Annotated in this window: 41 protein-coding genes, 5 tRNA genes and 1 pseudogene (1 of these 47 only partly in view); 24 read left to right on the top strand and 23 right to left on the bottom strand. The window is 60.1% G+C overall.

What is annotated here, in order from left to right; genetic code table 11:
- Nucleotides 1–348, top strand: partial view of a fimbria/pilus outer membrane usher protein gene (locus tag JET17_RS07605; RefSeq protein ID WP_012313410.1) — the end only. Its footprint begins 2,151 nt before the window's first position; only the last 348 of its 2,499 coding nucleotides appear in the window; its start codon lies off the left edge, out of view; its stop codon occupies nucleotides 346–348.
- Between the two features lie 66 nt (nucleotides 349–414).
- Entirely contained in the window at nucleotides 415–1,494 is a 1,080-nt protein-coding gene (locus JET17_RS07600; RefSeq protein ID WP_012313409.1) for a fimbrial protein, read from the top strand.
- Between the two features lie 77 nt (nucleotides 1,495–1,571).
- Here the strand turns inward: JET17_RS07600 and JET17_RS07595 are convergent, their stop codons facing one another.
- The 6 genes from JET17_RS07595 to JET17_RS07570 form a co-directional block, all read right to left on the bottom strand.
- On the bottom strand, nucleotides 1,572–5,420 hold the full coding sequence (locus JET17_RS07595; RefSeq protein WP_042111256.1) for an RHS repeat domain-containing protein: 3,849 nt from the start codon (nucleotides 5,418–5,420) through the stop codon (nucleotides 1,572–1,574).
- A 27-nt stretch (nucleotides 5,421–5,447) separates the two neighbouring features.
- Entirely contained in the window at nucleotides 5,448–5,942 is a 495-nt protein-coding gene (locus tag JET17_RS07590) for a hypothetical protein (protein ID WP_012313407.1), read from the bottom strand.
- Between the two features lie 62 nt (nucleotides 5,943–6,004).
- Entirely contained in the window at nucleotides 6,005–8,890 is a 2,886-nt protein-coding gene (locus JET17_RS07585; RefSeq protein ID WP_012313406.1) for a hypothetical protein, read from the bottom strand.
- Between the two features lie 29 nt (nucleotides 8,891–8,919).
- Nucleotides 8,920–11,205: a hypothetical protein gene (locus JET17_RS07580; protein WP_012313405.1), complete on the bottom strand. Its 2,286-nt coding sequence runs from the start codon at nucleotides 11,203–11,205 to the stop codon at nucleotides 8,920–8,922.
- Nucleotides 11,202–13,727: a hypothetical protein gene (locus tag JET17_RS07575; RefSeq protein WP_012313404.1), complete on the bottom strand. Its 2,526-nt coding sequence runs from the start codon at nucleotides 13,725–13,727 to the stop codon at nucleotides 11,202–11,204. Before JET17_RS07575 ends, JET17_RS07580 begins: the two co-directional genes overlap by 4 nt.
- 86 nt (nucleotides 13,728–13,813) lie before the next feature.
- Nucleotides 13,814–15,667: a hypothetical protein gene (locus JET17_RS07570; RefSeq protein WP_012313403.1), complete on the bottom strand. Its 1,854-nt coding sequence runs from the start codon at nucleotides 15,665–15,667 to the stop codon at nucleotides 13,814–13,816.
- A 187-nt stretch (nucleotides 15,668–15,854) separates the two neighbouring features.
- On the opposite strand from JET17_RS07570, the gene JET17_RS07565 reads away from it, so the two are divergent.
- The 4 genes from JET17_RS07565 (at nucleotide 15,855) to JET17_RS07550 (ending at nucleotide 27,335) form a co-directional block, all read left to right on the top strand.
- Nucleotides 15,855–20,831, top strand: a complete 4,977-nt coding sequence (locus JET17_RS07565; protein WP_012313402.1) for an RHS repeat-associated core domain-containing protein — start codon at nucleotides 15,855–15,857, stop codon at nucleotides 20,829–20,831.
- A gap of 586 nt (nucleotides 20,832–21,417) precedes the next feature.
- Complete coding sequence (locus tag JET17_RS07560; RefSeq protein WP_012313401.1) at nucleotides 21,418–23,412, top strand: hypothetical protein; 1,995 nt, start codon at nucleotides 21,418–21,420, stop codon at nucleotides 23,410–23,412.
- A 185-nt stretch (nucleotides 23,413–23,597) separates the two neighbouring features.
- On the top strand, nucleotides 23,598–25,787 hold the full coding sequence (locus JET17_RS07555; protein ID WP_012313400.1) for an autotransporter outer membrane beta-barrel domain-containing protein: 2,190 nt from the start codon (nucleotides 23,598–23,600) through the stop codon (nucleotides 25,785–25,787).
- 81 nt (nucleotides 25,788–25,868) lie between these two features.
- Nucleotides 25,869–27,335 carry a hypothetical protein gene (locus JET17_RS07550; protein WP_012313399.1) on the top strand — a complete coding sequence of 489 codons (1,467 nt, stop codon included), beginning with the start codon at nucleotides 25,869–25,871 and terminating at the stop codon, nucleotides 27,333–27,335.
- Between the two features lie 46 nt (nucleotides 27,336–27,381).
- Here the strand turns inward: JET17_RS07550 and JET17_RS07545 are convergent.
- From JET17_RS07545 to JET17_RS07525, 5 genes are all read right to left on the bottom strand, one after another.
- Nucleotides 27,382–27,457, bottom strand: a tRNA-Gly gene (locus tag JET17_RS07545).
- A gap of 85 nt (nucleotides 27,458–27,542) precedes the next feature.
- Nucleotides 27,543–27,618: transfer RNA gene (locus JET17_RS07540), tRNA-Gly, on the bottom strand.
- A gap of 3 nt (nucleotides 27,619–27,621) precedes the next feature.
- A tRNA-Glu gene (locus JET17_RS07535) sits at nucleotides 27,622–27,697 on the bottom strand.
- Between the two features lie 91 nt (nucleotides 27,698–27,788).
- A tRNA-Gly gene (locus JET17_RS07530) sits at nucleotides 27,789–27,864 on the bottom strand.
- A gap of 2 nt (nucleotides 27,865–27,866) precedes the next feature.
- Nucleotides 27,867–27,942 (bottom strand) — tRNA-Glu (locus JET17_RS07525).
- A 318-nt stretch (nucleotides 27,943–28,260) separates the two neighbouring features.
- On the opposite strand from JET17_RS07525, the gene JET17_RS07520 reads away from it, so the two are divergent.
- Nucleotides 28,261–29,028, top strand: coding sequence for a hypothetical protein (locus JET17_RS07520; RefSeq protein ID WP_012313398.1), 768 nt, complete (start codon nucleotides 28,261–28,263; stop codon nucleotides 29,026–29,028).
- Between the two features lie 93 nt (nucleotides 29,029–29,121).
- Here the strand turns inward: JET17_RS07520 and JET17_RS07515 are convergent, their stop codons facing one another.
- Complete coding sequence (locus JET17_RS07515) at nucleotides 29,122–29,604, bottom strand: GAF domain-containing protein (protein WP_012313397.1); 483 nt, start codon at nucleotides 29,602–29,604, stop codon at nucleotides 29,122–29,124.
- Nucleotides 29,605–30,492, bottom strand: a complete 888-nt coding sequence (locus tag JET17_RS07510; RefSeq protein ID WP_012313396.1) for an ATP-binding protein — start codon at nucleotides 30,490–30,492, stop codon at nucleotides 29,605–29,607.
- Between the two features lie 76 nt (nucleotides 30,493–30,568).
- On the opposite strand from JET17_RS07510, the gene JET17_RS07505 reads away from it, so the two are divergent.
- On the top strand, nucleotides 30,569–32,926 hold the full coding sequence (locus tag JET17_RS07505; protein ID WP_012313395.1) for a hybrid sensor histidine kinase/response regulator: 2,358 nt from the start codon (nucleotides 30,569–30,571) through the stop codon (nucleotides 32,924–32,926).
- On the opposite strand, the gene JET17_RS07500 is transcribed toward JET17_RS07505, so the two are convergent.
- On the bottom strand, nucleotides 32,916–33,404 hold the full coding sequence (locus JET17_RS07500; protein ID WP_012313394.1) for a glutathione peroxidase: 489 nt from the start codon (nucleotides 33,402–33,404) through the stop codon (nucleotides 32,916–32,918). The two genes, JET17_RS07505 and JET17_RS07500, sit on opposite strands and share 11 nt — an antisense overlap.
- A 2-nt stretch (nucleotides 33,405–33,406) precedes the next feature.
- Nucleotides 33,407–33,808, bottom strand: coding sequence for a peptide-methionine (R)-S-oxide reductase MsrB (gene msrB, locus JET17_RS07495; protein WP_012313393.1), 402 nt, complete (start codon nucleotides 33,806–33,808; stop codon nucleotides 33,407–33,409).
- Nucleotides 33,809–33,976: 168 nt separating this feature from the next.
- Here msrB and JET17_RS07490 point away from each other — a divergent pair, with 168 nt between their 5' ends.
- Both JET17_RS07490 and htpX read left to right on the top strand, forming a co-directional pair.
- Complete coding sequence (locus JET17_RS07490) at nucleotides 33,977–35,188, top strand: pyridoxal phosphate-dependent aminotransferase (RefSeq protein WP_012313392.1); 1,212 nt, start codon at nucleotides 33,977–33,979, stop codon at nucleotides 35,186–35,188.
- Nucleotides 35,189–35,480: 292 nt separating this feature from the next.
- Complete coding sequence (gene htpX / locus JET17_RS07485; protein WP_012313391.1) at nucleotides 35,481–36,368, top strand: protease HtpX; 888 nt, start codon at nucleotides 35,481–35,483, stop codon at nucleotides 36,366–36,368.
- 143 nt (nucleotides 36,369–36,511) lie between these two features.
- Here htpX and JET17_RS07480 read toward each other — a convergent pair whose 3' ends face one another.
- Entirely contained in the window at nucleotides 36,512–37,159 is a 648-nt protein-coding gene (locus JET17_RS07480) for a thiopurine S-methyltransferase (protein WP_012313390.1), read from the bottom strand.
- Between the two features lie 101 nt (nucleotides 37,160–37,260).
- Between JET17_RS07480 and JET17_RS07475 the strand changes: the two genes are divergently transcribed.
- Entirely contained in the window at nucleotides 37,261–38,028 is a 768-nt protein-coding gene (locus tag JET17_RS07475; protein WP_012313389.1) for a DODA-type extradiol aromatic ring-opening family dioxygenase, read from the top strand.
- 114 nt (nucleotides 38,029–38,142) lie between these two features.
- Here JET17_RS07475 and JET17_RS07470 read toward each other — a convergent pair.
- Together JET17_RS07470 and JET17_RS07465 are read right to left on the bottom strand one after the other, a co-directional pair.
- Nucleotides 38,143–39,856, bottom strand: a pseudogene (locus tag JET17_RS07470) (DEAD/DEAH box helicase).
- Between the two features lie 434 nt (nucleotides 39,857–40,290).
- Nucleotides 40,291–41,046 (bottom strand): spermidine synthase, encoded by a 756-nt coding sequence (locus tag JET17_RS07465; protein ID WP_042111253.1) that lies wholly within the window; start codon nucleotides 41,044–41,046, stop codon nucleotides 40,291–40,293.
- 118 nt (nucleotides 41,047–41,164) lie between these two features.
- Here JET17_RS07465 and JET17_RS07460 point away from each other — a divergent pair, with 118 nt between their 5' ends.
- A complete protein-coding gene (locus JET17_RS07460; protein ID WP_012313386.1) occupies nucleotides 41,165–42,511 on the top strand; it encodes a class II 3-deoxy-7-phosphoheptulonate synthase in 1,347 nt (448 codons plus the stop codon).
- A 68-nt stretch (nucleotides 42,512–42,579) separates the two neighbouring features.
- On the opposite strand, the gene JET17_RS07455 is transcribed toward JET17_RS07460, so the two are convergent.
- Entirely contained in the window at nucleotides 42,580–42,798 is a 219-nt protein-coding gene (locus tag JET17_RS07455; protein ID WP_012313385.1) for a DUF1127 domain-containing protein, read from the bottom strand.
- A 96-nt stretch (nucleotides 42,799–42,894) separates the two neighbouring features.
- On the opposite strand from JET17_RS07455, the gene JET17_RS07450 reads away from it, so the two are divergent.
- Nucleotides 42,895–43,746, top strand: a complete 852-nt coding sequence (locus JET17_RS07450) for a LysR substrate-binding domain-containing protein (protein ID WP_012313384.1) — start codon at nucleotides 42,895–42,897, stop codon at nucleotides 43,744–43,746.
- An 18-nt stretch (nucleotides 43,747–43,764) separates the two neighbouring features.
- Here the strand turns inward: JET17_RS07450 and JET17_RS07445 are convergent, their stop codons facing one another.
- On the bottom strand, nucleotides 43,765–44,514 hold the full coding sequence (locus JET17_RS07445) for a sulfite exporter TauE/SafE family protein (RefSeq protein WP_042111907.1): 750 nt from the start codon (nucleotides 44,512–44,514) through the stop codon (nucleotides 43,765–43,767).
- Between the two features lie 113 nt (nucleotides 44,515–44,627).
- On the opposite strand from JET17_RS07445, the gene JET17_RS07440 reads away from it, so the two are divergent.
- The 3 genes from JET17_RS07440 (at nucleotide 44,628) to JET17_RS07430 (ending at nucleotide 46,665) form a co-directional block, all read left to right on the top strand.
- Nucleotides 44,628–45,584 (top strand): LysR family transcriptional regulator, encoded by a 957-nt coding sequence (locus JET17_RS07440; RefSeq protein WP_012313382.1) that lies wholly within the window; start codon nucleotides 44,628–44,630, stop codon nucleotides 45,582–45,584.
- Between the two features lie 55 nt (nucleotides 45,585–45,639).
- Nucleotides 45,640–46,095, top strand: a complete 456-nt coding sequence (locus tag JET17_RS07435) for a MarR family winged helix-turn-helix transcriptional regulator (RefSeq protein ID WP_012313381.1) — start codon at nucleotides 45,640–45,642, stop codon at nucleotides 46,093–46,095.
- A 141-nt stretch (nucleotides 46,096–46,236) separates the two neighbouring features.
- A complete protein-coding gene (locus JET17_RS07430; RefSeq protein WP_012313380.1) occupies nucleotides 46,237–46,665 on the top strand; it encodes an organic hydroperoxide resistance protein in 429 nt (142 codons plus the stop codon).
- Between the two features lie 58 nt (nucleotides 46,666–46,723).
- Here the strand turns inward: JET17_RS07430 and efp are convergent, their stop codons facing one another.
- Both efp and earP read right to left on the bottom strand, forming a co-directional pair.
- Complete coding sequence (gene efp / locus JET17_RS07425) at nucleotides 46,724–47,293, bottom strand: elongation factor P (protein ID WP_012271109.1); 570 nt, start codon at nucleotides 47,291–47,293, stop codon at nucleotides 46,724–46,726.
- 48 nt (nucleotides 47,294–47,341) lie between these two features.
- The gene (gene earP, locus JET17_RS07420; protein WP_012313379.1) at nucleotides 47,342–48,475 is read right to left on the bottom strand and encodes an elongation factor P maturation arginine rhamnosyltransferase EarP; all 1,134 of its coding nucleotides are present in this window, start codon (nucleotides 48,473–48,475) and stop codon (nucleotides 47,342–47,344) included.
- Nucleotides 48,476–48,605: 130 nt separating this feature from the next.
- Here earP and JET17_RS07415 point away from each other — a divergent pair, with 130 nt between their 5' ends.
- Nucleotides 48,606–48,998, top strand: a complete 393-nt coding sequence (locus JET17_RS07415) for a hypothetical protein (protein ID WP_012313378.1) — start codon at nucleotides 48,606–48,608, stop codon at nucleotides 48,996–48,998.
- A 2-nt stretch (nucleotides 48,999–49,000) separates the two neighbouring features.
- Nucleotides 49,001–49,471 carry a GreA/GreB family elongation factor gene (locus tag JET17_RS07410; protein WP_012313377.1) on the top strand — a complete coding sequence of 157 codons (471 nt, stop codon included), beginning with the start codon at nucleotides 49,001–49,003 and terminating at the stop codon, nucleotides 49,469–49,471.
- Nucleotides 49,472–49,849: 378 nt separating this feature from the next.
- Here the strand turns inward: JET17_RS07410 and JET17_RS07405 are convergent, their stop codons facing one another.
- Entirely contained in the window at nucleotides 49,850–50,785 is a 936-nt protein-coding gene (locus tag JET17_RS07405) for a LysR family transcriptional regulator (RefSeq protein ID WP_042111251.1), read from the bottom strand.
- Between the two features lie 117 nt (nucleotides 50,786–50,902).
- On the opposite strand from JET17_RS07405, the gene JET17_RS07400 reads away from it, so the two are divergent.
- From JET17_RS07400 to JET17_RS07375, 6 genes are all read left to right on the top strand, one after another.
- A complete protein-coding gene (locus JET17_RS07400) occupies nucleotides 50,903–51,652 on the top strand; it encodes a 3-oxoacyl-ACP reductase family protein (RefSeq protein ID WP_012313375.1) in 750 nt (249 codons plus the stop codon).
- 80 nt (nucleotides 51,653–51,732) lie between these two features.
- Nucleotides 51,733–52,926 carry an MFS transporter gene (locus tag JET17_RS07395; protein ID WP_012313374.1) on the top strand — a complete coding sequence of 398 codons (1,194 nt, stop codon included), beginning with the start codon at nucleotides 51,733–51,735 and terminating at the stop codon, nucleotides 52,924–52,926.
- Nucleotides 52,927–53,021: 95 nt separating this feature from the next.
- Nucleotides 53,022–53,402 (top strand): hypothetical protein, encoded by a 381-nt coding sequence (locus JET17_RS07390; RefSeq protein WP_012313373.1) that lies wholly within the window; start codon nucleotides 53,022–53,024, stop codon nucleotides 53,400–53,402.
- A gap of 122 nt (nucleotides 53,403–53,524) precedes the next feature.
- Nucleotides 53,525–55,663: a TonB-dependent siderophore receptor gene (locus tag JET17_RS07385; RefSeq protein WP_012313372.1), complete on the top strand. Its 2,139-nt coding sequence runs from the start codon at nucleotides 53,525–53,527 to the stop codon at nucleotides 55,661–55,663.
- Between the two features lie 150 nt (nucleotides 55,664–55,813).
- Nucleotides 55,814–56,722 carry a LysR family transcriptional regulator gene (locus JET17_RS07380; RefSeq protein WP_042111905.1) on the top strand — a complete coding sequence of 303 codons (909 nt, stop codon included), beginning with the start codon at nucleotides 55,814–55,816 and terminating at the stop codon, nucleotides 56,720–56,722.
- Between the two features lie 81 nt (nucleotides 56,723–56,803).
- Nucleotides 56,804–57,667: an amidohydrolase family protein gene (locus JET17_RS07375; protein ID WP_012313370.1), complete on the top strand. Its 864-nt coding sequence runs from the start codon at nucleotides 56,804–56,806 to the stop codon at nucleotides 57,665–57,667.
- The last annotated feature ends 4 nt before the right edge of the window (nucleotides 57,668–57,671 follow it).

Raw genomic sequence — 57,671 nt, 5'->3', positions numbered from 1 at the left:
CTGGACCCGGACGTAGAAATCATCAACGGCACCGCCGATGCCGTACCTCGCCGCGGCGCAGTCATCAAGAGCCGGTTCGAGGCCCGCCGCGCCAACCGCATGGTACTCACCCTTGCCACCAAGGATCAGCAGCCATTGCCCTTTGGCAGCCAGCTGCATGACGCAGACGGCAACGTGCTGGGTATGGTCGGTACTGCTGGCCGCGTAATGGTGTCGGTAACCGATGGCCCGCAGCGGCTCGAAGTACGCTGGGGCGAAGCATCCGAAAACCGCTGCCGGTTCACGCTGAACCCGCAATCGGTTCCTCAACAGCAAGGTTATCGCCTGCAATCACTGGCTTGCGAATGACTTGATCCACGCCCCTGCGCCATTAAACTCGCGCCCACAGCGGGCGCGCACCACCAGGAAATACCAATGAAACGCCTCATTCCCTGGGCGCTGCCCATTGCCCTGCTAAGCAGCTACAAGGCCCACGCCGCCGACCGCTGCAGCTGGAGCGCAGGCACCCAGCCGATGACCATCACGCGCACACTCACCGGCGTGATGCATGTGCCGCTGAATGCCGAACCCGGCAGCGCCATCGGCACACCCAACCAATGGGAGTTCACCGTCTCCATGCCTCAGTCGGAACTGCTTTGCTACAACGACGGTGACGTACTCTGGCGTTTCGACATGAACGCCAGAGATGTCTTCCCCGGCCCGCTTCCCCCGGTGGAAGGCGAGCCGTCTGACGGGTATATCCTGAAAACCAACATCGACGGCGTTGGCGCACGCATCCGGCTTCGGGCCCCGTTCAACGGCTCGGACCGCACCAGTTTCATGCCCGAGAATGGCCCGCACGACCCCTTCATTCCGATGCGTTCGACCATGCAAGCCAACAACCAGCTTGGTGGGTTCAGGCTGGGCGGCATGTGGAACCAGGTAACCCTGGTCAAGACGGGGGATATCGCGCCCGGCCTGCACCGGGTCGACACCGAACTGTTCACCGGGCATTTCGACGCCACAGGCCTGGGGCTGGTGATGCGCTACCGGTTACAGGCCGACGTACTGCAAACCCAGTGCAGCCTCATCGGCGACCCGATAAGCGACACCCCCGTAGACCTGCAGACATGGGACAAATCGCATTTCGCAAGCAAAGGCACCACAACGTCGACCGTGCCATTCACCATTACCCTGAGCAACTGCAAGACAGACCCAGGTGGCATGACCAGGGCAACGATCGAGCTCGATCCCGCCAACAGTTCAGTCCCCGTACCTGGGCTGGACGGCGTATTCACGCTCACCCCTGACTCCACGGCTGAAGGGGTGGGCATCCAGGTGCTGAAAGACGACGGTACCCCCCTGCCGCTGCGACGAGAAGCAGACCTTCAGGCGATTCAGGACGGCACCACCGTACTGAACCTTGGTGCTCGCTTCTACCAGACTGACGACGCCAGCGCAGTTCGTGCTGGCGAAGCGAATGGCGCGTTGAACTTCACCCTTCGCTATCGCTGAAAACCCGGCAGACAAGCAATTGGGGCCGCTTCGCAGCCCCACAATGCTTGACTGAGCGGCATTGGCCCGCTTCAGAATCAGGCCTCGCTGTCAGTCGAACTCAGAATATTCTGCGGATCATAGCCGTACAGGCATTCACCCTTTTCAGGGTCCGTTACCTTTATCAGGCGGTTGAGCGCGTCATATTCCAGTTCACGACGTGCCTCATCGAATATCAGATTGCCATTACCATCGTAATCAAGCTTGATTTCGCTTGGATATGGCTCGCCAAAGTCATTGGTAATGCGTGAAAGTTGAGCAGGGTCCGCCGTGTTCTCAAAATAATAATGAGCTGAATTCTGCCCACCCTCGAACCGGGTCAATACCTGGCGGATGTTATCGATCGCATCGAAGCGGAACGTCTGGCTGGCTATCTTCTTACCATAAGGGTCGACCGGGCACAGCTCGCCTTCGCAGGTATAGCTGAACAGCCTGCCGCGCGTATCGTACTTGTACGTCTCTTTACGCAACACCTCCTCACCTTCCGAAAGTGTGCGTTCATTGATGCGGTCAAACTCATCATAGTGTTGCGCCAGCACTTGTTCGGGTGCGTTACTGAATGTAAATGTTCGTGAACATTCACGCTCCAGGTCGTCATACAGCAGCGTGGTTTTCAGTGAGTTGGCAAGCGTGCTGCCGCTAGCTGCTTCCGTTGTTTCATACGACTCGGTGCGGCCCAGATCGTCGTATTTGAATTTGCACGACAACGTCCCCAGCGTGGTGACATCAAGGCGGCCAACGTTATCGTATTCATTGACCTGAGTCTGCTTAAGCACATCCCGATACGACTCCATACGCCCACGGTAACTGTATTCGTACTCCATGTCGTATCCGCCACGGGTTTCAACGTGTACCTCACCCGTACTGTAGTAAGTGCGGGAAAATGCTTGCCCACCCACCTCGTCACAACTTTCCAGGCGTGCATTCTGCTTGTCGAATACGTAATTGGCCTGTTTGCCGCCCAGTGTTCGCAGCACAGGTTCTTCGGTCAGGTAGGGGCGATACTCATAATCAATTTCGCCCACTGGCGTGATGACCTTGCTCGGCTTGAGCTCACCCGGTTTGTATTGATAATCCTGCCTGCGACCACCGGTGATCGACCAGTCCATCAGGTCCAGGCCGTTGAAGTGCTGCTCACCCAGCAGTTCCAGTTGATTCACCCGAATGGTGATTGGCAAATCCTGATCGCTGTGTGCAGCAAAGGTTCTGTAAACCACCTCACCTTCACGCAGTTCATGGGCCAGCAGGCGATCAAACCCATCGTAGGTAAATTTTTCTATCTGCTTTGCAGCTTCGCTACCAATCCCCGACACTTCCTTGTGTTTGCGGCCGTACCCATCGTACTCGGTCAGCGTTTCGCTCTTGAGTTCCGTTTCCTTTTCATCACCCGGGTCCTTCTTCACCCAGCGACGGACCTGAACCGGCAAGTCAAAATGGTTGAACTGGGTCTCGGTGACCCCGGTCTTGGCGCCGTTTTCCAGTTCATTGCCTGCGTCGTCAAGCAGCTTCTGCCGCCACTCACGCTTGATCGGGCCGGTTTTGCCATCACCGATAGGGTTCGTTTGCGCGAACTCAGCTACGCCATCAGGGCCGATGACACACAATTGTTCACCCCAGTTGTCGTACCTGTATAGGCTGCTCAGGTGAAGGTCACGGTCTTTGAGCCAGTCGATTTCCGTCTCTTCCAGCGGCCTGCCCCACGCGTCGAAACTGGCCGTGTAGATGGCTTTGGTATCGCCCTTTTTCAGACCATGATCCGGGTCTTCCCGCTCTTCCCTGACGGTACGATAAGCGCCGTCGAAATAGGCCACGGTCATCACACCCTTCACATCGTACTGCGTCTGGGTAGCCTGAACGTCGTCCGCGTCGCTCAGCTGGTACTCATAGCGCCGCAGCGCCTCTTCATCCTTGCCTGGGCTGACGATTTCCCGCTCGACGCGCAGCAGTGCATCCCATACGGTCATGATTTCCGTATTGGTGTCATCACGGTTGAGCACTGTTTCACCCGTTGCCAGCGAATGCTGCACCCTTATTTCCTTGCTGGTGGCGTCGTAGCCGGTCACCAACTGCTTGTCCTGTAGCACTTGCATGGAACCCTTGACCAAAGGCCCCGGCGCCTTGGCTGTGTCCCAGGTGAGCGTCTCGTAGGTGTAGGTGTGCTCGATCAGGGTGTCGAGCGTATCCGGCTGGTTCGGCTCCCCCTTCTTCGGGTTCGGGAAGCGCGTTTGCTGGCTCTTTAGCCGGCCGTGCTGTAGCGGCTGAGCCGCAACGGCTGTTTCATCCACTGCCTGCGCAAACGCATAGTGTGTAGTTTTTGTGCTGGCGCCGCTGGTATAGGTTTCAACCTCCACCTCCAGCCAGTGTTGCTGCTGGGTCTGCGACCGGGCGCTGGTCAGTGTTGGCAACTGCTGGTAGGTGTAATGCGTGGTTCGCTCCGGCGCGTTACCGGGGTGGCCGGTAGCCGGTTTCTGCGTTTTTTCCTTCAGGTAGGTAACGAAGCCTTCCTCATGGCCCGGGAACCCCGGCGCTTGTGCGCCATACCACTCGTAAGCCTCTTCAATGCCAGTGACAGCCTTGTGGGTCTTGAGGTTGCCGTGGTCATCATAGGTGCTGGTTTCGGATTGTTTGAAGTTGACGGTCGGGCTGTTTTTCAACCACCAAAGCGTATCGACACCATGGACCAACTGGCAATAATTGGGCTGTTCCTTGAATAAACCGGGCTTGAGGTTGTATTGCGTCTTTACTTCCTGGATCTGGTTGCCGATGACTTCGTTCTTTCCATCATTCAACTCCTCACCCACATACGTAGTTTGACTCGTGAGCAAGTGAAACTTGTTGAACGCCCGGACGATGCTGCGCACGGGTTTCTCTTCGACCCAAAGGGTCTCGGTGGTGCCATAGTCATAGTCGATGGCCTGGCGGAACAGATTGTCCAATCCGTCGTTGATCCAGTTCAGCCTTATGTTGCCACCCAGGAAGTTATGCCCATCAGCGGAATAGGTGTAACGCGTGTCGATCGAGGGTTGCCCATGGCCTGGGTGCTGCACATGGCGGGTCACACGCGGCATCGGGTCAAGGCCTGAGCCGATCGGGAACAGGTGGCCGCCATCGCCATAGGTAATCGCTTCGTGACCGCCTGTAGGGGTGCGGACCGCACTGATGCAGTCGACATTTCGTTGGCGGCTATAGGTAAAGCGCCAGCTCGCCAGGTTATCGGTGGGCAGCTCGATACGGTCTACACGGTTGTTGGCGCCCAGCACCATGGTGTAAACGGCGCTGTCGGTATCTGTTGGCACCGTCAGCTTGACCCGGTTGCCATCGCGAACCACCTCCAGCAGTGTGTCGCCACGCATGTCGGTGATCTTGGTCAGCATCGGGAAGCTGGCATAAATGCCGTACTCCAGGTTCAGCCAATGCCCCTGCGGGCTGAAGATGCGGGTTGGCACGGCCCTGGTCTTGTCGCCGGTACCCTTCTTCTCAAGAATCTCCACCGTCAGGTTTCGATGCACCACGCGCCACTGGCTGTCGGTCACATCTTCATAGAGATGAAACGTGTCGATTTTCTTCTCCGACATCGTCAGCTCTTTTGTACCGGCACTGCCATCGACTTTGAAGGTTTCACCGCTGGCCAGGGAAATGATCCGGCGCTCGCGGGCGGGGTCGAACTCGGTGGTACGCAAGTTCCAGCCTTGGCCGTAGCCACTGTCAGAAACACTGAGCGGGCTATAGTGAAGCAACACGTCGAACCCGGGCCCAAACTGATCGTTGCCGGTAATGCTGCGCAGGTTGGCAGAAAACGTATACAAGCCTGTACGTGAATCAACGCCGCCGGTCAGGTGGCTCATGAAATTGAAAGCATTGGAATGGACTGAACGATTATTCGACATCATTATTCTCCTTGATTTACCGGGCCATCAATAATCGATTGTCACGCAAGAAATTTTCCCGCCTACGCCGCCCTTGTTATACTCCCCTGCTTCATACATGACGCCGCGCGTAACAATATCCCCAGCCTTAAGATATTGAAGATCCGAAATCTTCTGCCAGCCGACTGTTACCGGGTTTATATAAGTCCTGACTTTAAAATACCAATCGCCGCCATTCCTGCAATCGTCCTCAGCATGCAAAGTAATCAGCGCAGCAGAAGGGGCATTGTCAAGCCGGTACCAATACATATCATCATTGGTACAATCATTGTTACCACCACCGTTAAATTTATATTCCCCAGCCTTAACTTCAAAAGAACAGACATTCTTATCAGGCTCGCTACCCTTACCACCCGCAAAGTAAATTCTCGCCGTGTTCGTGGTCGCAGGGGAGGTACCATCTTGCGCATAAATCGAAGCACTCCCCCCGGCAAGCAGGGCCAGTGACATGGCAAAGCGTATAACAACCCTATTAAATTTCATGATAAATCTCCGACAAATGCTCTTGAACAGTGCCGCCCTCCTGGGAAGGCGGCAGACCAACTTCACACTGGCGTGAACAGGGTGTGTTCGATGTAATTCCGATGACCGGAAGTGTTGGCTGGCCTATAGGCAAATCGCCGGTAGTGCGCATTCCCCTGTCGGTCACGTAGTAACACCACGACATCGCGCGCAAGGTGGTCACGCTCATCTGTGCCCGATGGAACGTAGGCGAAATCCGGCACCCGATGATTAGTGATCACCAGGCTGCCTTCTTCAAAGTTCGTCAGGCTTACCTTGGTCTTGAGTTCCGGACGCCCGGCCATCAAGGTGACCAGATCATTGTCAAACTCAATATTGACATCCGCGGCTTCCCAGTTCCCGCTGTCCTTGGCCAATCTGTCCCGGAAGATGGAACCGGTAAAACTGAACATGATCTCGTTACGGTGCTCGGACTCCCAACGTATCGCGGATTGGCTCAGGTGCGGGTCCGATATCTGCTGCTCCAGAAATTCGACGGTTTCGAAGCGGCTGCCGATCAACTTGAACACCCAGTAATCCAGCGTTCTTAGCCAAAGGTCGAAAGCGGGGTCACCGGGTTCATTCTCGTCACCCGTCCCGCCCTCCACACGTACGCGCTTCAACGAATAGTTCTCATCGCCGAAGTCACGGGGTGACTGGGGTATCACTTCAACCCTGTCCCCCACCGACGCGTTACCATCATCGGAAGATTCTGTTCCTCCGGCATCGACATAGAACGTGCTGTACAACTCGTTCGCCGCACCCGCACGCTCGGTACAGTGGAGATAGATATCCTGCCGGGTAATGCCCTCTTCGCTTGCTAGCAGGGCACCCTCGGCCAATTGTCCATAGGACAGTTCGAAACGGTTTGCCACCTGGCGGGTGGCCCATTTGAACAGGGAGTCCTTTTCTATGCCGCCACTCGGGTTATCATCATTGAGCGCAACCAGTCGCTGTTTACTGATCAAGTTGTTCAAGCCGATGCTGGCGCGCTCATCCGCGCTGAGGCGATAGAACTTGCCATCTACGGCTTCAGTTTCGATGACGGCTTGCAGGCGCAATGACTGGAAGCCGTTATTCAACAAGACCCCCTTGGCGCCCTGCTCGGCCCCGCCCGGTATGCTGATCGTGTAGCTGAGCAACTTCAGCCAGGTGCCTTCCTCATCCAGTCGTGCTTCACCAAACTCCAACAGGCTGTAGCCAGCAGCCAGCACCACGCCGTTCTGCACCAACTCACAAGTCACCACGCTGGTGCCCTGTTCGTCGCCCGAAGGTGCCGTGTAGTTACCCGCCTCATCAAGCGAACCCGGCCCAATCAACTGCCAACGCCGACGCGCCCCTGGCAGCAACGCCGGGTCCCGCTCAGTCAGCGTCACCTCCTCGCCCGGCTCCAGGCCCTTGACACGCACGGGGTCGATGACCATCGACTGCAAGCCATTAAGCATCACCAGCGCCGACATACGCTGCTGCCCCCCTTTGGCTTGCACCTGCTGAACACTCAGCTGGCGACGGTTGGCAGCGTTCTCGGCGGTGAACAGAGTCCGGTTGCCGTGGGTCTGGGCGAGCTGACCACGCTCGGTGCCAAGCAGCGACCACTCGATATCATCTGCGGGCATGGCCGCCCCCAGGGCCATGGGTATGCGCGAGGCAAACACCCCCACCCGCGGCGCCACCTGAACTTGCTCGAACTGCACGATCACCTGCGCGCTCGCCCGATGGGTAGTATTACCGTCGGTGAGTTCTGCCGTAATCACGATCGTCAAGCTGTGGTGGCCGATGCCCTCGACCCCGACAGCATGGTACACACCGTTGGCGTCGATGTTGCCATCACCCACTGCAGCATGGCTCTGGCGACTCTGGGCATACCACTTGGTGGCAGGTACTTCACCCCCTGCCTGGTTGCGCAAGGTAAATTTCACCGAGTCGCCCGCACGCACCGTTTTAGTCTGCGGGTCAACGCTGTACAGGGGGGGGACCGCTGCAATGTTGCCGAATACCGCGAGGTCGTGAGGTGTGTGCCGCTCCCGCTCGACAAACTTGTGCGACGTGGCGAACAGTATCGATGCCAACACGTCCAGCCGCTCATCACGCACATGCCCAAGCAGAGCTTTGTCCACGACTATCGTCGCCGAGTAACGCTCACTGCCATCCTCGTTGAGATCATCGGGAATCAGGTAGGGGAATGAATGCTCAGGCAGCTCGCCAGGGCCCGTGTTTGCCCGCAGCTGAATGAACGTCAGCACCGCACCGTCACCGTAATTCACTGCACCTTGGGTTTGCGCGCCTGGCGCCGCCTGCGTCAGGATGCGAAAGTGCGTGGGCGACAATGGCGAGTAGCCCGAAAAGTCAAGCATACCGAGTTCAAATTGGCCCCGGTGCGCGGGCAACTGTTCGAACTGTTCCTGCATGGCTGCAGCGATCAGGCCATTGACGTGCGAGTCCTCGCCAGCCAGGTTGCAGCTGAAACCGGACGCTTCGGCCAGGTCCAGGGTGATCCTGCCGCGACGGTCGACTTCACCGGTCACCAGACGAAGCTCAATCGAAATCACCAACGAGTAACCCATTGATTCATCGATGATGAAGCGTGTCAGCAGGTTCTCGGCCAATGGCGACTGCGCACTGTAGACCCCCGCCACGATGGGAAAGGTCAACTGCGCTCTGGAATCGCTGAGCGAAGCATTGGTAAACGACAGCAACGGCGCACCAAACTCGATCTTGCGCAGCACGCTTCGGGTGCGGATATGGTCCTGGTGATAAACGTCGGCATTGAACAGCGGCAGAAAACCCAATGTGCCCAGGCGCTGCCTGTACTGTTCATGCAGCAGGTCGTTCAGGCGCGAGCGGCTGAAGGCCGCGACGGCGCCCCAACCTTGGGTGATGTTGCGCTTGTCCATACGCGCCAACACATGCTCGATAGGATTTACAGACATGACAGTCTCCCGAAAATTAGTGCTGGTGGTCATACCGAGCGAGCCTTCGGCGCCAGCATCTGGCGGCTCAAGCCGGTAAAGCGGGTGGCCTGCAACGGCATGATCTGGTGCCCTTCGAACACACCGAAGTCACCTGAGTCGAAGGTTGCAAAAACCAGAATGCCCGGGGATTGCTCACCACTGTGCGCAGGTTCATAAAGGCCGGTGTCGGGGTCGATTTGCCCCGTGCCCACGCCCAGCCTCCACTTGGCATCTACCGGTCTGCCACCCACGTAGGCGATGAATTGCAGCTTGCCATCGGCCTTTGCTTCCTCCGCCAACGCCACAACCAGCCCCGGAGCTCTCTGGGTGACAAGCACATGCACGCTCTGTTTTGTAGAGGTCTCTTCAAGCTCTACCTCGAACGATTCCAACCAGTAGGTATCGTACTTGCCAGGGTCGGCTGCCTTGGCCGTATAAAGGCAACGGCGCCCCTGGTCCTGTTCTTCCCGTTCACCGCTGCGGGCGGGGTCGTGATTGATCATCGTCCATTTCAGTGGCTTGGCCTGGAGTGACGCATCGTCCAGCGCTCCAGCCCTCAGCAGCCGCTGCGTGCCGGCTTGCATCACGGTAATGTACGGATTGGCCGACAATGCCTGACGCACTACCGTGACGACGGCAACGCTGCGTTGCCCCGCCTCATTGGAGGCGATCACTAGCACCTGGCCCGAACGCCGCTCTAGGGTATGCGCGGGCGGTGCCCGGTATTTGCCATCGACGAAGGTGCCAGGGTGCGAGGGCCCGCCTGGGAGGACTTCCACGGTCCAGTTCAGCGTCTGGTTTTCCGGGTTATCAACGTTGAACTCATGAAAGCCGCCCGCAAGCAGGTTCACAGCATCGTCACGAATGACAAACCCGGCATCGCTCCCCAGCACCCCCGGCACCGACAAGGCCCCCGGAAACGCCACGTCGGCAGGCTCGGGCTGTACTGTATGGGCAGCTCCGAACGCCAGCGCAGCCACCCACCGCTCCGGTGCCTCAGGGTCGAGTTTTTGTGCAATGGCCAGCAATATGGCCCGCTTCACTGCGTAAGCGGCAAAATCTTCTGCCTGCGACCTGAGTTCTGCGTTCTCATCACCCTCGGGCAGGCCACGCAGCACATGTGCTTCTTGTGCTTCAGGCCAAGGCGAGAAGAACTGCCCTTCCAGCCAGCCCTGCCCGGCCTCGGCGGAGGCCAGCAAGTAAAAGCGATGGTGCAGGGACAGCCTGAAATCTGCCATATACTCATTCGGTACATCACCACCTTGAGGCAGGCAGCTGAACTTGACCGTGCACTCACCGTTCCAGTGCTGTGTGGCCATGTCCAGTTCGAAAGTGGCCTGGAACCCACCTGCCGCGTCCACGCGGAAGGCCTCACCGGTAAAGGTGAACTCACCGGTCTCATAAGTGGTAGGCGGTATCCGCAACGTGCCCGCGTCGGCAACCACCTCGATAAGTCGCCCGTCTTCCATGCGATGGCTGAAGCTTCCCCCCTCAAGCAGCTGGGTGAAGCCCGGCAGAAAGGCATTGCGATGCATCAGACGTGAACTGATCAACTGTACTGCAGCATCAGGCTGGGGGGCTTCTGGCAAGAGCCTGGGGAAATCGCCATCCGCATTCGGGAAGTTACCTGAACTACCGTATTGCGAAGAGGCAAATACCACCAACGTATCGCCTTTGCCTTGAGCATCGGCTTGCGTGCCAAGGTAGGCGGTTTTCAACTCAAGTTCCGCCTGCCCCGGCGCACCTTTGACCATGACGTAATCGAGTTTTTCGGCCTCTGCGGGTAGTTGCTCGCGCAACCACTCACCCGCCTGCCCCTGCTGGCTTTCGTCATCGCTCACGGCCAGGCGCATGTTTTCGCCCTTGGAAATATCCAGCACCAACGCGCCATTCTTGAAATCGGCGCGAACCTGTTGCCTCAGCTCAAGGCCCAGCAGCGGGTCATGCTCGGAAAGGCTGCGCACCTTGTAGGTTTCTTCGGTTTCGACAAGGGTTCCACCGTACAGGTTGGCGACCATGTCCAGCCTGGCGCTTTCATAGGCCACGCGTGAAATGTCCACTTGCGGCCCAGACAACTGATAACCCGCAAAGTGATAGACAATATCGCTCATGCCCATTTCAAGCTGGCCCGAAACACCCTCTATTTCATGCCCCTGGCTCAAATGGGTTGCGTGGGTTTGCCTTAGCGCGGTATTACCACCCGCCAGCGACAGGCCTGTGATGCTGTCCCAATTCAACAGATCAGGGTTGGTGGGCAGCCAGTCACTCAGTAGCAACGGCTTGTTCTGGCTCATGACTTCACTCCCTGCAAATTTTTTTGCACCTCAAACGCACCCACCCCCTGCATCGCATCTTCCAGCCTCGCCGGTGGCAGGGTTTGGATTACATAACCGTCGAAGATGCCAATCAGCTGGGTGTCGAACGTTGCCGTAATCAGGGCAAATTGATCGCTGCTGGATTTATCGTGGGTATAAACACCCGTGGCGGGGTTAACAGCACCCGAACCGTACTTCACGTTCCACTGGATCTTTGCAGGATCTTGCCGCTTGCCGTTGATCATGGCTGTCAACTTCACCGTGCCTTCGACGGGGTCTATTTCCCGTAGAAGTTGCATCGGTTGTTTGATTGCGCTCTCAGTGATTATCAATGCGGTATAAGCCGGGCTGTTTGCCCCGGCTTCGCTCAGCACAATTTCGTCGACGGCAAAGGCGGCAAGTTCATCAGGATAGGCCGGGTCAAGGGGAGGCATTTCTCCCGGGGCGAGGTACACCGCGTTTTTGCCGCTTGCGCTCAATTCGCCATAAGTGGGGTCTGCCCATCTCAAGTTGCTGGCATCGCCGAGATAGCCGGCTTGCAACTTGACGTTCCCTTTTACCTGGGTCACATAGACCAGCGGATTGATCTGCACGCGGGATTTAACCACGGTAATCAATGCTGAACTTTTAAAACCGGTGTCCTTATGCTCTGCATGGATGCGTACCCGTACATAAGCTCCATCAAAATCCTCCCCACGAGGCGGGGTATAGAGGCCCGTATCCGGGTTGATATCGCCGATCTGATCGCTGGCTACAGTGTCCAGCACGGGCTCGCATGCCCAACGTAGCTTGCTGGGGTGCGGCGGGACTGTATTGAACTGTTTCGGTGTGCTTGCCACCGCCAAGGTATGCTCCATAGGGTCGACGGCAAAGGCGGTGGCTGCCGGGCTCACAGCACCAAAGAGCGCGATATCACGCGGCGCGAACTGATCCTGGCCGACCAAGGCATTGCCGAAGTAGAGCTTGATCGTTTCATCGACCAATTCCTTGAGGGACTGGGAGAACTGGAAGTTTCTCTCAAACGCCTTGCGCAAGATAAACTCGACACTGGGGAATTCGGTGCTTCCAGTTGCTTTGAAGAGGCTCTCCAGCATTAACGCGATGGCAAACATCATGGGCATCATATAGAAGGTTAAAAAAGCCAAGATCATTGAATACATTGGATCAAGATCCGGCGGCACCGCAGGCGGTTTGATATCCCCAACCACTGGCGCGGGCGCCTTGACTTCCAGCAACTCCAAACCCTGGAACTTTAAAACCCCACCGTCAACATCCTCAAGCTCGTACGAACTTTTGAACGCATACTCAAAACTATCCTCGGTGCGTTTGTAAAAATCTGAAGTATCAAAATTGAGCACGCGTATAGCGTTCCCTATCTCCCCCGTTTCATCATCCAGATCCAATGGCTCAACGGCCATTACACCTGTTACCTTCCACGCGACCTCAACAGTCTTGTCTTTCACCGCCACTTCGAATGCATCGGCCATTTTCAACACAATATCGAACACTTTGAACTTCAATATCATATGGCGGACACGCCCAAAAAAGTTAGGCTCTGTGTCGAATTCATGGACCAGTGTCTGTTCGCGTATCACCATTTCCCCACCCGAAGCGGTGGCCCCTGTCGGCTTCCCCTTGGCGTCGCGAACCAGCCTAAACTCGACGTCTTCTGCAATCCCCTTCAAGGACTCAAGCAACTGCGCTAGCATGATTCGCGAGGGTTCAAACAGCACCGTAGCGTCATACGCCTTATCTTTGGGAATCAGGTAACGAAAATCACGCCCAGGTATATTCCCTTGTTCGTCTCCCTCGTAGCACAGCAGCGCGAGTACTGCCCCCTCGTCATCTTCCGGGTCACGCTCGCGGGCCTGGGTGCGCAGGGCAAATGATGTGGCTCGCAGCAACGGGTTGCCGCCTGCTTCGATCTGGCCAAGCGGAAATACACGCTGTGCATCCGGCAAATTCTCGAAATTTTGCTTGAAGTAATCCCCCACCAGCCTTTGCTCACCCGCGTCGGCGGACACGTCCAACTTGAAGTCTGAGCTTTCTTTCAAGTCGAGTCGCACACGGCCCTCTTCGCCGACCACGCCAGGTACATTGGCAAGCAGCAGGTCCAGGCTAAGTTCGGGCCCTTGCAGGGGGCCGATTTCGAGGATTTCCCGCACTTGCCAGTCATCACCGGCCCTGCGCAAACCCAGCTGTGTGCCCGACATGACCTGCATCGTCAAACCCGCTTTGGAGTCATTGGCCTGCATGCCCGCAAAGTTCAACCGTGGCCAATCCAGTGTGAACTTGTTCAGCGCAAAGCGCCGGTCATCGCCATTTGGAATACTCCCGGTGATCGGTGGCAGGTAAGCGCTGGTCTTGAAGCGCTGTATGTAAGCCTGCAGCAGAAGAAGGTTTAACTTCTTCCGATCCATGACGGAAATCATCCCCCAATTCAGGGCGCGCGGTTGTTCTTTTAGCCACGCGTATAATTCACTAAAGTTGTACTCTGCCATTTCGTCATCCTCGTAATATTTCTTTTCACCAGCCGCGGTACGCCGCCGCGCCTATTCGCGACCGACACACGCAGCAACTATTGGCATCAGGGCACTAATTTAAACTCTGCCGATTTACCTGGAACGAACGTGACCCCTTCATCGAAGCTGACTTCCACATACACGTTGAAAGCCGCATTCAGTTCAAGCCTTTCCAAGTACCCCTTGGCCAAGTCCATCTTCAACTCGCCGCTATAAAATTCTTCATCAGAAACAGGCACGTCGTCCCGAATCACTTCGTCCGGCAGTGCCGGTTCGCCAGACTTTGCCTTGCCTCTTACGAAAACACGCACTCTTTGCCCCGTCGCGAAGAAGTGCCAACTGTTTGAGCTCAAATAAAACTCGACGCTTGCCCCAACCTCTGATAGCGAAATACTCCCCTGCGGATAAGCCGGACACTGAACGGCCTCAAAGTCAGTGTCCGTCATTTTTTCAACTTTAAGGCCATACGCAGGTGAGGATTGTGTTGCGCCATTAGCGTCTTCTACGGTGTAGAACACTTTGACGCGTCTGCCGAAGTTTGCAGGCACCGCGGTACTCGGAATTTGGAACCTTAGGTTATTGCCATCGGTAGGCTGATCTGTGCTGTACTTCCCCGTTGTGCCAAACCCTTCCCAATGCATGGTTATCTTGCCGTTACCTGTGTCTGATTCAACAGGTATCCGGGCATAAGCACCCCGCCTGAGCCGGTCCGGGAATATGAAGCCGAACTGCTCCATGTCCGGGTCCACTTCCTCATCCTCCCCCGGATCCTTCGCTGTGGCTTGTTCAACGAATGGAACCTTGAGATCCAACGGTTTACGCAACACCAGATCCAGTGGCAGGGAGTCCCCAGCCGCGCCCAGCCGGGCCCATTGCCAGGTCAGTTTTACTGCTTCCCCCACATGCGCCTGCAACCACTCGCCTGGCACCATAAAATGCATGCGACCACTGTCCAGTATCGAACTATCAATGCGAAAGGTAGTGCGGCTAGCGTGCTTACCGGCGGCCGTCAGCAACAACTCATCCCCAAGCTGCGCACCGTAGTCTTGCACCTCCACCGGCAACCCCTGCCTATACTGGCTTGGGTCGAGCATGCCGCCACTGTGGCCAGGCACTTCAGGGGCCGGCAGGCTGGGTAATTGTCCGCTCCCGCTGTTCACAATAGCGAAGCGCTGCACAGGGGAACGGCTTTCCCCGCCGCCGTCATACTGGATGGAATACGCCAATTCGCACCAGGCGCCGGCCAGCACAAAAAAGTGCTGCTCAATCAGCCACACCAGGGGACTGCCCAAATCTTCCTCTTTTAGCGTTTTTGTGAAAGTTTCTGAAAAACCCTCTGCGTCATTCCATGAAAGCACCACTTTGTCATTCAGCGACATGAATGGATAATTTGTGGTAATGACCTGCCCACTCTCTGTCACTCGCGACAAATCAATTTCAAGCCCATCACTCTCCATAACGTGAGGCAACGGCAGAGACAAAGCGGGCTCAACTTGCTTGTTTACATAAAACAACACCCGCGTGGAGGTTTCCTCCACGTAACGCGACGTGGATACCCCATCGGGCTTAACGGTTTTAGCATACGAGTAGAAAGCGACGCCTTTATCCAGGCCTGTAATCAGGGGATTTTCTAACTCGACCAGGAAACTGCCGTCAGGCTCTAATTTTCCAACTATCTGTGACTGTGGCGGCCGGTCACATATCTCACCGGCTGCACCACGCCCGAAAAAACGGGGCCATACCTCATCGCCCAGTTGCAGGCCCGGGTAATTTATATAAGTCTTGAGCCCTTCAGCCCCCAGTTTGTCAAGGTCCAGCGAGTCACCGTCCAGCAGCGGAATAGTGGGTGGCGGCAGCGTTGCCGTTACGGATTCATAAGCGCCCTTTTGAAAATCCTGCCTTTTGCAAACGTCGTCCATTTGCTTATCCCCTTGGTATTTTTAAATCGGCACTTGCTTCGCTGGCCGACCACGATGGGGACTTTTTACACCTGTGCCGGCACTGCTGGAACTAGCACTTTTAACAGGTGGCGGGGGCGGCGGCGTTTGTTAGTGTGTGGACCCAAACTCATCAATTGCGTACCCTACAACCTCCGGAGCGCACCCCATGGCGACCGAATCCAGCATCAGTTCCAATGCATTCAACTTTTTCAACCACATACAAAATGGTGTAGACCCGCGAACAGGGCTCTATACCTTCCGCCTTGAGCTTTCCGCGTTTAACGGCAGTGACCTGCTGGCGCCTGAAGTCGACTTGTATTTACGCTACAGCCCATTGAACCCGCACGACCGTGGTTATGGCAGCGGCTGGAGCTTGCCGACCTCCGAGTTCGACCCCGCCCGTGGGCGCCGAATCATTTCACTGGCCAACGGCGAAACCTTCAAAGCCGATGGCCGCGTCGGCGGTAACCAATTGACAATGTCGGAAAAGAAAATCGACACGTTCCATCTTTACGAGGACGCTGAGAACCGATGGAGGGTAGTGCACCGTTCCGGCATGGTGGAGGTACTCGAACCGAAAGGCTCGGGCGCGCAGGCCAGGGCTGTGGCGACCCGTATCTTCAGCCGTCAGGGGCACTGGCTTGACCTGGAGTACGGCCTTCATGCCGGCTTCCCGATGTTGACCAAGATCACCGACATGCGGGGTGTCACCCTGCTGGACGTGAGTCGCACCGGCAACCGGGTCGGGCTGACCTTGCCCTCGGACGCTGGCAGCGCCACCTACAGCATGGTGTTGGGTAACAACAACCGGGTAGACCGCATCGAACTGCCTACCGAGAACCTGGCAAGCTGGCGCTTTACCTATCAGCGCGTGCGAAATGTCGACTGCATCAGTACGGTCCGCACCCCCGCAGGCGGTTTCGAGGAGATTGCCTACGGTGATGGCGGCCATCTGTTTCCGATCGGTTCGGGCATTGGCCCGTTGCCGCGGGTGACCCGGCACGTGAAGCACCCGGGCCATGGCCAACCGGCGATCGATACGCGTTACACCTACTCCAGCGATGGTCACAACTTCCTGGGTGGCAACGTAAGGCTGGACTGGATCGACGACGGCCTGGACAACCTGTTCCGCCAGACGATGGACTATGACTACGCAACTACCGAGACGCTCTGGGTCGATGACAAACCGGTGCGCAGTACCGTGCGCGAATTCAACAAGTTTCATCTGAATACCCGTGAGGCCGTGTATCGCGGCAGCAGGTTGAATGGCGCTAGAACCGAGGTGATCGGCAACAACATCGAAGAGAAAACCATTTCGTATGACCTGAAGGCCGGGCGCTTCGAAGAACAGATCAACGCCTGCCAGCTTCCAGTCAAGGTGCAAAAGCGCTGGCGCGTGCTCGATAGCAGCCGCCAGCGTGAAGAAGAAGTCACAACCACATACGACGACTACGGCAATGTGCTGAAGCAAACAGCAGCTAACGGCGTTGTAGAAACCTCCAGCTGGTACAGGAACGGAGACGACGGCTACCCTGGCAACGCTGAAAAGTTCGTATGTGACCTGCATACGAAAACCGTGACGCCTGCGGCCGGGCACCCAGGAGACGCCCCGACGGTGGTCACCACGTACCGTTACAAGACGATCAAAGTGCTGGCCAGCAGCAGCGAAGCAACCAGGCAGGAAAACTGGTGCGGTCTTGCAAGCGAAACGCTGACGAACGGCGGCAGCACACTGAAAGTTACGGCCTATGACTATTATGAGCAGGAAGGCGAAAGCCCGGTGCCGGAAAAGCCCTTGCAGCATGGCCGCCTGAAAAAACGAGTCGTCGGCTTCCCCAACCCGGCCGGCGACGAACCCGACCAGCCGCCAATGCTGCAGACCGCTGTCGAATACGCCTACCAGTTCGAAACGCTCGAATGGGGCCATATGCGTGACGAGCGTTTACATGACTTGCCTTCGGTTGACGTTTTCAAAACTGTGCTGACCACGGTAGGCCATGACAATACGAGCCTGCAAACCAGCGAAGGCCACTCGCTGCTCTCTGGCGAACTGCTGCAGAACATCAACGAAGACCAGGTTGAACGCCGCACTGTACTCGACAAGCTGCGGCGCCCCATCTATGAAATTGTTGCGGGGGGCGACCACAGCGAAGCCGTGCGCAGTAATGAATACGTCCTGTGTGCGGATGAGCAGGATCAGGCATACCAACGCTTGACCTCGCCCACAGCGGTGGTTACCGAAACCCGGTACGACGGATTGGGCCGCGAACACCAGGCGTTGGCCAGCCATGTAGATCCAGAAACGCCAAAACGCCTGTTCCTGGTCAAAGAGCTGCTGCACGACGCCTGGGGCCGGGAACGGGAAGAACGTCAGTACGACTGGCTGAATGCACAACCCTTCCCCGCCGATGTGCAGTTCCTGTCACAGAGATACCTGTACGATAGTTGGGAAGCGCGCAATGTGGTGATCCGCAGCGATAACGTACAGGAGCATGTGCTTTTCGACCCCACCGAAAAAGATGCAGACAACAACATCTGCAAGACCACATGGTTGCAGGCAGCCCAACAAACGTTGAAAAGCGAAAAGGTCAGGACTTGGAGCAATACGTTCGCGAAACCCGTACGGATCGAGCGGCTGCGCCTGGACGATACCGTCCAGACGCAACAGTCCATGAGCTATGACGGCCTAGGGCAATGTGTGGCCAAAGTCGATGAACGTAACTACAAGACCGCATTCGAATATGACGCGTTCGGGCGCATGATTGCCAGCGTGCTGCCGGACGATACCCGCGTCGAGCATCGCTATGCGCCCCATACGGACGGTGAGTGGGCAACCTCGATCACGGCCATCTCTAGCGCCGGGTCCGAGCCGCCCTTCGAGGTAGGCAAGCAGTGCTACAACGGCGTGGGCAACGTGACTTCGCTTACCATCGGCAAACGCACCGAGGGCCTCGAATATGATCCTGGCCAATCGGTGCCGAAGGCCAGGGTCACCGGCGCAGGCGATACCATCAATTATCAGTACAACCTGCCTTTGTCGCCCTTCCCCACCCACCAGAGCGTGAACCAGTCAGAGACCGAGTTCGTCTATGACCCGGTTACGGCCCTGATGAAAGAGTCACGGGGGGCCAATGGCAAGCGGGTCTACCAGTACAACGTGCATGACCAGTTGATCAGCGAAACCCTGGACAAACCCGGTGAGGCGCAGCGCACGGTAGGCTATGTCAGCACGTTCTACAACCGCTTGAAGTCGCGCACGGATGCCGGGGGCATGACCGCCGAGCACGAGTACGATGAACGGGGCCGCCTCCAGTCCACCCGCGAGGGCAACCTGCAGGCAACGTTCGCGTACAACGACCTGGGCAGGCTAGTGACCATCACCAGCACCGACACAGGCAACGGCAGCACACTGACCACATCCCTGGGCTACGACGACCACGGGCGTGAAAACCTCCGTAACCAGCGCCTCGACGAGATGCCGGTACGTACATTGCTACAGAGTTGGGGCAAGGACAGCTTGGTCGACAAACGCCAGTGGTTCGAAGGGCGTGTCGCGGTGCTCACGGAGACATTCACCTACGACCGGCGTGGCAGGCTGAGCATCGTCGAATACCGCGGCAGTCAGTTGCCCGAGGACGAGGCCAAACGCAAAACCCGCAAGCAGGTGTTCCGTTACGACAGCATCGACAACATCCTTATCTGCCAGACCACTTTCGAAGACGGTTCCACCGAAATGGCGAGGTACACCTACAAAGAGGATGACCGTTTCCTGCTGGATAAACTGACACTTACCACCACCGGCACCGACACCTCGCTGGAAGAATTGACGTTCAGCCATGACCAAAACGGTAACCTGACGGTGGACCAGCGCCGCCGGTCATTGAAATACGACGAAGAAAGCCGCTTGCTGCAAATTGATGGCCAAAGCCGATATCAATACGACGGTGAAGGGCAAATACTGACCAGCCAGGCAGGCAGCGCCCCGCCGAGGCAGCTTTGGTTCGATGAGAACCGCCTTAGCCTGGCCATCCAGGACGGCATATGTACGCGTTTCAGCTTCCATGCCGATATCCCGCTGGCCCAGCAAAGTGAATCACCCGCCAGAACGCTGTTGCTACAGACCGATGCAAGCCACAGTGTGATTGCCGAGTGCGAAGCCGGCGAGGTTCGCGACATCCGCTACAGCGCTTACGGCCAGCGGCACACCACCGCGTCCCTGCACAGCCACCTGGGCTTCAACGGTGAAGCGCTGGATGAGGGCAGTGACTGGTACATGCTGGGGCGCGGTGTGCGCGCCTACAACCCTGGGCTCAGGCGTTTCAACAGCCCTGACCCCCGTAGCGTGTTCGAAACCGGCGAGTTGAACCCCTACAGCTACTGCCTGAACAACCCGATTGCCCTGCGCGACCCCACCGGCATGACAGCCTCAGGGGGCGGCGGCAGGCCACGACGCCCCGACGAGGATGATCCAAACTGGCTGGGACGCGGGGGCGGGGGCGGGGGCGGGGGCGGGGGCGGGGGCGGCGGCTGGATGACGTGGATGTGGGTGGGCGTTGCAGCATTGGCCACCATTGCCGCCGTGGTCACCGCAGGCGCAGCGCTGGCCGCAGTGGGCGCGTTAGGTGCGGCGGCGTCCGGTGCAGTGTCATCGGCAGCGGCAACCGTTGCTGCGGGCGGATCCGTCGGCGTGTCGGGGTACTTCCTGGCCAAAGCTGCCGGCACCACGATTGCAGGAGCGATCATGAGCACGGCCACAGCGGCACTGGCCATTGCCGGTACGGCTGCGCAGACGGTCGCAGCAATCAGCGACAATATGCAGGCGGAACAATGGGCGATGTACCTGGGCCTGGCGACTGTTGGCCTGGGCGTAGCGAATGGAATACGGTCGGTAGGTAAAGCGGCATACGCGGCCTTCAGGAATCGTAGTGCAGGCATTGCGGGGGGGACGCTGGGTAACGACTTTGCTACGAACGTGAACAATACGACTAGCAGTGCCTCGTCAGGGGGGCAACGTCCTCTTCACTTGCGGGCAGGACGTGTTTGGAGGAAAGTTACCATTACTGACGGCCGCTTTACTAAAAAACAAGTAAATCGAACCGTCGATGTAATTTATCCAGATTTCGCTTCAAGCAGCCATGCTTAGCACCCTTCAACAATAGATCCGCCCCGGCAGGGCATCAGTAATCATGGATTACATGACCCACCTGCCGGGGCATTTTCATTCATTGCACCTGAACTTACAGTTTACTTGCCTAGCTTTTTACCAGTATCCGCAACTTCCACACCACGCTAGCCTGATCTCACCAACCAAGACCTATGACACAGCTTCAAAGCTTGACACTAACATCGCTGCCACTATGCAAAAGGCAGTGACTTTTGGTAATCCACCAGCTCCTACCAGTTGGCGATCACGACTCAATTCGAGAATATTGAAACTTATTACCACCCGACTCAAACTTAATGAACCGATAATCACACAACGTTATGATTTACCCTTAAATTTCCAATAGCGACAAAAGAGATACACTCCGGCAGGGTGATTTTAGTCATGGACTAAAAGCTCTACCTGCCGGAGCTTTCTGTTTATTTAATCTTAAGTTAGAGCGTGCTCACCTAGCATTTTTGCCAGTAGCCCCCCACCTAGCCCCACGCTAGCCTGTCATCAGCCGGCGCACAGAAATCTTCCTACAACGTCTTCATGTACAGCAAAACCCTCAGGAGTGATTCAGATGAGCACTACCTCGGCACTTCATCGCGCCAAACTGGCACGCTACAACTATCTATCCAAATTGATCCGGCGCAAGGCAACCCCAGCCGACCCGGAGATACCCGGCATCATCGACTCGACGGATGGCACCTTGGACAAGGACGTCCTGAACGCTGATCTACCGGTAACAATAAAAAAATGGGAGGACGTACCCGACCCTTCCGTCGGCAACGACTATCTGCAACTTCATATTGCTCTGGTGGACCACCAAGGCGTCGTCGGTGATTTCGAAAAGGTTGGACCGGAACTTGAGTTCAACACTGAAAACATTGATACCTTGCCCAACGTCGTGCTTATCCCCAAAGCAGACCTTGCCCCGGATGGTGAGCGCCGGCTGAAGTATTCCATCGAGAAGTACAACACCAACGTTAATTGGTCCAATCCCATACCCTTTATCTGCGACAGCATACCGCCCTGGGGTAATGATGTCCCCGCTGCTGTTACCCTCCCGGCTGAACCGATTACCGATGCCTGGCTCAGTGACAACCCCACCGGGATCGGGCTGACCCTGGCTCGCTACGAGAACCAGCAGGCAAAAGATACCTACGCACTGTTCTACTCGAAAAGCGTCCCTGTATACCCAGACCTTCCCCCTCCAGTGGCTAGCGGCCTATTGCCTGCAAACCGTGAACTGCTGATAAAAAAAGCCGATATTGAAACGCTCAGCGACGGGCATTACTACGTGGGTTATGTGCTTGCAGACAACGCCACCAACCTCAGCCGGGTTTCCTTCATTTCCGAGGTTTTTGTCAATCTGGGCACGCTACCGGAAGACCTGCTGCCACCCACAGTGCCGGCCGCCGAGATCGATGGCTTGGTCAACCTGGAAGATGCACGAGCGCCAGAGGGGGTAACTGTCCAGATCGATGAATTCGCCAACTCCCGCCCCAGTGACAGGATAGAAGTAACCTGGGGCACCGATACGGACCCCTTCTCGGAAGAGATTGGCTCCGGGGGCTTTCCACTATTTATCCGTGTACCCAATGAGGTCCTGCAAAAGGCCTATGGCAAAGCCGACACGGTCGTGAATACCGCTGTCAGCTACCGCGTGCTGCGCCACGGGGTGCCTTACGGGCCTGAGAGCATAACGGTAGACGTCGACTTCTCGATCATTGGCCCGGTGCGCCCGGAACCGGACCCGGAGTGGCCCGACCCGATCAACTCGCAACTGCTTGCTCCAACCGTCAAAGGCGTAATATCCGACAAACCGAACGAACTGCATCGCAGCGACGCCAACCAACCCGCCAAATTGAGCTTCCCCCTCTACACCCCTGCCCTCGATGATGAGGTGGTGGACTTCTACTGGGACGGCACACTGGTATCAGAGGCCACCTACGACGTCAAAAACGCTGACGGCCCGACCATCACAGTAGATATCCCCTGGTCATACATTGTGACCGCCGGCAATAACCCCGCACTGCCAGTGTTTTACACAATTCGCAAGTCAAGGGCACCGGGCAACGAACAGCGTTCGGTCAGCGCATCGGTCAATGTCGATGCCGTCACCATCGTGCCCGAAGCCGCAGAGTTCCAACGCACGACAAGAGGCTGGCTCAACTGCAACTCGTTGTGGGAGGACCCTCTGAATCCAACGGGCGAGCCCGCGTTCCGGGTTTTTGTCAAACCGCTGGCACAGTACCTGCCTAACGGTGGAGAAGTGACGATGAACTGGACCGCACTGGGTGGACTGACAGGCGAAAACCCCATTAGCGGCGCGGAGAAAACCGTGCCTGTCACCATCAACAAACAACAGGCCGAAGACGGCTTCTACTGGGACATCGAGCCCTACGTCACTTACATCCGTCCCATCTACGACCCTGCTGGCCACGGGCCGGACGGCCGCGGCCGGGTAACCTACTCCTTCACATTTGGCTCGGAGACGGTCACCTCGGAGCCCGTGGAAAACAAAGTTGGCCTGGGTACTGGCTCCGGTACCTGCCCCATCCCTGCACCTTGAATCCCCCCCGTGCATGGGCTGTCGGAAGACCACCGGCAGCTCATCACGCTAGGACAATCCGCCATTCAAAAAAGGACTTTTCCTACAAACAATGTTGAGCAAGGTACCTAGACTTCCGCGCCAAAGCTTAGCCCCATAAATGACGGGCGAGCCGCTATCAATACTGATAACCAGCAGGTATTCAAATGCCAAGCTTCAGCCCCGTTACATTACGGCATGTATTGCACGTCGCTTCGTTGGCGCCACTGTTGTTGCTCACCCCGCAAGCCATGGCACAGACCATTCGCGATGACACCCTCATCGACGGCAGTACGGCGCTCGACAATTACACTGTAACCAACGCTGCCACCCTCACGGCCAATGGTGCCGTCACCCGCGACATCCTGGTAAACGCAGGTGCCAGCGTAGTGCTCAATGCCACCCAGGTAACTGCAACCGGCAGAACGCCCGGGGTACGCGTCACCAGCGGCACAGCCAGCATCAGCAACAGCCAGATCACCGCCGAATCGACTGGCTTGAACGCTGCCATTGACCTGACCGACCTCAGGCCTTCACAGGCCGATGTGACCAACAGCACAATCACTGGCGGCACATTCGGCGCGCAGATCAACAGCAGCACAGTCACCCTGGTGAACAGCACGCTGGTGGGCGCCAATGCCGACGCCATCGGCGCGCAACTTTTCGACGGTAACTTGCACGCCAGTGCCGGCAGCCGAGTTGTCGGCGGGCAGAATGGTGTAAGCCTTCGCGGCGACAGTGGCCAGCCAGCCAAGGGCAATACACTGGTGCTCGATGCCAGCCATGTCGAAGGCATCAACGGCTCCGCCATCGCCGTCGGCACCGTCGGTGGCACACCAGCCACTGCAACGATCCAGGTACTCAATGGTTCAACCCTGAAGGGCGGCAACGGTACATTGGTGGAAGTCGGTAGCCTTGGCATCGCCGATATCACGGTTTCTGACAGCCACCTGGAAGGTGACATCATCGTCGCCGATGGCGGCTCGGCCAACCTTACCCTGGCCAACCAGGCCACCCTCAAAGGCCGCCTGGAAAACCTCGACCGCCTGGCCCTGAACAGCGAAGGGCAGTGGACCATGACCGGCGACGCCCAGCTCAACGACCTGTCGATGGACGGCGGCTCGGTACAGTTTGGCGACAATGGCGAGTTCTACACCTTGCAGGTGGCCAACCTGGAAGGCAACGGCACGTTCATCATGAACGTCGACTTTGCCGACGGTAAAAGCGACCTGCTCGAAGTGACCGGTAACGCCACCGGTGATCATCAGATCCTGGTGAGCAGCACCGGCAAAGACCCACTGGCCGATACCGAACTGCACATGGTGCATACCGACGCCGGCGATGCGAACTTCTCGCTGGTGGGCGGGGCGGTAGACCTGGGTACCTTTGCCTATGGCCTGGTGCAACGCGGCAACGACTGGTATCTGGATGCCTCGACCCGCTCGCTCAGCAACGGCACCAAAACCATCCTGGCCCTGGCCAACACCGCCCCTACTGTCTGGTATGGCGAGCTCACCACCCTGCGCAGCCGCATGGGTGAAGTACGCCGTAACGATGGCGCCGCCGGCGGTTGGGTTCGCAGCTACGGCAACCAGTACAACGCCTCTGCTTCGGGCTTTGGCTACAAACAGCGGCAACAGGGCATGTCGTTCGGTGCCGATGGCCGCCTGCCGGTCGGCGACGGCAACTGGCTGGCCGGCGTGACTGCAGGCTACAGCAACTCCGACCTCAACCTGCAAGGCGGCAGCACCGGCAAGGTCGACAGCTTCCACCTGGGTGCCTATGCCACCTGGCTCGACCCGCAGAGCGGCTACTACTTCGACGGCGTTGCCAAGCTCAACCGCTACCAGAACCGCGCCGAAGTGCAACTGAGCGACGGCACCAAGACCAAGGGCGACTACAGCAACCACGGGGTTGGCCTGTCGCTTGAAGCGGGCCGGCACCTAAAGCTGGGCGATGGCTACTTTGTCGAGCCTTATGCACAGCTGGCAGCCATGACCATCAAAGGCCAGTCCTACCACCTGGACAACGGGCTGCGCGCCAGCGGCGACGACACCCACTCGCTGCAGGGCAAGCTGGGCACAACCGCCGGCCGCACGTTCGATTACGGCGAAGGGCGCATGGTTCAGCCCTACCTGCGAGCTGCCGTCGCCCACGAGTTCGTCAACGGCAACCAGGTGCGGGTCAATGGCAACAGCTTCCACAACGACCTGGCCGGTACCCGCGCCGAGCTGGGCGCTGGCGTCGTCGCAGCCTGGTCGCAGCAATGGCAGGCACATGCCGAATTCGACTACGCCAACGGCGAACGCCTCGAACAACCCTGGGGGGTGAGCGTGGGCCTCCGTTACAACTGGTGATTGGACCACCCTGCGGCGCCGGCCGGCGCCCGCAGGGTTCAGGGCAACACCCGGTGCTCGTTTATATCTGGAGATCAAACCATGCCGTTGATTACCTTGATGCGTTCACTTCTGGCCCGTTTCAAAGGGCATACGGCCCAAGCCAGCGATCTCGCCCCGCCTCGGATAGAAGCACTGCTGCCAGACATCGAAGGTGGCGAAATCAATTTGCTGCATTACGGCGCCACGCAGCAGCCCCTGAAGGTCGAATTCGAAATGTGGGAGAACTCGCTCCCCTCGCCCGCAGAGCCGGAAACCTTGACGCTTTACTGGGATAATGACCAGGTCGATGAAAAATCGTGGACGGCACCGGTACCCGAGGATGAACTGTTCCTCCATGTACCGCAAAACCTGTTGCTCAGCGAAGGGGAGCACACCCTGAAATACAGGGTGATGCTTTACAACGGCAACTTTACGATGAGCCCTCCCTTCACCATCACCATCGACAGGACGCCCCCCGAGCTACCCGCCACCAACACGCAGATATTCGACCCCGAGGTGCTCCGCGACGGTGTCACGGACGCCTACCTGGTAGCACACGGTGAAGAGCTTGAGGCCACCATCCCCCTTTACATGGGCATCAGCCCAGGTGACGTACTGACCTGGTACTGGTCCACTACACCCGGCGGCATGGACCAGGCCGGCAACCGGACCTTGGCACTGAAGGACATCGACCAGCCGCTGACAATCATATTCCCGGGCAGGCACATCCGTGACATGGGAGACGGCACGCGCTACGCCCACTACACGGTTCAGGACCGTGCAGGCACGCCCGTACAGCGCTCGCAGGCCGTCACCCTGGACGCCAAGCCAACACCACTGCCGACAAATTTCTCCGCACCCTACCTGAAAGAAACCGGCAGCACCGGCGAAAGCAGCACGCTTGACCCGGCGCGGGCCTTGACGGGTGCAACCATCGTCATCAAAGCCGACAACCGCTTCGAATCGACTGACACCGTGACGGTGTACTGGGGAAACCCGGGGGATCACGGTGCCTATGACGCACCTGTCGAAGTGGTTCCCGGTGCCATTGAGTGCTCCATACCCAAGGCAAACGTTGCAGCCCGCATGGGCAGCGAGCTTGTGCTGTATTTCGAAGTGACCCGCCGCGGCGTAGATCATGCCTCCCGGCCTCACGCGTTGAAGGTGCAAGCCCCGCGCAACTTACCCCACCCGCAAAGTGTTGCGATCCAGGGTGACAAGCTGAGCCTGAGCGCAATGGGTATGCAAGCCACCTTTACCCTGCCGACCGGCTGGTCCCTCAGGGATACTGGCCAGTTCGTCAGGCTGCACATCACCGGCAAGCGAAACGATGGTAGCAACCAGCCCGTCGTGGTCGCCGACGCGACCCCGGTACCTTCGCCAACCGGCGCCATGACTGTGGGCACGGTAACCCCTGCGGCGCTGGGGGTGTTCGCTCTCAACACGTGGCTGGAGGTCGAGGCCTTCTCAGCGTGGACAACAAAAGCAGCTGGATACCGTTCCCGTATGTGCAAGTACAACTGGTAAATTGAAGGCAAAAAAAAACCACCCCAGAAGGGGTGGTTTTTTAAATTGGAGCGGGAAACGAGACTCGAACTCGCGACCCCGACCTTGGCAAGGTCGTGCTCTACCAACTGAGCTATTCCCGCATTGTGAAGCTTTACCGCTTTCGGCGTGAAGCGTCTTGACGACCTTCACCACCACTGCACCGCATAGACGCCACAGTATTTAAACTGGAGCGGGAAACGAGACTCGAACTCGCGACCCCGACCTTGGCAAGGTCGTGCTCTACCAACTGAGCTATTCCCGCAAATGGCGTCCCCTAGGGGACTCGAACCCCTGTTACCGCCGTGAAAGGGCGGTGTCCTAGGCCACTAGACGAAGGGGACACACAACACTTTTCAGTGCACCAGATTTGAACCTCACGATTCAGCCTGGGTTTTCTTTTCCTGCCCCGCCGTAAGGCGCTGCCGGAGAAACTGGAGCGGGAAACGAGACTCGAACTCGCGACCCCGACCTTGGCAAGGTCGTGCTCTACCAACTGAGCTATTCCCGCAATGGCGTCCCCTAGGGGACTCGAACCCCTGTTACCGCCGTGAAAGGGCGGTGTCCTAGGCCACTAGACGAAGGGGACACGCTACAAGCATTACTGCCTGCTTTCACTCCCTGCTGCGTTTAGCTGTGTGCTTTACGCTGCAAGTGGCGCGCATTCTATGGATGCCTTGAAAGGTCGTCAACCCTTTTCTAGAAATTTATTTAAATCAATGACTTCGCTCTCTATATAGGGTGCTCGAAAGGCGTGCCCAAGGATTGGCGTTGATTTTCTGGCGGGCTGAACGCAAAGTGCCATCACTGGAGAAATCCGGCGACGAGCCGACACAGAGTCACGTGGCGCCCTGGCTGGCCTGTTCGCTACACTCACAATGTAAAACTTCCTGATGAGGCGTAAACGGTGACACCACTTCTGATCACACTGCTCATCGTTGCGGGTATCGCGTTGCTGATCGTGATCGGCTACCTCAACAACGTGGTCGAGAACAGCAAACTGGAGCGCGCGCGGCTGAAGATCGAACTCGCCGACCGCGTACGCCGCTGTGGCGAAATCACCGAGACCTTCCCCGGCCAGTTCATGACCCCGGCGCTCAAGCTGTTGCTCACGCGCCTGGAGCTCAACCTCAATCAGCGGCAACTGGCGCTGGACAAGAACAATGCCGAACTCAAAGCACGCATCGCAGAGCTGGAAGGTCTGGTTGCCCAAGGCGAGCGAATCCCGGTGAACAACCCGCCCAGCCCGATCCACACCGAGGCCAAGGCCAAGGATGTGCGCTTCTTGCTGGAGGCGTTGCACACGCAGATCGTCAAGGCCACCCAGGAAAACGTCCTGCAAACGATCGAGGGCAAGCACTGGGTGAAGGAGATTCGCCACCTGCTGGTGCTGCTGCACATCGAGTTCTTCAACAACCTGGGCCAACAGGCTTTGCAGCAAGAGCAGCCAGGCCAGGCGCGCCTAGCGTTCGAGCGCGGTGTGCAGTATTTGCGCAAACAGCCTGAACCCAAGGTTTATGAAGAGCAGCTGACCTACCTGGAGAAACTGCTGGCCCGGGCCAATGCCCAAGTGCTGGACCAGATGGAGCCGGCCGAGAATGACGAAAACGCACTGACCCAGGGGCTCAAGACAGACCAGGAAGAGACCTGGAAAAAGCGGGTCATTTACGATTGATGTGAGCAACGCCGGCAAGCCACAGATAAAGTGCAGCTCCTGTAGGAGCCAGCTTGCCGGCGATGGGCTGCGCAGCAGCCCTGATAACGCTGACTAGCAGTCGGTCAACTCCAGGAAGACCGCCGCCAACCGCTCCAGCCCCCGCTGGTCCGCCTCACTGAAGCGCGCCAGCTTCGGGCTGTCCAGGTCCAGCACACCAATCAGCCTGCCCTCCTTCACCAGCGGAATCACCAACTCACTATTGGATGCGCTGTCACAGGCAATATGCCCAGCGAAGGCGTGCACGTCTTCCACACGCTGGGTCTGCCGAGTGGCCGCCGCCGCACCGCACACGCCGCGGCTGAACGGAATGCGCACACAGGCCACCTGGCCCTGGAACGGGCCAAGCACCAGCTCTTCATTACGGTTGAGGTAGAACCCGGCCCAGTTCAGGTCGTCCACCTGGTTGTACAAAAACGCCGAAAACTGCGCGGCATTGGCAATGAAGTCACGCTCGTCGGCGAACAGTGCCTGCACTTGCGCAGCCAGCAGGTCATAGCCGTCGAGGCCGGCGCCACTGGCATTGAGGTCGATCATTTATTTCTGCTCCAACAATTGCAGCCCCACCCAATAACGGGCGAACTGGTAGGCACAACGGCCATTACGGTTGCCGCGGCCGGTGGCCCAGCGCACGGCGAGGATGTCGAGTGCTTCGTCACGCTGCCAGGCCAGGCCGGCAGAACGCGCCAGCTGGCCTATCCAATGCTCGACCACATCGAGGAAATGCTCCTGGGTGAACGGGTAGAACGACAGCCACAGGCCAAAACGGTCGGACAAGGCGATCTTGTCTTCCACCGCCTCGCTGGGGTGCAGTTCGCCGTCGACGCGCTTCCAGTTTTCGTTGTCACTCTCTTTCTCCGGCACCAGGTGGCGACGGTTGGAGGTGGCGTACAACAGCACGTTGTCCGGCGCCTGCTCCAGCGAGCCGTCGAGCACGCTCTTGAGCACCCGGTAGTCGCCCTCCCCGGCTTCGAACGACAGGTCATCGCAGAACAGGACGAAACGTTGCGGCAGTTTCTGCAGTTGCTCGACCACACGCGGCAAATCAGCCAGATGGTCACGCTCGATCTCGATCAGGCGCAGGCCGGCTGCTGCATGTTCGGCCAGCAGCGCGCGCACCAGCGACGATTTGCCCGTGCCACGCGAGCCCCACAGCAGCGCGTGGTTGGCTGGCAGGCCGTTGATGAACTGATGGGTATTGCGGCCCAGCTGGTCACGTTGCTTGTCGACGCCGATCAGGTCGGTCAGGCGGATGTCCAGGCTGACGTGCAGCGGCATCAAGTAGCCGGTACGGCCATCGCGCTGCCAGCGGGCGGCCAGCGTGGTGTTCCAGTCGATGTCCGGACGCGGTGCCGGCAACAGCGGCTCAAGGCGCGCCAGCACGGACTCTGCGCGTTCCAGAAAAGCATTCAAGCGGGCGTCCATGACGACTCCTAGCAAGACAGGTGAAGTTTGAAGCTGAATGTGCGACAGGCCCACCAGCAGCCGTGGCTGATCGGCTATGCTTGCGCAGCGCAAGGGACGTGAAACCGGCTCGGGACTCATGGATATAAAGTTCACCAATCGCCTGTCATACAAGCAAGCCCGGTTGACAGTCCTGGTCGGCTTCATACTGGGAACATTGCTCAGTCTCATCCAGATCGGCATCGATTATGCCAGTGAAGACGCATCCATCAACCGTGAAGTGGAAGCGTTGCTGCAAATCAGCCACAACCCGGCCTCGCGCATCGCCTACAACATCGACTCGGAACTGGCGCTCGAGCTGACCCGGGGCCTGCTGCAGTCACCGGCAGTGTTCCGCGCGCGCTTGATCGACAACAACGAAACCGTATTGGCCGATGTCGAGCGCATCCGGATGCAGGACAGCTACCGGCCGGTAAGCGATTTTCTGTTCGGTGAACAGCGCCAGTTCCAAAAGCGCCTGTTCCTCACCCATATGCCCGAAGAGTATCTCGGCACGCTGTACCTGGACGTCGACACCTTCGCCTTCGGTAGCCGCTTCCTGGACCGCGCCGGGGTCACGCTACTCAACGGCTTTGCCCGCAGCCTGGTCCTCACCGGCATCCTCCTGGCTCTGTTCTACATGATGCTGACCAAACCTTTGGTCAAGGTGATCGGCGCACTCAGCGGCCGCGACCCCCGCCACCCCGGGCAAACCCGCCTTGATTGCCCCCCGGGCCACGAACTCGATGAAATCGGCGTGCTGGTCAAGGTCGCCAACCAACAGTTGGTCAGCATGGCCACCGAGATCCAGCAACGGCGCACGGCCGAAAACCGCCTGACCCAGTACCTCAATGAGCTGGAAGACATCGTTTCGGCCCGCACCGAAGAGCTCAAGGCCAGCAACGGCCGCCTCAGCCAGTCCAACCAAGAGCTGGTGCAAGCCCGCCAGCGCGCCCTGGACATGGCCCAGGCCCGTGCAGCCTTCTTGGCCAACATGAGCCATGAAATTCGCACCCCGCTCAATGGCATGCTCGGCATGATCGCCCTGGCCCTGGACAGCCCGCTGGAGAGTGAGCAGCGCCAGCAGCTATCGATTGCCCACGACTCGGGCAAGGTGCTGGTGGAACTGCTCAACGATATTCTCGACCTGTCCAAGTTCGATGCGGGCCAGCTTGAACTCGAACGCATCCCCTTCGACCTGGGCGCGATGGTGGAGGACACCGCCAACCTTTTATCGCAGAACGCCGCGCAAAACGTCGAGCTGACCTGCCTGATCGCCAGTGACTTCCCAAGTTCGGTATTGGGCGACCCCACCCGGGTACGCCAGGTAGTGAGCAATTTGCTGTCCAATGCCCTCAAGTTCACACGATTCGGCCGCGTCGACGTGTGCCTGACCACCATCGTCGGCGGCGTGCGCCTGGAAGTACGCGACACCGGCATTGGCATTGCCGAAGATGCGCAGGCACGCATCTTCCAGCCGTTCACACAGGCCGGCGCCGGCATTACCCGCCAATATGGCGGCACTGGCCTGGGCCTGGCACTAACCCGCAACCTGTGCAAAGCCATGCAGGGCCACCTGCACATCCGCTCCGAACCAGGCCTGGGCAGCTGCTTCAGCGCCGAATTACCGCTGACCACCCACACCGAGGCCATTGCACCTGCGCCGCTGGAGGGCCGCGTGGTGGCGCTGAGCAACGCCGCCAGCGGCCTTGGCGAACTGCTGCAGGACGTACTGCCGCGCTGGGGCCTGAGCTACTCAAGGCATGACAGTGCCCTGGCACTGGCGGGTGGGACCATCGACCTGTTGATCACCGACGACCTGGACCACTTGTTCCAGCTGCGCCCTTCGCTGACAGCGCCGATCCTGCTGGTGACGGCCTACGGCAATTTCCTGTCGCCAGAACAGGCGGCGCAACTGGCCCCGTTGCATCAGCTGGCCCGCCCCCTGGCACGCAATGCCTTGTATCAGACGCTGCGCCGCATCCTGCAGGGCCATGCACCCGAACACCCGCTGGCCATCCCGACACTCACTGCCACCGACGGCCGGGCACGCATTCTGTTGGTGGAGGACAATCCGGTGAACCAACTGGTGGCCAAGGGCATGCTGGCCAAGCTCGGCTGCGTGGTGCAAGTGGCCACCCAGGGCGTCGAGGCGCTGGAACGGCTCGAGCAGGAAGACTTCGACCTGGTGTTGATGGACTGCAACATGCCGGTGATGGACGGCTATGAGGCCAGCCGACGCATCCGCCAGAGTGGCCGCTGGCCTGAGCTGCCGATCGTCGCCCTGACTGCCAACGCCATGCCCGAGGAGCGCGAACGCTGCCGGGCGGCGGGCATGAACGACTACCTGGCCAAGCCATTCCGGCGTGAAGAGCTACTGGCGCTGATCGACCACTGGGTGCCCCTTAGCGGCTGAGCAGGCGCTCGATATCGGCCTCCAGTGCCTGCGGCTTGGTGGTTGGCGCGTAACGCGTGACCTTGCCGCTGGCCGGGTCGAGCAGAAACTTGGTGAAGTTCCACTTGATCTTCTGCGACCCGAGCAGGCCCGGGGCGCGCTGTTTGAGCTCGACGAACAGCGGGTGGGCCCCAGGGCCGTTGACCTCCACCTTGCGAAACAGCGGGAAACTCACGCCGAAATTACGCTCGCAGAACTGCGCGATCTCCCGTGCCTCACCCGGCTCCTGCTTGCCGAACTGGTTGCACGGGAAACCCAGCACCACCAGGCCACGCTCGCGGTAAAGCTGCCACAGGTGCTCCAGCCCCTTGTACTGCGGGGTGAAGCCGCACTGGCTGGCGGTATTGACCACCAGCAGCGCCTTGCCCGCAAAGTCGCCCAGCACCTTGCGTTCACCGGCCAAGGTCACGCAGGGGATGTCCAGCATCGATTCAGCCATGGTCAGGCTCCATCACGCGGTTTGAAGTCCAGGCACACCGAGTTGATGCAGTAACGCAGGCCGGTCGGTGGCGGGCCGTCGGGGAACACATGGCCCAGGTGGGCGTCACATTGCGCGCAGGTCACCTCGGTGCGGATCATGCCGTGGGAGGTGTCGCGCGTCTCGATCATCGCGCTGTCTTCGATCGGCGCGTAGAAACTCGGCCAGCCACAGCCAGAGTCGAATTTCGTGTTCGAATCGAACAGCGGCAGGTCGCAGCAGATGCAATGGTAGGTACCCGCACGCTTTTCGCTGTTGTACTTGCCGGTAAACGGCCGCTCGGTACCTTTGAGGCGGCACACCTGGTACTGCTCCGGGTCGAGCATCGCACGCCATTCTTCAAGGGTTTTGTCGATCTTTTGCATGTAGGGACCTCGGCAGGCTGAATTTCACCTCGCGCCGTCTTTTCCGTAGCGCGGGTGGCACGTATATTAGTTGGCTTCGTGTGCAAGGCCTCAAGTCTGGCACCCGCGCCCCGCCCTTTCAAACCTTTCGACGGCGGCGCACCGCGTATTCTCAATCGGGATCACATCATGCAGTTCAGCAAATCGAACAAGCTCGCCAATGTCTGCTACGACATTCGCGGCCCGGTGCTCAAGCACGCCAAACGCCTGGAAGAGGAAGGCCACCGCATCCTCAAGCTGAACATCGGCAACCCGGCGCCGTTTGGCTTCGAAGCGCCGGACGAAATCCTCCAGGATGTGATCCGCAACCTGCCCACTGCCCAGGGCTACAGCGACTCCAAAGGCCTGTTCAGCGCGCGCAAGGCGGTGATGCAGTACTGCCAGCAGAAGGAAATCGAGGGTGTCACCATCGAGGACATCTACCTGGGCAATGGTGTTTCCGAGCTGATCGTCATGTCGATGCAGGCACTGCTCAACAACGGCGACGAAGTGCTGATCCCGGCCCCCGACTACCCGCTATGGACCGCTGCGGTGAGCCTGGCAGGCGGCAAGCCGGTGCATTACCTGTGCGACGAACAGGCCGACTGGTTCCCTGACCTTGAAGACATCAAGGCCAAGATCACCCCGAACACCAAGGCCCTGGTCATCATCAACCCGAACAACCCGACCGGCGCCGTCTATTCCAAAGAGTTGCTGCTGGGCATGCTGGAGCTGGCACGCCAGCACAACCTGGTGGTGTTCTCCGACGAGATCTACGACAAGATCCTCTATGACGAGGCCGTGCACATCAGCACCGCGTCACTGGCCCCGGACCTGCTGTGCCTGACCTTCAACGGCCTGTCCAAGTCGTACCGGGTGGCGGGCTTCCGCTCCGGCTGGCTGATCATCTCCGGGCCCAAGCACCACGCCCAGAGCTACATCGAAGGCATCGACATGCTGGCCAACATGCGCCTGTGCGCCAACGTACCGGCCCAGCACGCCATCCAGACTGCGCTGGGCGGTTATCAGAGCATCAATGACCTGGTGCTGCCCCCTGGCCGGCTGCTGGAGCAGCGCAACCGCACCTATGAGCTGCTCAATGACATCCCGGGGGTTAGCTGCGTCAAGCCGATGGGTGCGCTGTATGCCTTCCCGCGGATCGACCCTAAAGTCTGCCCGATCCTCAACGACGAGAAGTTCGCGCTCGACCTGCTGCTGTCTGAGAAGCTGCTGATCGTCCAGGGCACGGCGTTCAACTGGCCTTGGCCGGACCACTTCCGTGTGGTGACCTTGCCACGGGTGGATGACCTGGAGGCTGCGATTGGCCGGATTGGCAACTTCCTGCGCACGTATTCGCAGTAAGTACTGGCTTCATCGCCGGCAAGCCGGCTCCCACAAGGACGGCACAAGTCTTCAGTACTGTGGGGTACCTGTGGGAGCCGGCTTGCCGGCGATTGGGCTGCAAAGCAGCCCCCTATAACCCCACATAACCTTTCTTACATCCTGCAACGCTCTAGCTCACAGCCCCCGCCAGATCCTCTGCCATACTCCGCCGTACACAGTTTGAAATAGTCCGCCGATTGAATCGGCGCGTCCGGCCCCTTATATACCCCGCATACGCAACACACTCATCCGTCAGGAGAACGTAACAACCATGATGCGCATTCTGTTGTTTGTAGCCACCAACCTTGCGGTGGTGCTGGTTGCAAGCATTACCCTGAGCCTGTTCGGCTTCAACGGGTTCATGGCCGCCAACGGGGTTGACCTCAACCTCAGCAGCCTGCTGGTCTTCTGCGCCGTGTTCGGCTTTGCCGGCTCCCTCGTTTCGCTGTTCATCTCCAAGTGGATGGCGAAAATGAGCACCGGCACCCAGATCATCTCCCAGCCGCGTACCCGCCACGAGCAATGGCTGCTGCAGACGGTCGAAGAGCTGTCGCGCGAAGCCGGTATCAAAATGCCCGAAGTGGGTATCTTCCCGGCCTACGAGGCTAACGCCTTCGCCACCGGCTGGAACCGCAACGACGCATTGGTAGCAGTATCCCAAGGCCTGCTGGAGCGCTTTTCGCCTGATGAGGTGCGCGCCGTGCTGGCCCACGAGATCGGCCATGTGGCCAACGGTGACATGGTCACCCTGGCGCTGGTGCAAGGCGTGGTGAACACCTTCGTGATGTTCTTCGCCCGCATCATCGGCAACTTCGTCGACAAGGTGATCTTCAAGAACGAAGAAGGCCAGGGCATTGCCTACTATGTGGCGACCATCGTCGCCGAGCTGGTCCTGGGCATCCTCGCCAGCATGATCGTGATGTGGTTCTCGCGCCGCCGCGAATACCGCGCCGACGAAGCCGGTGCGCAACTGGCCGGCACTGCCGCGATGATCGGCGCCCTGCAGCGCCTGCGCGTAGAGCAAGGCCTGCCGGTGCACATGCCCGACACCATGAAGGCCTTCGGCATCAACGGCGGCCTCAAGCATGGCCTGGCCGGCCTGCTGATGAGCCACCCGCCGCTGGAAGAACGCATCGAGGCGCTGCGCCGCCGCGGCTGATTCACCGCCAACAAGAAAGGGCGACTTCGGTCGCCCTTTTTTATGCAGCCGGCCCGCACATGTAAGCCACAAATTCTCAGAACTGCGGGTGTCTCTGTGGGAGCCGGCTTGCCGGCGATAGGGCCGGCACAGGCAAACCCACATCAGAACTGTACGCGATACACCCGCTCCACCAGGCGCTTGACCCCCGCCTGCAAGAACTTAGGGCTTTCCCCTATCACGTCTCTCGCCTCCACTTCCTCCACCTGCCAACCGGCAAACCCACGCCGCACTTCCTCGTCGGCGACCGAAAACGGCGGCCCCGCCAACAGTTTCTGCTCGTAGTCCAAAGTCACCAGAAGCCCACTGCCCACAGGCAGTATTTGCGAAAGCAAGCCCATGTATCGCTCACGCATTTGCGGCGGCAGGGCAATCAAGGCAGCCCGGTCATACAGCCCCACGCAATCGGCCACATCCTCGGCGCGCAAGGCGAAGAAATCGCCACACCACAGCTCCACCTCACCACTGCACCAGACCTCGAACGCACCCTGTTGCCAAACCTGCGCCTGCAGCCCCTGCTCTTGGAAGAAGTCCTCCACCGCCCGACGCGACAGCTCGATACCCCGCACGCGATAGCCCTGCCCCGCCAGCCAGGCCATGTCCAGGCTCTTGCCGCACAACGGCACCAGCACCCGGCTACCGGCAGCCAGACCGAGCCCCGGCCAGTAGCGTTGCAGGTAGGGGTTGGCCTGGGCCTGGTGAAAACCGATCTGGTTATCGGCCCACTTTTGGTGCCAGAACGCCGCCTCCATAGTTCCTCCTGGTTTTTAGATCAGTTGCGCAAAAATCTTATATTGGATATCGATCGGTGACTGATCGAAGATGACTGCATCTTACCCTTCAGGACCCTACCATGCTGCCCAGCCTGTTCATTTCCCACGGCTCCCCCATGCTCGCCCTGCAACCCGGCGCCAGCGGGCCGGCGCTGGCCCGGCTGGCCAATGCCCTGCCACGCCCGAAGGCGATAGTGGTGGTCTCAGCGCACTGGGAAAGCCAAGAGCTGCTGGTGACCGGCAACCCGCACCCCGAAACCTGGCATGACTTCTACGGCTTTCCTGCAGCGCTGTACGCCGTTCAGTACCCTGCGCCTGGCCATGCGCAACTGGCCGCGAACGTCAGCGAGCGGCTGAACGCCGCCGGCCTGCCAGCTCGCCTGGATGCCCAGCGGCCATTCGACCATGGGGCCTGGGTGCCGATGTCGTTGATGTATCCCGATGCAAGCATTGCGCTGATTCAGGTGTCGCTCCCTAGCCACATGGGGCCGGCGCTGCAAATCAAGGTCGGCCAGGCATTGGCCGGGCTGCGCAGCGAAGGGGTATTGCTGGTGGGGTCCGGGAGCATCACCCATAACCTGGGCGAACTGGACTGGCATGCCGGGCCGGACGTGATCGAGCCTTGGGCACTGGCGTTTCGTGACTGGGTGGTGGAGAAGCTGGGCGAGGACGACCAGGCCGCGCTGCTGGACTTCAAGCAACAAGCGCCGTTTGCGTTGCGTAACCACCCCAGTGATGAGCATTTCTTGCCGTTGTTCTTTGCCCTTGGGGCCGGGGGCAGATTTGGCATTGTGCACCAAGGCTTTACCCTAGGGGCGCTGGGTATGGACATCTATCGCTTCGACTGAAGAATCGCCCGTAGGAGCGGCCTTGCGCCGCGAAAGGGCTGTATGGCAGCCCCAAAAAACTGCAGGCAAAAAAAATCCCCGACCTAAGCCGGGGATTTTTTCATTACGCCAGGATCAATCTTCGCGGTAGCGACGCAGCTTCAGCTGCTTGCCAGCCACGCGGGTGTCCTTGAGCTTGGTCAGCAGGCGCTCGAGGCCGTCTTCCGGCAGCTCGATCAGGCTGAAGCTGTCACGCACCTGGATGCGACCGATCGCATCACGGGCCAGGCCACCTTCGTTGAGGATCGCACCCAGCAGGTTCTTGGCAGCGATACCATCACGGGCACCCAGCGCGGTACGGCAACGCACGCGGCCTTCGGCCAGCGGCAGTGGCGCACGACGCTCGCGCTCACCACGGTCGCTACGCTCGGCACGGTCACCACGCTCCGGGCGCTCACCGCGCGGTGCGAAGCTTGGTACCAGCGGCTGCTCGCGCTCTACCGCTGCCAGGTCCAGCGCCTGGCCATTGGTGGCCTTGCGCAGCAGTGCTGCGGACAGGGCACGCGGGCTGCAACCCAGGGCTTCGGTCAGGCGGTCGAACAGTTCACCGTGAGTGGCTTCTGCTTCGGCTACCAGCGGCGCCAGGCTCGAGGTCAGCTTCTTGATACGCGCATCCAGCACGGCCTGAGCGTTCGGCAGGCGCGCTTCGGCAACCTTTTGCCCGGTAACGCGCTCGATGACCTGCAGCATGCGGCGCTCACGCGGGGTGACCAGCAGCAGTGCACGGCCTTCGCGACCGGCACGGCCGGTACGGCCGATACGGTGCACGTAGGACTCCGGGTCGTACGGCATGTCCACGTTGAACACGTGGGTGATGCGCGGTACGTCCAGACCACGGGCAGCGACGTCAGTGGCGACGACGATGTCCAGGCGGCCGTCCTTGAGCGAGTCGATGACGCGCTCACGCTGGTTCTGGGCGATGTCGCCGTTCAGCGCAGCAGCCTTGTAGCCTTTGGCTTCCAGGGCGGCGGCCAGGTCCAGGGTGGCTTGCTTGGTACGCACGAAGGCGATCAGCGCGTCGAACTCTTCCACTTCCAGCAAACGCAGAACAGCCGGGATCTTCTGGTCGGCGTGCACCATCAGGTGAGCCTGGTCGATCGCGGTTACGGTCTGGGTCTTGCTCTGGATCTTGACGTGCTTGGGCTCACGCAGGTGACGTTCGGCGATCGAGCGGATCGACGAAGGCAGGGTAGCGGAGAACAGTACAGTCTGACGGCTGGCCGGGATGGCATCGAAGATCACTTCGAGGTCATCCATGAAGCCCAGCTTGAGCATTTCGTCGGCTTCGTCCAGTACCAGGTACTGCACGGTGGACAGGACTTTTTCGTCGCGACGCAGGTGGTCGCACAGACGGCCAGGGGTGGCCACGACGATTTGCGCGCCGTTACGAATGGCACGCAGTTGTGGGCCCATCGGGGCACCACCGTATACAGCCACCACGTTAACGCCCGGCATCTGCTTGGCGTAGGTTTCGAAAGCGGTGGCTACTTGCAGCGCCAACTCACGGGTTGGCGCCAGGATCAGGGCTTGCGGTTCGCGCTTGCTCACGTCGATCTTGTTGAGGATCGGCAGGGCGAAGGCAGCGGTCTTGCCGGTGCCAGTCTGCGCCTGGCCGATCATGTCGTGACCGGCGAGGATGATCGGGATCGATTGATGCTGAATAGCCGAAGGCTCTTCGTAGCCGGTGGCCAGAACAGCTGCAACGATATTCGGATTGAGATCGAGAGCGGCGAATCCGCCGGTTTCCTGGGTCATGGGTCTGCCTCTATGTGCATCCGCAAAGACCCATGCTCCAAAGCTGCACATGCCTTGAAAGACCAAATGGTCACCCAGGCAGCTCTGGCGGCGGGGATTTGCGAAAACGATTGAAAAAGAAAAACTTGGGAAGGTCCGCCTAGCGGACGTGCAGCCGAAGCTGGACTCGGAGGATTTGCACCACCTGATTTTGAGGCCCGCTAAAAGACCGGCGCGTACTATACCCGAATTAATAGAGGGAAGTGTGGAAAATTTTCACGAGCATGGGGCCAGTACGAGGCCATCAATGGCCGATAGCTGAAACGATTATCTCTCAAAGCCTGGCACGGCCCCGGTAGGAGCGGCCTTGTGTCGCGAAAGGGCCGCAAAGCGGACCCGGCAATGTATGCGGCGACGCTAAAATCCCGAGGGCGCTTCGCACCCTTTCGCGACACAAGGCCGCTCCTACGGGGGGACGGCGCCAGGCCTTCACGTTGCTGGGCGGATTTCCTTGATCAACCCCTCAAGGCTGTACCCCAGCTGTGGCGCCAAGGCTTCAGCCCTGCCCTTGAGCCCACCCAGGTCCAGCGTTTGCTCCAGGTCCGCCGGCACCAGCAGGATCACATTGCCCTCCTTCACCGGCAGCTCCCAGTAGTGCCGGTGGTACAACCCGCGCAACAGCGCCGCGCCCAGCGGCCTGCCGTCATCACCGGCCCACTGGTTGATCACCAGCCAGCCACCGGGGTTGAGCTGCTTCTGGCAATTTTCCAGAAAGGTCCAGGCCAGATGCCCGACACCCGGGCCGTGGTCGGTATACAGGTCGACGAACAACAGGTCGGTTTTCTCCGCCGTGGGCAGCAGCTCCAGCGCATCGCCAACCCGCACATACAGGCGCGGGTCGTCGTCCAGGCCCAGGTACTCCATGGCCAGGCGCGGTACATCCGGGCGCAGCTCGATGGCCTCGATGTCTTCCAGCGGCAAGAATTTCATGCAGGCCTGGGTCAGGGTACCGGCGCCCAAGCCAAGAAACAGGGCGCTTTCAGGCAGCTCGTGGCACAGCGCACCGACCAGCATGGCGCGGGTGTAGTCGTACTCCAGCCAGCTGGGGTCGGCAGTGAACACGCAGCTTTGCTCGATGGCATCGCCAAATTCGAGGAAGCGGTAATCATCCACTTCATACACGCTGATGACCCCAAAGGCATCCTCGACCCGAGCCAACAGCCGCTCTTCCCGCTCCGTCGCCATGAACCTGTCACCCGCCCGCGCAAAAACGCGCATTGTCCGCCAACGTCCCCGATGCAACAAGCTCAGCGCCAACTGTTACCATGGCAGACAGCCTATAACCGACAAGACCGAGCCTTTGATGAACCGACCGTGGAGCCCTGACAGCTGGCGTACCCTGCCGATCCAGCAGCAACCGACCTACCCCGATGCCGCGCATCTGCTCAAGGTCGAGCAGACCTTGGCCAGCTACCCGCCGCTGGTGTTCGCCGGGGAAGCGCGCGAGCTGCGCCGGCAGTTCGCCGAGGTCACCGAAGGCCGCGCCTTCCTGCTGCAGGGCGGCGACTGCGCCGAAAGCTTCGCCGAGTTCTCTGCGGCGAAGATCCGCGACACCTTCAAGGTGTTACTGCAGATGGCCATCGTCATGACCTTCGCCGCCGGTTGCCCGGTGGTCAAGGTCGGGCGCATGGCGGGCCAGTTCGCCAAGCCACGCTCATCGGGCGACGAAACCATCGGCAACGTCACCTTGCCGGCCTACCGCGGCGACATCGTCAACGGTATCGGCTTCGACGAAAAAAGCCGCGTGCCAGACCCGGACCGCCTGCTGCAGGCCTACCACCAGGCCACCGCCAGCCTCAACCTGCTGCGCGCCTTCGCCCAGGGCGGCTTCGCCGACCTGCACCAGGTGCACAAGTGGAACCTGGACTTCATCGCCAACTCGGCGCTGGCCGACAAATACCACCAGTTGGCCAACCGCATCGACGAGACCTTGGCCTTCATGCGCGCCTGCGGCCTGGACAGCGCCCCGCAATTGCGCGAAACCAGCTTTTTCACCGCCCACGAGGCACTGCTGCTGAACTACGAAGAAGCCTTCGTGCGCCAAGACAGCCTGACCGGCGACTACTACGACTGCTCGGCACACATGCTGTGGATCGGCGACCGCACCCGCCAGCTCGATGGCGCACATGTGGAATTCCTGCGTGGGGTGCACAACCCGATCGGGGTCAAGGTCGGCCCAAGCATGAACCCTGAAGAGCTGATCCGCCTGATCGACACGCTCAACCCGGCCAACGACCCGGGGCGCCTCAACCTCATCGTGCGCATGGGCGCCGGCAAGGTCGGTGAGCACCTGCCCCGGCTGATCCGCACCGTCGAGCGCGAGGGGCGCAAGGTGCTGTGGAGCTCGGACCCGATGCACGGTAATACCATCAAGGCCAGCAGCGGCTACAAGACCCGTGACTTCGCGCAGATTCTCGATGAGGTAAAGCAGTTCTTCCAGGTGCACCAGGCCGAAGGCAGCCACGCGGGCGGTATTCACATCGAGATGACCGGGCAGAACGTTACCGAGTGCATCGGTGGCGCACGGCCGATCACCGAAGACGGGCTGTCGGACCGTTACCATACTCACTGCGACCCCCGCATGAACGCCGACCAGTCGCTGGAGCTGGCGTTTTTGATTGCCGAAACGCTCAAGCAGGTGCGCCGTTGAGGTAAGTAGCTGTCGCAGCTTCTTCAGCGCCCTGAAGACCGAGCGCCGCCCGCACGGCGCTCGCCCCCTCACTTACGCAGCGGATCATCCCAGAATGGCCGCTCTGCCTCCTGCTGGATATCTGCCCGGCTCAACCCCAGATCCTGCAACGTCGCATCGCTGAGACTGGCCAGTTCCCGACGCTGGCGATACAGCTCCAACCAGCGAGCCGGGCGCTGCAAGGCAGCATGCCACAGGTGGTTGAGGGAAAAGGCAGGGTGCTGAATGCTGCTGACATGACCTTTCATCGTGAAGCCCTCCGTGTTGATGGCTTCAGTCTCGCCCCGGGCTTAAGATCAATCCAACGAATGTTTCTTATGCTATGCATCTAGGAGATTGATGCAATGTCCCACTACCAAAGCCTCGATGCCGACGTGCTGCGCACCTTTGTCGCCATTGCCGAGCAAGGTGGGTTCACCCGCGCCGGCGAAGTGGTCAACCGCACCCAGTCGGCCGTCAGCATGCAGATGAAACGCCTGGAGGAAGACGTCCTGCAGCGCCAACTGTTCGAGCGCGACGGCCGCCAGGTGCGCCTGACCGCCGAGGGCCAGGTACTGCTGGGCTACGCACGGCGCATCCTCAAGCTGCATGGCGAAGTGTTCAACACCTTGCGCATGCCGCACATGGTCGGGCTGGTGCGCATAGGCACACCGGACGACTACGCCATGCGGTTCTTGCCGACCATCCTGTCAAGCTTCGCCCAGGCCTACCCGCTGGTGCAGGTGGAGGTGCATTGTGATTCGTCTAAACACCTGATGCTGCGCCAGGACCTGGACCTGACCATCGTCACCCGTGAGCCCGGGAACGAAGTTGGCCAGTTGCTGCGCCAGGAACGCCTGGTGTGGGCCGCCGCCGAAAGCTTCTGCCCACAGGAGCAACGGCCGATGCCGCTGGCACTGTTCAATACCGACTGCTTCTGCCGCGCCTGGACCTGCAATGCCCTGGAGGCCCAAGGCATCGACTACCGCATCGCCTACACCAGCCCGAGCCTGGCGGCGATCTTTGCCATCGTCACGGCAGGGCTGGCAGTGACGGCGCAGTTGCAGAGCCTGATTGGCGGCAATATCCGTATCCTGGGCGAACAGGACGGCTTGCCTGAGCTGCCGGTGGCCAATGTGATGCTGCTGCGCAATGCACAAAGCCAGTCACCGATCACCGACTGCATGGCCGACTACATCATCGAAGGCTTCCAGTAATGGGTGCGCCAGACCACTCTAAAGCTCAAATCCAAGCATCACGGCGCACACCACCAAAAATACACAGAACATCGCCCGCAGCACCTTCTCTGGCAGCGCATGGGCCAGCCGCACTCCCCAGCTGATACTGAGCAGGCCTCCGACTGCCAACGGTATCCCCACCCCCCAGTCGACACTGTGGTGCACGCCATAGGTCAGCAAAGTCACCATGGTGCTCGGCGCCGCCAGCGCCAGCGACAGCCCTTGCGCCACCACCTGCGTGGCGCCGAACACGCTGGTCAGGATCGGCGTAGCCACCACCGCGCCGCCCACCCCGAACAAACCGCCCATGGTTCCACTGAAGCAACCCAGCACCCCCAGCCAGGGCCAGTGATGGCGCAGCTCCGGGCTTGCCGGGGCGGATTTGTTAAACATACGCGCCACGTTCCACAGGGCCAGCGCCACCAGAAAGCCGACAAAGCCCAGGCGCATGGCCTGCGCATCGATACCCACTGCCCAGATCGAGCCCAACCAGGCGAACACCAAGCTGCACACCGACAACGGCAAGGCATGGCGCAACTCGATGCGGTTGCGCTGGTGATAACGCCACAGGGCCAGCAACACGTTCGGCACCACCATCACCAAGGCCGTGCCTTGGGCCAACTGCTGATCAAGCCCGAACAGCACACCAAGTGCCGGAATGGCGATCAGGCCGCCGCCAATGCCGAACAACCCACCCATGGTGCCCAAGGCTGCGCCCAGCACGATATACATCAACCACTCGATCATCAGGGCCTCATCCGCCTGCATCAACAATGCGAGCATGCTAACGATTACGCTCTGGCGGGGAAACGCACAGCAACGCACAATGGCTGTGCGTTTAATGCAAAAGCAAGGCAGCCATGAGCCCTGACACCCTTACCGACCAACTGAGCCTGTTCCTCGATGTGCTGGAGACTGGCAGTTTTTCCGCTGCCGCCCGGCGCCATCCACTTACCCCCTCCGCCGTCGCCCGGCGCATCGACAGCCTCGAGAGCGCCGTGGGCAGCCGCCTGTTCACCCGCAGCACCCATGCGGTGCGTGCCACGCCTGCAGGCAACGCCTTCGCCGAGCGCGCCCGGCGCATCATCGAGGAACTGCGCCTGGCCCGCGCCGAGGCCGTATCACTGAGCAGTGCTCCGGAGGGCTTGATCCGTATCGACGCCCCTGCCGCCTTCGGCCGCCGCCACCTGGCTCCGGCCATTGCCGACTTCCTGGTGGCCTACCCAGGCCTTGATGTGCACCTGCGGCTGATCGACAGCTTCGTCGACCTGCACGGCAGCCACCTTGGCGAGGTCGACCTGGTGCTGCGTGCGGGCCCTCTGGCCGATACCCGCCTGGTCGCCACACCGCTGGCCTACATGGTCCGCGTCGCTTGCGCCAGCCCCGCCTACCTGGCCAGCCGCGGCATACCCGCCTGCCCCAGCGAACTGCCCGGTCACGACGGGCTGGACTGGGACGGCCTGGCACCGCCGTTCGCCTGGCGCTTCAACGTCGATGGGCAATCACGGCTGTACCGGCCCTCGCGGATGCGCATGGCCGCCAACAATGCTGAAACCCTGCTGTTCGGCGCGCTTGCCGGCCTGGGCGTTGCGCACCTGCCGACCTGGCTGATCAGCGACTACCTGCTGCGTGGCGAACTGGTACCACTTTTTTGCGACAACGGCCTGCCCGCTGCAGAGACCAGCGGTATTTATGCGCTACGCCTGGCACATGAAACGAACTCTCGCAGCCGCTTGCTGCTCGAATTCCTCAAGAGCCGCTTCAGCCCGATCCCTCCTTGGGACATGGCACTGCGAAGTGAGCTGCGATGGCAATGAGCGCGCAAACCTTCAGCGTGCTAGATTTCTCCATTGATCACATTCAAGGACCTGCATGAACGCCGACACCCAAGCTTCTTGCGACGAGCTGCTGCTGGACAACCAGGTCTGCTTTGCCCTGCACTCCACCTCGTTGCTGATGACCAAGGTCTACAAGCCCCTGCTTCAGGCATTGGGCCTTACCTACCCGCAGTACCTGGCCATGCTCGTGCTGTGGGAACAGGACGGCCTGACCGTGGGCGAGATCAGCCAGCACCTGCTCACCGACCCCGGCTCCCTCACTCCCTTGCTCAAGCGCCTGGAAAGCGAAGGCCTGCTCAAGCGAACCCGTAGCCGTGAGGATGAACGGGTGGTGCTGGTGCAACTGACCGACAAGGGGCGCGCCCTTCAGCAGCAGGCCAAAGAGGTGCCACAGTGCATTCTCAAGGCCAGCGGCCGCAGCCTGGAGCGCCTGCAACAACTACAGGCAGACCTGCTGGAGTTGCGCGACAGCCTGCAAAAGAACCTCTGACGGCTATGCTGTGCAATGCCCGCTCAGACGAGCGGTGAAGATTTATCTTGCGCACTAACTAATTGCGCGCTAATTTAAATCCCGTACCCACCCGATGCACCCGGCACACACGGGGCGCACAGCACACTAGCGAGGCTCAATATGCACAAGGTCACTCCGCTGTACATCGCAGAAGCCACCTCCACTGGCGGTCGCGACGGTAAATCCAGCTCCAGCGACGGCAAGCTGGAAGTCAAGCTGAGCACCCCCAAGGAGCTGGGCGGCGCGGGCGGTGACGGCACCAACCCTGAGCAGATGTTCGCTGCCGGCTATTCGGCCTGCTTCATCGGCGCACTGAAATTCGTCGCCGGCCAGGAGAAAAAGCAACTGCCTGGCGACGCTTCGATCACCGCCAAGGTGGGCATTGGCCAGATTCCCGGTGGCTTCGGCCTGGATATCGACCTGCACATCAACCTGCCGGGCCTGGCCCAGGCCGAAGCCGAAGGGCTGGTGGAGAAGGCGCACCAGGTATGCCCTTACTCCAACGCCACCCGCGGCAATGTAGATGTGCGATTGCATGTGACGGTGTAACACCAGGCACAAAAAAACCCGGCCGAGGCCGGGTTTTTTGTGCACATCACAAGAAAAATTACTTCTTGGAACGGCCCTTGAAGCTGTTGTCGCGAGTGTCGATGTCGATCCACTCGTCGATCTGGATGAAGTCGGCAACCTGGATCTCGGTACCGTTCTTCAGCTTGGCAGGCTTCATGACCTTGCCCGAGGTGTCGCCACGCGCAGCGTTCTCGGTGTAGACAACCTGACGGCTGATGGTGGTCGGCAGCTCTACCGATACCAGACGGCCTTCGAAGAAGACGGCTTCGCAGATGTCTTCCATGCCTTCTTCGATGTACGGCAGAACGGCGTCGATGTCTTCGGCGTTCAGCTCGTACATGGTGTAGTCGGTGGTGTCCATGAAGGTGTACGAGTCACCGCTGATGAACGACAGGGTCGCTTCTTTGCGATCCAGGATCACGTCGTCCAGCTTGTCGTCCGCACCGTAAACGGTTTCGGTCTTGTAGCCGGTCAGCAGGTTTTTCAGCTTGGTCTTCATGATCGCGCTGTTGCGACCCGATTTGGTGAACTCGGCTTTCTGAACCAGCCACGGGTCGTTGTCGATCCGCAGTACGGTACCGGGTTTCAGTTCTTTACCAGTTTTCATTACGAAGTATCCGAATCTGGATGGATTTATAAAAATCGAGGCCGCATATCATAGCCAATTTCGGTAAAACTGTACCAGCGCCTTGGCGAGGTCCGGCCGAGCGGCTTGGCGCGCCGCCCACTCACGGGCATGCTGCTGCAGTTCTGGCCAGTGTTTACGGGCCCCTTGCCAGGCCTGGTGCATATCGTGGTTCATGTTCCAGGCGCGCCACAATGCCACCATCGCCTCGCCGGCAGCGTCCGACAGGCCCTGTCGATAAAGGCGCAGGAACGCGTCGAGCTTTTCCCAGTGGGCGTTTTCCTCTTGCACGTAGATGTGCCAAAGCATCGGCCGGCCTGCCCACTGCGCGCGCACGAACGAATCTTCGCCGCGCACGGCATTGAAATCGCAGCACCACAGCAGGCGGTCATAGTCGTCCTGGCTGACGAACGGCAGGATCTGCACCCTCAGCGCCCCCCGCTGGAACACGTCGCCGACCTTGAGCCCCGGCTCGCCCAGCCAATTGGCCAGGTCCGGGAGAATCCGACCCTGCGGTACCAACAGATGGGTGGCACAGGCTTCCGTGGCCAAAGCATCGAGCCAGCTGCCCAGTTGCGGGTTTTCATAGGCGAACAGCGAGACCAGTTGCGCGTCGGCCTGCACGTCTACACCCAGGCCTTGCAGGAAGGCAGCTCGCGCCTGTGCAGATTGCTCGAAGGCCTGCCGCTGCGCCAGCAACGAAGCCTCACGCAGCAGCCCGCCAGTCTTCTCGGTAAAGCCTGGGAAGAAAAACACCTTGCGCAGGCCATTGGGCTGCGGCGACGGCAAGCCGTGGCAGCCCTCCACCCAGTCTTCGGCACTCAGGTAGTCGAGGTTAAGCCAAAGGATTGGTGTGGGGCGGGCGCGCATCGCTTCGACGTACTGTGCGGGCAACTGGCAGGCAAAGGCACCAATCACCACATCGGCGGGCTCGACCGGCAGCCACTCGCCAGGCCAGGCGCGCACTTCGACGCCCTGCTGCCATTGCCGCGCGGCGCCGGCGTCGGCGCCTGGGCACAGGGGCACGAAAGCCTCCAGGTCGTCCACCCACAGCCGCACCGCCAGCCCGTGCTCGGCCACTAGCTGCCGGGCCAGGCGCCAGGTCACGCCGATATCACCGTAGTTGTCCACGACACTGCAGAAAATGTCCCAGGTGACGTTCATGTGCCCTGCCCTCGCCCTGCGCAAAATCACGAATTCTGCGGTTAAATTGTCGCCGACAAAAGCACCAACGCTGAAAAACCGCCCGATGCCGTGCGACAATGGCCCACATAACGCCTGCCAGGAGGCCGCCATGCCCCGCCACCGTGAACTGCAAATAACCCTCAAGCCTGTGCAACTGACCCTGTGTGTGGCATTGGGCCTGTGGCTGGGTGCCGTGGCCATCGCGCTGAGCCTGTGGCTGGCCGTCCACCTGTGGCCCCAGCAAGTGCAGCCAGTGGCCCAGGCAGTCGCCCCCGCCCTTGCCCGGCCCCCGGCCCCGCCGGCGCAACCGGCGGATGCGCAAAGCGAGATGTTCGAGCGTTACAAGGCCATATTGCACAAGCAGGAGCTGCAGCAGGCGGCCGAGGCCGCGCAAGGCAACCCACGCAACCTCAACAGCCCCAAGTGCCAGTTCTGGCTGTCGCAGAACCGCACTGCGCCGACCGACAAGAGCCAGGCCAACGTGCTGGAGTTCTGTTACTGATCATGGACAAGGCCACCCTGCTCACGCGTATCGTTGCAGCCCTGGAAACCGACATGGAAGTATTGCGCCGCGCCGCGCAAACCGCCTACGAAACCGCCACCGCCGAAGAAAATATCGCCGAAAACAAGTACGACACCCTTGGCCTCGAGGCCTCCTACCTGGCCACCGGCCAGGCGCGGCGCACGGCCGAGATTCGCCAGGCACTGCTGATCTACCAGCAACTGGTGCTGCGCGACTATGACCCGGCGCGGGGGATACAGATCGGCAGCCTGGTGATTCTGGAAGATGAAGCGGGGGCTCAGCGGCAGGTGTTCCTGGGGCCGGAAGCGGCCGGGTTGAAGATTGGCGAGGCAGACGCACTGGTGACGGTCATTACCCCGCGCTCACCGCTAGGCCAGCAACTGGTCGGTAAAAAGGTCGATGACGAGGTCAGCCTTGGGGCCCAGCTGTTCTTCATCGTCGAGGTTGCCTGAACCGGCCCCATCGCCGGCAAGCCGGCTCCCACAGGGTTTGCGCCGGCTTTTAGAAATTGGGCAAGACGGTTGCTTACACAGGTAAAGCGCAGGGCTGAAGAAGTGCGCGGCCGCGGTGGGAGCCGGCTTGCCGGCGATGGGCTGCGCAGCAGCCCCATAGCGGAGCTGTAATAGCCCGAGCGCGCTCGACGGGACCAGCGAGCATCTGGGGCCGCTTTGCGGCCCATCGCCGGCAAGCCGGCTCCCACAGGGATCGCGCCAGCTTTGAGAAGTTGAGCAAGACAGTTGCTCCCACTGGGTTTGCGCTGAGCTTGAGAGCAGCGGGGTACCTGTGGGAGCCGGCTTGCCGGCGATGAGGCCGGCCCTGCCAGCCTCCGACTAACCGGCAAGAGCATCGAATTTGCGCGCCAGCCCGCCATGGGCGAACTGCTCCTGCACGAACTCGATGAACGCCCGGGTCTTGCCCGGCAGAAGCTTGTGCTCGGCGTAATACAGGCTGATATGCCCATCATCCACATACCAGTCCGGCAACACCCTTTGCAGTTGGCCCGCCTGCAGGTAAGGCACGGCAAACGGCAGGCTGACCAATGCAATGCCCAACCCCTGCTGGGCTACGGCACAGGCTGCATCCGAGTCGCTCATGGTCATTGCCTGGCGCAATAGCAGTGGCTGCTGCGCCTGCCAACGGCTGGTCAACGGCCACGACCGCACACGGCCGGTCTGCGGTGAGCGAATCAAGATGCCGGCATGGCGCCCCAGTACCTGCGGGTCTTCAATGACGGGGTGCTGGCTCAAGTACCCTGGGGCTGCCACCAACACCCGATGCGCAGGGGTCAGCCGGCGCGCCACCACCCCCAGCGGTAGCTCGAAACCACCGCCAATCGCCGCATCGAAACCTTGGCCGATCAGGTCTACCTGACGGTTGTCGAAATGCCAGTCCGGGGTGATCGCCGGGTAGCGCCGCAAGAACTCACCCAGCAACGGCAGTACATACAGCCTGCCGAACACCGTCCCCATACTCACCCGCAACAGCCCGGCCGGCTGACCTTCGGCGCTGGCCAGGTTGGCCACGGCGTACTGGATGGTACGAAAGCTGTCACTGACTTCGCCTAAAAAACGCTGCCCGGCTTCGGTCAAGGTCAGCTTGCGGGTACTACGCTGGAACAGCCGCACACCGAGGCGCGCTTCAAGCTGGGCGACATGCTTGCCCACCGCCGCCGGGGTAATGCTCAAACGGCGGGCCGCCTCCGCGAAGCTGCCCACCTCGGCGCTGCGGATGAAACACTCAAGGGCGTTGAACGACTCCATGGCCATGATTGCCAACCAAAGGTTTACTCTGCCAATAGTGATTGCCATCTTATCAGCAGGTAATCATCGGTCGATACTGCGCCCATCCAAGGTATTCAGCCTTGCTTCCAGCAGGAGATCAGCATGTCCAAGCAATTTACCCTCGAAGGCAAAGCAGCCCTGGTCCAGGGCGGTTCACGCGGTATCGGTGCTGCCATCGTCCGCCGCCTGGCCCGTGAGGGCGCCCAGGTGGCCTTCACTTACGCAAGCTCCGAAGGCCCGGCCAACGATCTGGTAGCAGAAGTCAAAGCAGCTGGCGGCCAGGCATTGGCCCTGCGCGCAGACAGCGCAGACGCCGCCGCCGTGCAACTGGCAGTGGACGACACCGTAAAGGCCTTCGGCCGCCTCGATATCCTGGTCAACAATGCAGGCGTACTGGCCGTGGCGCCGCTGACCGAATTCGACCTGGCAGACTTCGACCGCACGCTGGCCATCAACGTACGCAGCGTGTTCGTCGCCAGCCAGGCCGCCGCCCGCTACATGGGCCAGGGCGGGCGCATCATCAACATCGGCAGCACCAATGCCGAGCGCATGCCGTTTGCTGGCGGAGCGCCGTATGCCATGAGCAAGTCGGCATTGGTCGGCCTTACCAAAGGCATGGCACGCGATTTGGGGCCACAGGGCATCGCCGTGAACAACGTGCAGCCAGGGCCGGTGGATACCGACATGAACCCGGCCAGCGGCGAGTTTGCCGAAAGCCTGATCCCCTTGATGGCGATCGGGCGTTACGGGCAGGTGGATGAAATTGCCAGCTTCGTGGCGTACCTGGCGGGGCCTGAGGCGGGGTACATCACCGGTGCGAGCCTTACAGCCGACGGTGGCTTTGCGGCCTGATCGAACGGTTTGCACGCTGGCGTCCAGCCTGAGCCGCCCAGATACTGAACGCCACTTACCTTGCCCGCACCGAGAAATTGATGAACACCCCAATCTTGAGCCGCGCCCTGATCCTGCTGATGGCTACCGCCACCGGCCTGGCCGTGGCCAGCAACTACTACGCACAGCCACTGCTGCACAGCATCGCCGAACAGTTCGGCCTGAGCACCGCCAGCGCCGGCAGCATCGTCATTGCCGCGCAACTCAGCTATGGCGCGGGCCTTCTGCTGCTGGCGCCTTTGGGCGACCTGTTCGAGCAACGCCGCCTGATCGTGATCATGTCGGTCATTTCCACCTTGGGCCTGGTGATCAGCGCCTGCGCCCCGAGCCTGCCCTGGCTGATCCTGGGGACCGCGCTCACCGGGCTGTTTTCGGTGGTGGCGCAGATCCTCGTGCCCATGGCCGCCACGCTGAGTGAGCCGCATCAGCGCGGGCGCGCAGTGGGCACGCTGATGAGCGGCTTGCTGCTGGGCATACTGCTGGCGCGTACCGCTGCCGGCTTCATGGCCGAACTGGGTGGCTGGCGCAGCATCTATGTGCTGGCTGCGGTGCTGATGGCCGTCACCGCCTTTGCCCTGTACCGCAGCCTGCCACAACACCACAGCCATGCCGGGCTGAAATACCCGGCACTGATCGGTTCTGTATTCCGCCTGTTCATCGAGGAGCCAGTGCTGCGCCTGCGCTCGCTGCTGGGCTTGCTGGCGTTCAGCCTGTTCGGGCTGTTCTGGACGCCGCTGGCGTTTCTGCTGGCGCGTGAGCCCTACCATTATTCCGACGCGGTTATCGGCCTGTTCGGCCTTGCCGGCGCGGCAGGTGCGCTTTCGGCCAACTGGGCCGGCCGCCTGGCTGACCGTGGCAGAGGCTCGCTGGGCACCACAGTGGGCCTGGTAGCGCTGTTGTTGTCATGGATACCGCTGGGTTTCGCCGAAAGCTCGCTACTGGCCTTGCTGCTCGGCGTACTGGTGCTGGACCTGGCCGTGCAGCTGGTGCATGTGAGCAACCAGAATGCAGTCATCGCCTTGCGGCCCGAAGCACGTACCCGGCTCAATGCCGGTTACATCACCTGTTATTTCATCGGCGGCGCCCTAGGCTCCTTGCTGGGCACACAGTTGTTCCAGTACCAGGGCTGGATGGGCATCGTGACGGCAGGGTTGCTGATCGGGGCGCTGGCGCTGCTGGTGTGGGGTTGGGCCGAGCACAAGCGCAAGCGCGCCGTAAAGGCCTGTGCGGCATGACACCGCAACCCTCCGTCGCCTGCTCGTTGACTTGCCCGTCGCGCCGGCGCTTCAGTAGGGATTGATCAAAGCCCCTTTACTGACAGGACGACTCAATGACAAGGCTCACGGTGCAATCCGGCGATTTCTTGCAAGGTGAAGGCGAGTATCGCAATGGATCGCTCACACTCAAGACCCCGCGCAGCCCCTCGCCTGGCGAGCGGATTTCCCTTACCCGCATCAGCGACCTGCGCCTGGCCAGCCTGGAATCCAATCGCAGCCTGGGTACCGCGCTCGGCTGGGGCATGGCCGGCGCCCTGGTGGCCGGCCCGGTTGGCCTGCTGGCCGGGCTATGGCTTGGCGGCAAGGAGGAAGAAGCCACCTTCCTTGCGACGTTCAAGGACGGCCGCAAGTTGATGGCCAGTACCGATGGCAAGACCTGGTCCAAGATCGATGACAGCTGGCGCCAGCATCGGCACCCGCCTGCAGGGGATTGAACAACTTCAGGCGTACGGGGTGATACGCGCCTGATAACATGAGCGTTTTTTGACTGCACGGGCCCATTCGCGGGCTTACCCGCGAATGGGCCCGTGCGTGCTCACCGCTCAAGGACCCCAGCATGCCCCTGCCACACCCCCGCCTGCCCCTGAGCCTGCTCAGCCTGGGCCTGGCCCTGCACAGCCCCCACGGTTTGGCTCAAGACAGTGTCACGCTCGCCCCGGTAGAGGTTTCCGACACCTACGGCAACGACAACTATCAGGTAACTGAAGCCGCGGCAGGCGGGTTTCAGCCAGCCCCCGTGCTCGATACCCCGGCGTCGGTCAGTGTTTTCAACCAGCAACTGATCGAAGACCGCCAGGTACGCAAGCTCAGCGAAGTGCTGCAAAGTGATGCCTCGGTCGGCGAAAGCTACGCCCCGATCGGCTATTACGAAAACTTCAACGTGCGCGGCTTCGAACTCAATGCCGCCAGCAGCTACCGCATCAATGGCCAGACCATCGCCGGCGAACAGAACGTGGCGCTGGAAAACAAGCAGCAAGTCGAACTGCTCAAGGGCCTGTCGGGCCTGCACAGTGGCGTATCGGCGCCTGGCGGGCTGATCAATTACGTGACCAAGCGCGCCGAGGATGTGCGCAGCGTAACGGTATCGACCAACGAACAGGGCGAGCGCTACCTGGCCACCGACCTGGGCGGCTGGTTTGGCAGTGAACGGCAGTTCGGCCTGCGCGCCAACCTCGCCCACGAAGATATCCGCTCGTACGTCGACCATGCCGATGGCAAGCGCGACTTTGCCTCGCTGGCGTTCGACTGGCTGATAAACCCCGATGCCACCTTGCAGCTCGATGCCGAGTACCAGCACCGCGAACAGCGCTCGGTGCCGGGCTATCAACTGCTTGGCGGCAGCGAAGTACCGCACGGCATCGACCCGGATGACCGCCTGGCTTACCAGCACTGGGCCAAGCCGGTGCAGAACGATTCACTGAACCTGGGCGGGCGTTTCCAGTACCGCTTCAACGATACCTGGAGCGGCACCCTGAGCGCCTCGCGCAGCAAAGTGGTGATCGATGACTACAGCTCGTTCGCCTGGGGCAGCGAAGACGGCTGGCAGTCGCACTTCAGCCCGGAAGGCGACTACGACATCTACGACTTCCGCAGCCCTGACGACACCCGCCGCACCGATGAAGCGCAAGCGATGCTCGACGGCCACTTCGACGCGCTCGGCGTGAGCCATGAGCTGACGGTGGGTGCCAGCGCACAACGCCGCACGCTGGATCAGCGCCCCTACTACAACCAGCTGGTCGGTAGCGGCAACATCTACACCGGCGCCCCCGCCGTGGCGCCATCGGACCTGCCGGTCGGTGCCAGCGAGCGGCGCCTGGACAGCCGCCAGTACGGCCTGTTCGTCAACGACCGCATCACCTTCAGCGAGCAGTGGCAGGCCGTGCTCGGCGCCCGCGAAGTGCGCCTGGACGAAAAGACCTGGGACGAAAACGGCCGGGCCGGGCGCCATACCCGGCAGTACCAGTTGCTGCCCAATGCCGCGCTGATCTACAAGCCGCGCCAGGACACCACCGTGTATGCCAGCTACTCCAAGGGCCTTTCCGCAGGGGGTACCGCGCCCTGGTACGCCAGCAACGCGGCAGAAATCCTCGCCCCGACCCTGTCGCATCAGCTTGAGCTGGGCATCAAGCGCGACTGGCAGGGCATGAGCTTCAGCGCCGCGCTGTTCCAGATCCGCCAGGCCTATCAATACGCCCGCCCTGAAGGCGACGGCAGCTTCACCTACGTGCAGCAGGGCCAGCAGAAGAACATCGGCCTGGAACTGGGCGCCAGCGGCTGGGTAACCTCGAACCTGCAAATCCAGGCCAGCGCCGCAGCGATTCGCGCGCGCGTGAAGAACAGCGGTACCGATGCCTACGAAGACCATCAGGCGATCAACGTGCCGCGCCTGCGCGCAGCCCTGCAAGCCGACTACAGCCTGCCGGTGCCGGGCCTGGCCCTGCTGGGCGGGGCACGTTACAGCGCCAGCAAGTATGCGAGCCAGGCGGGGAATGTGCAGGTGGGCGGCTATACCGTGTTTGATGTGGGAAGCCGCTATCGCACGCGTATCGGCGGCTATGACACGGTGCTGCGCCTGACCGTGGATAACGTGTTCGACAAACGCTACTGGCGGGATGTGGGGGATTACCTGGGGGACAACTACCTGTTCCAGGGCGCGCCGAGGACGGCACGGGTGTCGGCTTCGGTGAGTTTCTAGACACCGTTGGCGGCGTATGTCAGAAAGCGGGATATTCCGCTTGGTGAGCACGCATTGCTCACCCGCCCATGGCTTTGATCAACAGATTCGCCCTTCGCAAAACAAGATGAATCCAACAGAATAATGTTTTGGATGCGGGGGGCGTATCGGGTGGATCTCAAGCAACTGGAGTGCTTTGTACGCGTCGCTGAATTTGGTGGCTTCACCAGGGCGGCGGCGACACTGAACCTGTCCCAGTCGGTCGTAAGCCGTCAAGTGCGCCAGTTGGAGCTGGAGCTTGGGCAACACCTGTTACTGCGCAACGGTAGAGGCGTCACCCTTACCCCTGCTGGCACCCGGCTTTTCGAGCATGGCCAGGGCATCTTGCGTCAAGTACAAGTCGCCCGCGAGGATTTGCAAGAACAGCGTGACTCATTGACTGGCAAGGTGGTGATCGGCCTCCCCCCTAGTATTGCGCGGCGCCATACCGTTGGTATTGTCACAGCGTTTCAGAAGGCGTTTCCCGGGTGCTCGCTGGGCATCAAAGAAGGCTTGTCCCACTCAATGAGGGAGTGGCTGCTGTTGGGCCGCCTGGATTTTGCGCTGCTGTACAACCCCGCGCAAAACGCGCAACTGCATTTTGAGCCGCTTCAATCCGAACCCCTTTGGCTGATTGGTGCTGCCGGGGCATGCCTCGCACCAGCGGTGCCGCTGGCCACCCTCGGTGACTACCCACTGATCATACCCAGCCAGCCACACTCTCTCAGGCGGCTGATCGAATCGGAAGCTGCACGGCATCATGTAGAACTCAACGTACACATGGAAATAGACGGCATTCCCTCTTTGATAGACCTGGTCGCCGCGGGCGCCGGTTTTGCCGTTCTGTCACGAATGGCACTCAGTGGTTCCTACGTCCCCCTAGGTTTGCAATCGGCCCCAATCGTCGAGCCCACTATCAATACCCACCTGTTCGTCGCCACAACCAATCAGAGACCATTGACACGCCTGGCTTCGATGACCTTGGCCGTGGTCAAACATCAAATGCGCGATCAAGCCATGCAAAAACCACATAACTGCTAGTGGGACCTGTCGATTGTTGCATGGCTCCTTGAGCGTCAAGATGGCTGAGGACTTACCAACGACAACCGATAGAGACGTGCCATGAAAAGCTGCCTACCACCCGACCCATTCCCCACCAAGCCTGTTGAGGCCCTGCCTGTTGGTTCTTGGGATGCTCACTGCCATGTATTTGGGCCAGCGGCGCAATTCCCCTACGCCGAAGACCGCAGCTACACCCCACCAGACGCTGCATTCGCGCAGCTTGTCGAACTTCATGACCACCTTGGCTTCGAACGCGGCGTTATTGTTCAGGCCAGCTGCCACGGCTCAGACAACCGCGCGATGCTAGATGCAATTGGCCGCAGTGCCGGGCGCTATCGAGGCGTAGCAATCATCGACGGCAGCGAGACTGACGAGGCGTTGGCGCGGATGGACGCCTGCGGGGTTCGGGGAGTACGGTTCAATTTCGTCGCTCACCTGGGCGGTGCGCCCGACCTTGCCATTTTCGACCAGGCACTGGAACGTATCCAACCCTTGGGCTGGCATGTGGTACTTCACCTGGATGCTCAGGACATCGTCACCTATGCCGATCGCTTGGCACGTATCCAAGTGCCGTTCGTAATAGACCACATGGGCCGGATCAAGGCTCAGGACGGCCTCGATCAAGCGCCGTTTCGGACGTTGCTTGAGCTGATGGACAATCCGCTGGCATGGGTGAAGGTCTGTGGCGCCGAAAGGGTCTCAGCGGGGCGCAAACCCTTTGATGATGCTATCCCCTTCGCCATGTCGCTTATCGAGACGGCGCCGGAGCGTGTGCTCTGGGGTACTGACTGGCCTCATCCAAACATCAGCAAGGACATGCCCAATGACGGGGGGCTTGTCGATCTGATGTACCGCTTCTGCCCGGATCCAGCGACACGTCAGAAGCTACTGATCGACAACCCCCTGAAGCTTTACGGACGCTGATTTC

The sequence above is a fragment of the Pseudomonas putida genome (assembly GCF_016406145.1).
GTDB classification, from domain to species: domain Bacteria; phylum Pseudomonadota; class Gammaproteobacteria; order Pseudomonadales; family Pseudomonadaceae; genus Aquipseudomonas; species Aquipseudomonas putida_E.
The sequence above is the reverse complement of the archived record's forward strand: the minus strand, read 5'-3'. Positions and strand labels throughout refer to the sequence as shown.

Bases quoted from the DNA above. Each gene is read 5' to 3' on its own strand.
- JET17_RS07570 (WP_012313403.1), bottom strand. From the start codon at position 15,667: ATGGACGACGTTTGCAAAAGGCAGGATTTTCAAAAGGGCGCTTATGAA.
- JET17_RS07385 (WP_012313372.1), top strand. From the start codon at position 53,525: ATGCCCCTGCCACACCCCCGCCTGCCCCTGAGCCTGCTCAGCCTGGGC.
- JET17_RS07475 (WP_012313389.1), top strand. From the start codon at position 37,261: ATGCTGCCCAGCCTGTTCATTTCCCACGGCTCCCCCATGCTCGCCCTG.
- JET17_RS07390 (WP_012313373.1), top strand. From the start codon at position 53,022: ATGACAAGGCTCACGGTGCAATCCGGCGATTTCTTGCAAGGTGAAGGC.
- JET17_RS07460 (WP_012313386.1), top strand. From the start codon at position 41,165: ATGAACCGACCGTGGAGCCCTGACAGCTGGCGTACCCTGCCGATCCAG.
- JET17_RS07490 (WP_012313392.1), top strand. From the start codon at position 33,977: ATGCAGTTCAGCAAATCGAACAAGCTCGCCAATGTCTGCTACGACATT.
- JET17_RS07600 (WP_012313409.1), top strand. From the start codon at position 415: ATGAAACGCCTCATTCCCTGGGCGCTGCCCATTGCCCTGCTAAGCAGC.
- JET17_RS07580 (WP_012313405.1), bottom strand. From the start codon at position 11,205: ATGAGCCAGAACAAGCCGTTGCTACTGAGTGACTGGCTGCCCACCAAC.
- JET17_RS07405 (WP_042111251.1), bottom strand. From the start codon at position 50,785: ATGGCCATGGAGTCGTTCAACGCCCTTGAGTGTTTCATCCGCAGCGCC.
- msrB (WP_012313393.1), bottom strand. From the start codon at position 33,808: ATGCAAAAGATCGACAAAACCCTTGAAGAATGGCGTGCGATGCTCGAC.
- JET17_RS07510 (WP_012313396.1), bottom strand. From the start codon at position 30,492: ATGGACGCCCGCTTGAATGCTTTTCTGGAACGCGCAGAGTCCGTGCTG.
- JET17_RS07505 (WP_012313395.1), top strand. From the start codon at position 30,569: ATGCTTGCGCAGCGCAAGGGACGTGAAACCGGCTCGGGACTCATGGAT.
- earP (WP_012313379.1), bottom strand. From the start codon at position 48,475: ATGAACGTCACCTGGGACATTTTCTGCAGTGTCGTGGACAACTACGGT.
- JET17_RS07440 (WP_012313382.1), top strand. From the start codon at position 44,628: ATGAGCCCTGACACCCTTACCGACCAACTGAGCCTGTTCCTCGATGTG.
- JET17_RS07435 (WP_012313381.1), top strand. From the start codon at position 45,640: ATGAACGCCGACACCCAAGCTTCTTGCGACGAGCTGCTGCTGGACAAC.
- htpX (WP_012313391.1), top strand. From the start codon at position 35,481: ATGATGCGCATTCTGTTGTTTGTAGCCACCAACCTTGCGGTGGTGCTG.
- JET17_RS07400 (WP_012313375.1), top strand. From the start codon at position 50,903: ATGTCCAAGCAATTTACCCTCGAAGGCAAAGCAGCCCTGGTCCAGGGC.
- efp (WP_012271109.1), bottom strand. From the start codon at position 47,293: ATGAAAACTGGTAAAGAACTGAAACCCGGTACCGTACTGCGGATCGAC.
- JET17_RS07550 (WP_012313399.1), top strand. From the start codon at position 25,869: ATGCCGTTGATTACCTTGATGCGTTCACTTCTGGCCCGTTTCAAAGGG.
- JET17_RS07590 (WP_012313407.1), bottom strand. From the start codon at position 5,942: ATGAAATTTAATAGGGTTGTTATACGCTTTGCCATGTCACTGGCCCTG.
- JET17_RS07585 (WP_012313406.1), bottom strand. From the start codon at position 8,890: ATGTCTGTAAATCCTATCGAGCATGTGTTGGCGCGTATGGACAAGCGC.
- JET17_RS07515 (WP_012313397.1), bottom strand. From the start codon at position 29,604: ATGATCGACCTCAATGCCAGTGGCGCCGGCCTCGACGGCTATGACCTG.
- JET17_RS07445 (WP_042111907.1), bottom strand. From the start codon at position 44,514: ATGATCGAGTGGTTGATGTATATCGTGCTGGGCGCAGCCTTGGGCACC.
- JET17_RS07555 (WP_012313400.1), top strand. From the start codon at position 23,598: ATGCCAAGCTTCAGCCCCGTTACATTACGGCATGTATTGCACGTCGCT.
- JET17_RS07375 (WP_012313370.1), top strand. From the start codon at position 56,804: ATGAAAAGCTGCCTACCACCCGACCCATTCCCCACCAAGCCTGTTGAG.
- JET17_RS07415 (WP_012313378.1), top strand. From the start codon at position 48,606: ATGCCCCGCCACCGTGAACTGCAAATAACCCTCAAGCCTGTGCAACTG.
- JET17_RS07575 (WP_012313404.1), bottom strand. From the start codon at position 13,727: ATGGCAGAGTACAACTTTAGTGAATTATACGCGTGGCTAAAAGAACAA.
- JET17_RS07500 (WP_012313394.1), bottom strand. From the start codon at position 33,404: ATGGCTGAATCGATGCTGGACATCCCCTGCGTGACCTTGGCCGGTGAA.
- JET17_RS07455 (WP_012313385.1), bottom strand. From the start codon at position 42,798: ATGAAAGGTCATGTCAGCAGCATTCAGCACCCTGCCTTTTCCCTCAAC.
- JET17_RS07465 (WP_042111253.1), bottom strand. From the start codon at position 41,046: ATGGCGACGGAGCGGGAAGAGCGGCTGTTGGCTCGGGTCGAGGATGCC.
- JET17_RS07450 (WP_012313384.1), top strand. From the start codon at position 42,895: ATGTCCCACTACCAAAGCCTCGATGCCGACGTGCTGCGCACCTTTGTC.
- JET17_RS07480 (WP_012313390.1), bottom strand. From the start codon at position 37,159: ATGGAGGCGGCGTTCTGGCACCAAAAGTGGGCCGATAACCAGATCGGT.
- JET17_RS07595 (WP_042111256.1), bottom strand. From the start codon at position 5,420: ATGTCGAATAATCGTTCAGTCCATTCCAATGCTTTCAATTTCATGAGC.
- JET17_RS07395 (WP_012313374.1), top strand. From the start codon at position 51,733: ATGAACACCCCAATCTTGAGCCGCGCCCTGATCCTGCTGATGGCTACC.
- JET17_RS07410 (WP_012313377.1), top strand. From the start codon at position 49,001: ATGGACAAGGCCACCCTGCTCACGCGTATCGTTGCAGCCCTGGAAACC.
- JET17_RS07560 (WP_012313401.1), top strand. From the start codon at position 21,418: ATGAGCACTACCTCGGCACTTCATCGCGCCAAACTGGCACGCTACAAC.
- JET17_RS07430 (WP_012313380.1), top strand. From the start codon at position 46,237: ATGCACAAGGTCACTCCGCTGTACATCGCAGAAGCCACCTCCACTGGC.
- JET17_RS07565 (WP_012313402.1), top strand. From the start codon at position 15,855: ATGGCGACCGAATCCAGCATCAGTTCCAATGCATTCAACTTTTTCAAC.